Consider the following 43,061-nt stretch of genomic DNA (forward strand, 5'->3'; position numbering starts at 1 on the left):
TCCCGAACCCGGCCGTTAAGCCACTTCGGGCCGATGGTAGTGCGGGGGCAGCCCCGGTGCGAGAGTAGGTAGCGCCCAGGGTTTTATGGGAAAGGGAGAGCATTTCGCTCTCCCTTTTTCGTTGTTAGCAATAACCGAGAACCGAGAAGGCCGCTACGTGGCGGAAGTGCTGAGCCGCGCTCAGGAGGCTCACGACGTTGACGCTCACGAGGTTGAGGCTTGCAGACGCTGACATTTGATAGTGCGGCGCTTGCAGAGACTGTGTGCTGCTTCGCAGCGGGGGTGAATCCTTTCGGGATTGGTGAGACCGGCTTCGTCGGTGTTACGAACTGCTTCGCAGTTGATATTGCTTAAAATGAGAAATAATGGTACAAAACTGTCATTCCGAACTTGATCGGTAACCGAGAATCCGAGAGGGCAAGACGATCATTGGCAAATTATAGCAACCACAAAGGGCAGAACATGTTCTGCCCCTACGATAATAAACAGCGATTTATTACAACCTCGGAAATCTTGCTTGTCATCCTGAACTTGATTCAGGATCTATCATTCATGACTTTCGTATTCTCGTACTCTCAGTTCTCGAATACCGGATCTCGAATCTCGATGTTCTTAGCCAATAGCTTACTTTGTTTTTGATCAGGGAAAATGTTAAAATTCTGTGTAGGAAGTATCGTAATAGAAACTTTCAAAGATAGGATTTTCAGGCCGAAGGGATAGAGGGTTGGTTTTATGGGAGAAAGCTTTGTACCGCTTAGCGAGGTTTCCAAACTTGAGATTGTGGAACTATTGAATATGATTTTTCACGACTATGTGTTAAAGATGCACTGGAGTCTCGAGAATCTTGAGAGGGAGTTAAAGGAGAATGATGTATCCCTTTCTGATTCTTTTGTCATGTTTGAGGACGGTAGGAAGATAGGGATTGCTTTGTTGAGTGTGCGAAGAAAGAGGTGTCGTATTGCTTACATGGGGATTTTAAAGGCGTATCGCGGTACTGGACTTGGATTCCGCATGATGGATAAAATCGTTAATATATGTAAATGGCACGGTGCAAAGGAGATTGTACTTGAAGTCCCGGAAATGGACAGACAGGCCGTGCGTTTTTATGAAAAGTTTGGATTCAGAAAAAACCGGAGGCTTGTTACGTTCTATAAAAAACTTGTCAGAAAGGTTGACGATGGGAAGCACGAAATCAAGAGCAGTGAATTGAATAAAGTGGTGGAGCTGGCTTACGAAAGCCTCTCACGTTTTAAGAGGAGGCCAAACTGGCATAGAGAGCCAGAGAATCTCAGGTGGTTGGAAGGTTATGAAGTATGTAAGGTGAAGGATAATGAAGGAAATGAAATTGGCAACTGTGTCTGGGGTTGTAAAGATGATGTTGTCTATTTTATGGAGATTCTACCCGGAAAGGATGCCGGGTTCGATGAACTCCTTGATATATTACTGGATAATTTTTGCAAGAACTACAATTACATTATGATACCGCTTGTTCCTGAAGACGATCCTTTGTATGAATCTGCGATGAGAAAGGGATTCGATACAGTTGCATGGCATATAGAAATGGTTCTTAAACTTCATTGAACACGGGAGGTAGGAAAAAGTGCGAGTTATTGAAAGTCCAAAGGAAATGCAAAAAATTGCCATAGATATAGAGAGAGAAGAAAAAAGCCATGGGTTTGTACCCACGATGGGGTATCTGCATGAGGGGCATCTCTCCCTCGTCAGGCAGGCAAGAATGGATAATGATGTTGTTACGGTGAGCATTTTTGTAAATCCCACACAGTTTGGGCCCAACGAGGATTACGATAGATATCCCAGAGATGAGGAAAGGGATCTTTCTTTGTTGAGAGATCTTGATGTTGACTATGTTTTTATTCCGAAGGTTGAAGATATGTATCCGGAGAATTACTCCACATACGTTATTGTTGAAGATCTGACGGATGTTCTTTGTGGTGCCAGGCGTCCTGGACATTTTAAGGGGGTCGCCACGATAGTGGCAAAGCTGTTCAATATAGTCAGACCCACGAAAGCCTATTTTGGCCAAAAAGATGCACAGCAGTTCAGAGTGCTCAAGCGAATGGCACGGGATCTGAATTTTCCGATGGAACTGGTGGAAATGCCTATCGTCCGGGAAAAGGATGGCCTTGCTATGAGTTCAAGAAATGTGTATCTGTCCCCCGAGGAAAGACAGGAGGCCTTGCTCATACACCAGGCGTTGCTCGCCGGACGAAAGCTCATAGAAGCGGGAGAGTTTGACCCTGAAAAGGTTAAATCGGAGATGTTAGCAATCTTGAGCAAAGGCCAGCGAATAAAGTCTGACTACGTCGAGATTGTTGATGAGGAGACGCTGTACCCTATCGAAAATCTCGAAGACACCACTAACGGGAAGGTTATTTTAGCCATCGCCGCATTCGTTGGGAAAGCCCGACTTATAGATAATGAAATTGTAAATCTAAAAATGAAGTAGCTCTTTCTGGAAGTTCAGGAGATAATCCATAAGAACGAGGCCAGCTTCCGGATTTTTCTTTATCGCTGTATTGAGAAAGGTATCTTTGTCTAAGACTACTATCTTTGATCCTTTGTTTGCTACTGCGGTGACATCCCATTTTCCGGCACAAAGGGTGTGGATTTCACCGAAAGATTCGCCTTTAGTTATCTCCTTTAACTTTAGGAAGCCGTTTTCTCTTTTTTTCACAAGACGAATCTCACCTGATATGACGAAATAAATCGCATCAGCTATTGTGCCGTTTTCAAAGATGACCATCTCATTTTCGATGATTCTCAGTTTGTTCGAGTATTGATCCTGAATATAACGCAAAAAGTCTTCGGAATAATTTGGGGTGCCAAAAGTAACTACGAAAGCCGATTCTTTCAAGCCGAGAGCCCTCAGCATTTCATGTACGTATTTGGAGACGTAGTCAGGGGCTTCCTTCAGCAATTTGAGCATGAGCTCTATGGCACGGTCATTGCCCTCACGGCTTATTTCAGCAAGTGCCAGAAACATTCTGACAGGTCTTTCAAGGGGCGAGTTGGCAAACTGGCTGAGATAACTTTCAAGGTATGCAATTGCTCCATCGTAATCGCCCTTTCTCAAAAGGCTTACAGCTTTTCTGTAAAGAGGTTTCTCGCCTATTATGAGTGGCGGGTACTTATCAATAAAAAATTGGCGTTTTGCTGTGAGATGAGCCAGAAGTTCTTCAACAGAATTGTTTATTTCCTCATTTCTGTTTAGATGATAGGAAAGGCTTTCGATTATCCTTATGATTGCGTGATGAAGGACTTTTGGATGTTTTTTCATGAAAGCGACAATTTCTTCTTTGCTTCCACACAGGAGAACTGTTTTTCCAACAGCGTAAACATCCCCGCTACTGTTAAACGTAACAAGACTTAACGGATCGATAAAATCTCCAGACATGAAAATTCTGTCTTCATCATTTGGATTTTTTAGTATCGCACCACCACTTAAAACAATATAGAATTGGGATATATTTTGCCCTTTTCTAGAAATCTTTTTGTCTGCTTCAAAGGTGACTTCTTTCACTTTGACACCTGCCTCTTCACAGAAATTTAGAAATACCGTGCGCCAATTCGGCGCACGGCTGACAGATTACCACAGTTTCAATTCTTTGATACCCTTCTCAACGATTTCTTTAGTGTCTCTTGCTATCACAAGTTCTTCGTTTGTCGGAACGATGAGGACTTTTACTTTAGAATCAGGAGTGGAGATGATTTTCTCACAGGATTTACAGTCGTTTGCTTTTTCATCCAGGGTGATTCCTAAGTAACCAAGATATTTTTTGACGACATTCTCACGAAGATAAGGGCTGTTTTCGCCGACACCAGCGGTGAAGGCTATCGCGTCAACACCGTTCATAGCAGCGGTGTATGCGCCTATGTATTTGGCTATTCTGTATTCGTAGATATCGTGAGCGAGTTTACACACAGGATCGTTGGCAATAGCACCTTCTTCTATCTCACGCATGTCGCTGTATTTACCGTCCGTTAGGCCAAGCATTCCGCTTTTTTTATTCAGCAGATCGTTAATTTCTTTCGGGGTTAAGCCTTCCTGTTCCTGAAGGAAAACGACAATTGCTGGATCAATGTCACCGCTTCTGGTGCCCATAACGAGCCCTTCAAGGGGGGTAAATCCCATAGATGTATCGACAGAACGACCGCGATCTATTGCGGCAATTGAAGCTCCGTTCCCGATATGAGCGGTTATTATTTTTAATTCATTTAAGGGTTTCCCGAGGATTTCTGCTACTCTTGCAGCTACATATCTGTGGCTGGTACCGTGAAATCCGTACCTTCTGATCTTGTACTTTCGATAGTATTCTTTCGGGATAGCGTATAGATAAGCTTTTTCCGGCATTGACTGATGAAAGGCTGTGTCAAATACCGCTACATGAGGGACATCTGGCAATAATTCCATGGCCGCTTTTATACCCTGAATGTTTGGTGGGTTGTGAAGAGGAGCAAGAAAAGCGTTCGCTTCGATCTCTTTGATTACCCTGTCATCTATCAAAACAGAGGAAGCGAATAATTCTCCACCATGGACCACCCTGTGACCGACGGCATCGATTTCATTGATATTTTCAATAACACCTGTTTCTTTGTCTGTAAGTGTTTTAATAACGAGATCGAGCCCTTCTTTGTGATTGGAGATTACTTTTTCAATGGTGATCTTTTCTTTCCCTTTTTTATGTTTGAGCCTTGAACCATCGATTCCGATTCTTTCAACGATGCCCTTTGCCAGAACTAATTCGTTCTTCATATCGAGCAGCTGGTACTTTATTGATGAGGATCCGCAGTTAACAACGAGAATTTTCACCAACGCCACCTCCAGCAGATTCAGGCTTTATTTGAACAACCTAATAGTCTCATTCGTGCTTTGATAACTTCTTTAACGTATTCCTTAGCTGTCTTGAAATATTTTCTCGGGTCAAATTCGCCAGGATTGTTGGTTAAGAATTCTCTAAGACCAGCAACATATGCCATTCTTAGATCTGTATCGGTATTGACTTTGTTGATTCCAAATTCAACGGCTTTCTTCAGTATATCCGAAGGAACTCCTTTGGCTCCTTTGAAGTTAGCACCATAACTTTCAGCAAGCTTTACAATATCTTCTGGAACACTTGAAGCTCCATGCAGAACGAGAGGAATTCCTGTGAGCTCTTTGACCTTCTTCAATCTATCAAAATCCAGTTTTGCTTCACCTTTGAATTTAAAAGCGCCATGACTCGTTCCAATAGCTGGAGCAAGGAAATCAACGCCCGTATTTTCAACAAATTCCTTCGCTTCGTTTGGATCAACTAATACGGCTTCGTGTTCAGCAACAACGACATTATCTTCTATACCAACCAATCTTCCAAGCTCTGCCTCAACGGAGACGCCAACACTATGAGCTATTTCCACTATTTTTTTAGTTTCTTCAAGATTTTTCTCAAAGGGGTATTCGGAAGCATCTATCATGACAGAAGAGTATCCTGCTTTAATGGCTTCCATAATAATGTTAAAATGTTTGCCGTGATCCAGATGAAGTGCTACCGGAACCGGTACAGTATCTGCAAAAGCTCTTACCATCGAAACGAAGAGTTGTGCTCCTCTTCTGATATCACCATTTCCAGCGTACTTTATCGCACCTTCAGATGTTTCAATGATTATTGGTGCATTTTCTTCAATACCCGCGTCAATAATAGCGTGTAGAAACTCAAGATTGTTGATATTTAGCGCTGGAACAGCATAACCCTCTTTACTCGCCTTTTCTAGAATATCTTTTGTGTTGACATACGGCATAATATCCCCTCCTTCGGTTATGATTATAACATCTCAATATTTATGTCAGAATATGCTTACACGTGTAACCGATGTTTTCATACAATGTTTGCTCTCCATTTTCCGGTACTTTCAGTAACAAGTCCTTCGAGCTGCAACCGTGTGAGTTCCAGTAGGAGTTCAGTGTGTTCAAGTTTGGTGTGTTCTAGAAGCTCTGAAAATTCAAGTTCACCAAATTCGGAGAGTACTTTTAAGACCGATGACTTTATTTGAATGTCCTTGGATGAACTTCTAGAAACAGTAGGAAATTCTTCTAATATGTCTTCAATCGATAAGATTAGTTTGGCGCCATTCTGGATTAACCAGTTCGTCCCTTCTGAACTTCGTTTGTTTATATCTCCGGGAATAGCGAAGACATCACGTCCATTATCCAGAGCTAGTCTGGCAGTGATAAGTGAACCACTCCTCTTTGTAGCTTCCACGACGAGAACGGCTTTCGATAAGCCAACAATGATTCTGTTCCTCCTTGGAAAATTGTATTTCATTGGAGGAGTACCAGGAAGGAACTCGCTTACTATACAGCCATGTTCAGTTATGAAAGAGAATAGTTTACGATTGCTTTTTGGATAAACGATGTCTATTCCAGAGCCGAGGACTGCCACGGTCTTTCCAGTTGATTGCAGGCTTCCGCGGTGTGCTGCTCCGTCTATCCCCACAGCCAGACCGCTGATTATGCAAAGTCCGGCATTATCCAATTCACGCGAAAAACTTTCAGCCAGTTTCAATCCGTATTGTGTGGCCTTGCGAGAACCAACAATAGCCAGCGAATTTTCTTCATTGAGTATATCCGGGTTTCCTTCATAAAAAAGAACTGGAGGTGGGAAAAGACTGGCTTTCAGTTTTTCAGGGTATTGTTGGTCCTGAAAGGTTATGAAATTTCTGAATTCTTTGAGTTTTTTTTCGACGCTTCGGCATTTTGAGATTATTTGCTTCTGCTTTCGTTCGTTCAATAGTTCTATACGGCTGGTTGTGAGTTCTTTTAGCCCGATATTATGTGATTGCAAAACCGAGAGATCATCAACAGTTAGATCTCCCGCTAAAGCCAGTATCGCGTATTCTAACCTATTCATAGCTCACAGGATAAATGCGCTCAAATCCTCATCAGCCAGGATTTCTTTTATTCTCGTGTTTACGTAATCTTCGGTGATAATAACCTTTGGTTCAGAAACGTCGGGCGCTTCAAAGGAGATTTCCTCGAGAACCTTTTCTACAACTGTGTACAATCTTCTGGCCCCGATATTTTCAATCCTTTCGTTCAGGTCATGAGCAACGCGTGCGATTTCTTTGAGACCTGCTTCCGTGAATTCAAGGGTGATCCCTTCTGTTTCCAGAAGGGCTTTGTACTGTTTGGTGATAGCGTTTTTGGGTTCTGTGAGTATTCTCAGGAAATCCTGCTCTGTCAAAGGGTTCAGTTCAACGCGTATGGGAAATCTACCCTGAAATTCCGGTATGAGGTCGGAGGGTTTCGCAAGATGGAAAGCACCTGCTGCAATGAACAGTATGAAATCGGTCCTTACAGGTCCATATTTGGTGTTAATCGTTGTTCCCTCGATTATTGGCAGAAGGTCTCTCTGCACACCTTCTCTGGAGACATCGGGTCCGTGGCTTCCGCGGGCGGTAACCTTGTCGATTTCATCTATGAAAACGATACCCCTGTTTTCAACTCGTTCGATGGCTTCTGCGATAACCTTATCCATATCCAGAAGTTTCTCGGATTCGATCGGCAGAAGAACTTTTCTGGCTTCTGCTACCGACATTCTCTTCTTTTTCTTTCTTTTTGGGAGCATGTCGCCAAACATGCCGGACATATCTATTCCCATTTCTTCCATACCGGGAATCATTATCATCTGCTTTGGCTGTTCCTCAAGTTCGATTTCGATCTGGAGGTTTTCCAGTTCGCCGTCTCTCAATTTTTGACGATATTCTTCCCTTTTTCTCCGCAGATTTTCCGCTTCTTCCGGGGAGATTCTTTGCTGGGGAACGCCCTGGAAGAGTTCGAAGATGTTTTTCGGCTGGCCCGCTCTGTGTTTCAATCCTGGGACAAGCGCTTCAAGTATCCGGTCCTCTACGAACTGCTTTGCTTTTTCTTCTACTTCCTTCATTTTTTCCTGTTTTACCATGTTGACGCCAAAGGCCACCAATTCGCGGATCATGGAATCCACATTTTTACCGACGTAACCCACTTCTGTGAAGCGGGTGGCTTCAACCTTTATGAACGGGGATTTTGATAATTCCGCCAGTCTCCTGGCAATCTCGGTTTTACCCACACCGGTAGGCCCGATCATGAGGATATTTTTGGGTATGATTTCCTTTCTGACATCTTCCGGTAGTTTCTGCCGTCTGATTCTGTTTCTCAAGGCTACCGCTACGGCACGTTTCGCTTCCGTCTGGCCTACGATGTATTTGTCCAGCTCTTCGACTATTTTTTTTGGGGTAAGCTGTGCCAGATCTTCGTCTATCTGTGGCATTATTTTTTCACCTCCAGGGTTTCTACGGTGAAGTTCGAGTTGGTGTAAATGCATATCTCACTCGCTATTTTCATCGCCTGTTTGGCTATTTCTTCGGCATCCATGTCTGTATTTCTGAGTAGGGCCTGGGCAGCGGCAAGTGCATATGGTCCGCCAGAGCCGATAGCGATGACGTTTTCATCGGGTTGAATCACTTCGCCGTTTCCCGAGATAAGTAAGATATTGTCCGTATCGGCAACGAGAAGTAGCGCTTCAAGATTCCGGAGTATCTTGTTCGTTCTCCATTCTTTTGCAAGGTTCACTGCTGCTCTTAAAAGGCTCGAATTGCTTTCGCGGTATTTTTCTTCGAATTTTTCGAAGAGCGTCAGGGCGTCGGCCACCGAACCGGCAAATCCGGCAAGTACTTTGCCGTCTCCAAGTTTTCTCACTTTTCTAGCTGAACCTTTCATTACCGTTGCGCCGAGAGTGATTTGCCCATCACCTGCAATTACCGTTTTACCGTTTCTTCTGACAGCGAGTATCGTTGTTCCATGCATTTGTTCCATTCTTTCACCTCCAGTTTCAATCAGGTTTCAGGGCTTCTTTAACTATCAAATCGATGAGTTCTTCAAATCCCATTCCTGCGGCCCGGGCGGACACCGGCAGATCGCTGAGGTCCGTTAAGCCCGGGATGGTATTTACTTCGAGAAAGTAAAATTGATTTTCTTTAAGTATGCCGTCTATCCTGGCGAAATGCCTGCAACCCAGAGCGTTGAATATTCTTTTTGATAGTTTCTCTATCTCCTCTTTGAGTTTATCATCCATGGGGGCCGGAACAATAAATTCCGTGAGACCCGCTGTATATTTTGCTTCGTAATCGTAAAAGCGCCGTTTGGGTTTGAGTTCGAGAATTGGTAGAACGACAGGTTGGCCACCTTTTTCAATGATGGATATCGTTAGCTCACGTCCTTTTATATACTCTTCGAGTATCAACGTTTTGTATTCTTTTAGAACTTTTCGTGGTTTTGTTTTGAAGCTCCTCAAATGTGTCGCATATATAGACTCCGATGCTTGAGCCTTCATTCGCTGGCTTTATAACCGCAGGAAAGTGTTTCCAGCCTTCCAGTTCTTCTTCTGAGGTTATGGTCTTCCAGCGGGGCATGGCGATCGTGTTTGAAAGGAGTTTGTAGGTGAGGTTTTTATTGAAACAAATGGCGCTAACCAGACTATCTGAGCCAATGTACTCTATGCCGAATAGTTCGAGAAGGGACTGAATTTTGCCATCTTCGCCAAATTTTCCGTGGAGCGCGATGAAGACCAGATCAGTATCCCTGAGCTTTGCAAGTTCGGCAATATTATCGGGTCTCAAGTCGAAAGCATCCACGATGTATCCGAGCTTTTCCAGAGCATTTATAACATTTGAACCACTCTTCAAAGAAATAGGCCGTTCCTTCGAAAGCCCACCATAAAGCACGGTGATTCTTCGACGAAGTTCATTCATTTATCGGGAACTCCTTTTTGCATTTTTCACAGTAAAGTACTTTTTTACTTCCTCTTTTAAATTTGAAGAAGAGCGGGTCTCCACAAACTTCGCACTTCTTGTCAGCGGGTTCGCGCCAGAACATCTTTCCGCAATCTACACATTTAAAGTAGGTTTTTCCCTTTTTGCTTCGCATTTTTTTGACAGAACCGCCGCATTCGGGGCATTTTGCATCTACGTATATGTCTCGTGTGTAGGTACATTTAGGATATGCAGAACATGCTATGAATGAGCCATATCTTCCTTTTCTTATGACAAGTTTGGAGCCGCATTCAGGACAGGTTTCATCTAATTCGTTCTTTTTGTTGTTGGTTTCTATAATGTCGTGAAGAATTACCTTGCCTTCTATGATGGGGGCGAATACAGTCATGTCAAGAGATTGATTTTTGCCGCATTCGGAACATTTCAGATAGCCGCCGTATCTTCCAAATACGACCTTAAATTCGCCACCGCAATCGCATTTTCTGTCGGTCGGGTATTCTATTTTCAACTTTCCGTTCTTTATATCCTGTTCTAGCTTGTTCAGATCCTGCGCGAAGTTTTCGTAAAACCTTAAAACAACTTCCTTCCATTGGCGTTTGGCGTTTTCAATCTCATCCAGTTCTTCTTCCATGTTAGCCGTGAATTTTTCATTTATAATATCCGGGAAGCTTTTTCCGAGAAAGTCGGCAACTATGTTCCCTAAAAGCGTTGGCCTGAGCTCTCTGCCGGATTTTACCACGTACTTTCTTTCGAGCAATGTAGAGATTATTGTAGCGTAGGTTGAGGGACGACCTATGCCCTTTTTCTCTAATTCCCTTACGAGTGAGGCTTCTGTGTACCTTGCCGGGGGTTTCGTCTGGTCTTCTTCCCATAGAAAGGTGTCTGGTTTTATTGTTTTCCCTTCTGGAACGATAGCGGTTTCGTGGTTACTGTTTGTTTTCTTAAGAATACGTTCAAACCCGTCAAATACACAGTTTCTGGTGGTGTATTTGAAGATGTATTTCCCATTTTCATCGGCTATTTTTACCGTAGTTACATCATATTCCGCCGCTGCCATCTGCGAAGCGAAGAAACGTTTCCACACGAGTGTGTAGAGGCGAAGGTGATCACCGGAGAGAAGTTTTTTCGCTTTAACCTCTTCCGGTGTGCGTTCAGGATATGTAGGCCTTATAGCTTCGTGGGCATCCTGGACATTTTTCTTTCTGGATTTCTTCGTTTTTGCAGTTCCGAGGTATTTCTCTCCGAATTTTTCCAGAATGAACACTTTCGCTTTTTCTTTTGCTTCCTCCGATATTCTGGTTGAATCTGTTCTCATGTAGGTGATGAAGGCTATATGACCTTCCGGGGTATCGATGCCTTCGTAGAGTTGTTGTGCTACTTTCATGGTCTTCGAAGCGCTCCAGCCGAGTTCGTTTATGGCAGTTTGCTGCATGGTCGAGGTTATGAATGGTTCAGGTGGTTTGATCTTTTTTCTTGTTGTTTCAATACTGGAAACTACAAAAACGGATTGTTTAAGTTCGTTTAGGGTTTTATCGCGTTCTTCTTCCGTTCTGATGGATTTATTGCTGAATTTCTTTCCATTTATTTCGAGAAGCTGTATCTTTTGTTCACCGACGCGCATGAAGATTTTATAAAATTTATGGGGCTTGAATGCCGCGATCTTGCTTTCCAGGTCAGATATGAACTTCAAAGCCACCGTCTGAACCCTTCCGGCACTGAGTCCGCGAGAAACGGTTTTCCAGAGCAATGGGCTTAGCTTGTAACCAACTATCCTGTCCAGGATTCTTCTGGCAACCTGAGCGTTTACTTTGTTCATATCTATCGTTCTTGGGTTTTTAACGGCTCGCTTTATCGCATTTTCGGTGATTTCGCTGAAAATGATTCTGTTTTTCTTTGTTTTGGGAAGGCCGAGTATTTGAGCCACGTGCCACGCTATTGCTTCACCTTCTCTATCCATATCTGAAGCAAGAAGAACCTCTTTTCCTTTTGCTTTTTCTTTCAGCTGTTTGACAACTTTTTCCTTTCCCTTAAGAATTCTGTATGTTGGGGTGAGGCTGTTGAGGTCGACACCGAATTCAGATTCGGGAAGGTCTCGAATGTGTCCTTTTGATGAAGTTACCTCGTAATCCTTGCCAAGGTATCTTCCGATGGTCTTGGCTTTTGCGGGGGATTCAACTATAACGAGTTTTTTGGACAAGATATCACCTCATTGTGCTGAACTGTCACGGTTTTTCATGAAGATTCTGCGGTTTAAGAACCTGTCGTAATTACTCCAACCGTAACCAGAAGCGTTTGATTCTCGATTTTCTATTTCTCTGAACTGCGCGATTTTGGAATCCAGGTTGTCAGCCATATGGAGAACTATGGCTTCTGTGGTTTTTGGAACCACGGGTGACCCCCACTCCATTTCGCCATGGTGCGACAGAATGAGGTGTTTCAATTCTATAAGAAGGTCTTCCGGGAAGTCGCGAATCCTACCGGCATAGTGCGTAATCATTTCCGAACCGATTGTTATATGGCCTATAAGCTCCCCTTCGTCGGTTTTATCTATTCCAGCCTGATTGAGCGAATATTCCCTGACCTTTCCGATATCGTGAAGCATCGCGCCAGCTATGAGCAAATCTCGATCAAGGGATTCTGCATATTTGTTTGAGAGAAAATCACAGATTTCTACAACATCCAGCGTATGCTCCAAAAGCCCGCCTTTGTACGCGTGATGGACGGTGACCGCTGCTGGAGAGGTGACGAAATGTTCAACGAATTCTCTGTCTTCCTCGAAAACGCATTTCAGAAGCTGCTTCAAAGGTTCGTTTTTGATAGAATTCAGGTACTTTACCAGAGATTCATACATTGATGGAATACTTCGTTTGGTGGTTGCGAGAAATCTCGACGAGTCGTACATACCATCTTTGAGGAGATCGAGACCATTCTGGCTGTCTAGGTTGAGCTGAAGTCGCTCCTCATAAACAACGATTCTCCCTCTAACCCTGACGAGCGAACCTATATCTATTTTTGCATCGTTTTCTTCTGCAGAATGCCAGTCTATTCCCCTTATCGTTCCGGTGCGATCGGAGAGAGTCATGAGAAGAAATTTCTTTCCATCGCGGGTTTGCTGTAAACGTTTGGAAATAACTTTCAGATCCAGTGTTACATTCATTCCCGGTTTGAGGTCGGAAACGAAAGGCATGGGGGTATCGGATCTTTGTGTCTCGTTTATTTTCTTTACCACTTCTTCTCCAAGGATATCCTTAAGTTTCATTTCATTACTCCTTTCCAGTATATAACCTTGGCACGCGGGCGGTTATTGTACAGGTTATTTCGTAGTTTATTGTGTTCAGTAAATCGGCTATTTCTTCTACCGTTATTCTTTCTTCGCCTTGTGAACCAATCAGTACAACTTCATCGCCTATTTTTGGTTTTTTGTGCAGGTGCGTAACGTCTACCACGAATTGATCCATACAGATTCTACCAAGGATTTTACAACGTTTTCCGCCGATTAGCACTTCGCCACGGTTGGATAATCCTCTGCTGTAACCATCCCCATAACCCACGGGTACGGTGGAAACCACCATTTTCCTATCCGCGATAAAGGTTCTCCCGTAACTCACGCTGTCACCTGGCTTTAAAGTTTTGACGTAAGATACAGCGCTTTTCCATGTTAAAACGGGCTTAAGTTCTGGAATGACGAAATCTCCGGAAGGTTGCAAACCGTAACTGGCTATGCCAAGTCTTATATAATTATATTCCTCACGGTTAAACCGCAATGAACCCGCGCTGTTACATAGATGTTTTACAGGAATTTTTATCCCTTTGCTTTCAAGGGTTTTCACCACGGATTCAAAGGCTTTTCTCTGTTCTATAGAAAACTGTTCTATTGCTTCATCAGCGACGGCAAAATGTGAATAGATTCCTTCTATGCTAAACCCATTTTCCAGAAGGTATTCTATCAGTGATGTGCATTCGTTAGCAGAGGGACCGATACGCTTCATTCCGGTATCCACATTTACATGGACCTTCAGTTTTCTGATCTGGTTACCAAGGACACTTTTAATTCCTTTCATCTGTTCTATCGAATAGGCTGTGATTGTAAGGTTATTTTCAAGTGCTAGAGAGGAGTATTCTGGATCAAAATAGTTAAATACCAGTATGGGAACGTTTATTCCATGGTTTCGCAGTTCGATTCCTTCTTCTAAGAAAGCCACAGCCAGCATGTCAATACCGGATTCAACAGCAGCTTTTGAAATTCCAACAGCTCCATGGCCATAGGCGTTGGATTTTACCACGGCCATAACTTTTGTGGGTGAAACTTTTCGCTGGAAAAACTCTAAGTTTTGTTTGTAAGCTTTCAGGTCTATTTCCAGATAGGTTCTCCTGCTCAACATATACACCCTTGAAAATAAAAGCGCGCTTTGCGCGCTTTTATACTGCTCTCTGGACTTTTCCGGCTTTAAGACATTTGGTACAGACTCTCATCTTTTTGACTTCGCCATCAACTATGACTTTGACCTTCTGGACATTTGGTTTCCACCAGCGTTTGTTTTTCTTATTGGAATGGCTGACAGTATTACCTGTAGTCGGCCTTTTCCCGCAGATCTCGCAGACCTTTGACATTGTGATTGCCTCCTTCCAAAATGCATTCTTTTACATTATAGTTGAGATGTAGTTGTTTTTCAACGGTTATTTTACTACATGGCGAAATCATAGTAGGAATCAAAACTTTAAGGAGTGATGAAAAAATGGGCATCAACACGTTGTGTTACCTCTTTGATCTTGATGGTACCCTGACTACCCTGGATGACGATACTTTTATTAAGATCTATTTTAAGCTACTTTCGGAATATTCCCGGGACAGGGTAGACCCAAAAAGATTGTTGGCAACCATATTAACAGCCGTTAAAAATCTTGAGGTAGAGGTTGAGACGCGGGAAAACAATTACCAGCGTTTTATGAGGTTTTTCTCTAAGAAGATGGGAGACAAGAGCCAGCAATGGTATGAGAGCTTTTTCAACAAATTCTATGAAACGGATTTTGACGGGCTTGAGACTTTTATAAAACCGCGGGAAAATGCAGTGAAAGCTTTGCTGGAGTTAAAAAAACAGGGACACAGAATTGTTCTGGCAACCAATCCGGTCTTCCCATACATAGCTATCGAAAAAAGGATTCGATGGGTGGGTCTCACTCCAGAAATATTCGACCATATTACCACGATGGAGAACAGCCATTTTGTTAAACCATTGCCGGATTATTATCTAGAAATCATGGAAACTGTCGGCGTTTCGCCGAAGGAATGCATTATGATCGGGAACGATGAGATAATGGATGGCGCCTGCAGAAATGTTGGTATTGCATATATCAATATTATGGAGCTGAAAGTGTTGTTGAAGGATCTTTAGATTCTTGCTGGAAAGATACTGGTGAAACGAAAAATTTTTTACTTCTCCCCGGTTCTGAATGGTATACTTTTTGGGGAGTGATAATATGACGCGTTTCTTTCTTGTCCTGTTACTTTTGATGTCGAGTTTGGTTTATGCGGAAGGTGCGTCAAACACACTGGAGATCGGTACTTACACTTTTTACTACCTTTCTCCTGATAGCAGCCCTAACAATTTTTTAAAAGCCCTCATAGTAGGACAAACTACAGATAGAAAGCTTAAAATCTTATATGAAGGGCGTGAATTGAAGTTGACCTTGCCAGGAATAACCTTTCCGGAAGAGGAAAGTGAGTCCATTTGGAGCATGAGGAAGCTTCTGACTGACAGGCTTTTGCTTGGCGAAGAAGTATATTTGACTTTTTCGGAAACCATGAGAGATGAGACGGGAAATTTAACTCCATTGCTGTGGGTTAAATTTGAGAATGACCTCTTCTTACTTCAATCTTTGCTTCTATCCAATGGGCTGGTTGAATTTGATGAGACTACCTGTCCTAAGGATTACAGGGATTTTTTAAAAGCCGCTGAGTTATTTGCAAAAAATAATGGACTTGGTATCTGGACTTCTGAGGATGGAAGTATAAAAAAAATTAAAGTACTTGGGTTCAGTGATATTGGAACCATGACTGTGAAAGCTTCGTTAGGAGATCTAGTAATAGTTGAAATAAGAGAACTTTATGAAATGGGAAGAGGAATCATTGTTATTGAATCACGAGCGAATGAGGTGGAGTTATCTGGAGTGAGGTTAGCGATACTTTCTGATGTTGATGGATCTGAAGAGGATTCTTTTATCTTTGAAGAAAAGAGAGTTTTAGATAGTGGTGAAAAGATTGTTATAGCTGTTGCGCTGGATAGGTCAATGGTTGAGGTGAAGAATTACGATTATGTATGGGAAACCACCATAGATAATGAGAGAGGCAAGTTGAAGATTGCTTATCCCGATGGTAATTACGATATTTTCGAATACAAATACGATAGAAAACTGGATGGTTATGAGGTAACACCGATAATGGAATAGTTATAAATTGAGTTCAACCATTTTATCTCAGTTTATTTGTGTGCAGTACATAACAAGAGTATGAAGAAGGGAGGTACGGGTGTTCTTTCTTCCTCGGTTAAACGGGAAGCGTTTGGATGCCGAAAGCCTATGAAGTTTCTGAGAGTATTTTTTCTGGTGTTAATATCCATGGTGTTTGTGGAGACGGTTTTTGGGTTTGAAGCGTTGGCAACCGGTAAATCCGCGAAGGATTTTGGCGGCAATACGGTTTTGATTGTTCATTATCATCGCTACGACGGTAACTACGATGGTTGGAACCTCTGGGTGTGGCCGCATAAACCACAAAGTCTCGAGGGAAAAAGCTATAGATTTACAGATAAAGATGAATTTGGTGTGTTTTCCATAGTTGTTCTTCCGGATAGTCATACACAACTGGGATTCATTGTTAGATTGAGAGAATGGGAAGTAAAGGATGTTAACGCTGACAGGTTTGTTGACATTCCCGAATCTGGCGTTGCTGAGATATGGGTCTTGGAAGGGGAAATGGAATACTACACTGATCCGTCTAAAGTTGATTTAAGCCCGAGAGTAAAGGCAGCATTTCTGGATAGCTTCACTGAGATTTATGCTTATCTTTCAACGCCCCTGGATACCCGTAAATGGAAGGGGCAGCTTTCGATTAACGTTGATGGCAATAACGTTGCGATCAAAGATGTAAGGAAAGCCGATCCGACGGATATTTCTACCACGAAGTACATAAAGATAACTCTTGAGGATCCTTTGAAGCCCGGAGATGTTCCGAAGGATATAAAGTTGAGGATAAAAGGATATGTTGAAAAAACTGTGATCGCGCGAAAGGTTCTCGATGCCGATGAGTTTTATTACAATGGAGATGATCTCGGGGCAAATTATTCGATCCAGCGTACCGTTTTCAAAATCTGGTCACCGGTTTCTTCGAAAGTGGAACTACTCCTTTACGATGATTTCAATTCGGAAAAACCGTCAAAGGTTGTGGAAATGCAAAGAGCCTCTGAAGGGGTATGGACAGCTACTGTTGAGGGAGATCTTCACCTTACAGCATATAAATATCGCTTCTATTCCTACGGTAAGATCAGGGAAACCGTGGACATTCATTCCAGGGCGGTTACCAGAAACAGTGAAAAGTCTGTAATTGTTGATCTATCCAAGACGAATTTTTTCGGTTGGGAGAAGGAGGTAAAACCAATCCTGCTCGCTCCGGAGGATTCTATAATTTATGAAATTCACATCGCCGATATCACCGCTGATCAATCAACGAATATCGTTCACAAGGGGAAATATCTCGGACTTACCGAAAAAGGCGCAACGGGCCCCGAAGGAGTAAAAGTGGGGCTTGACCATCTTGTGGAATTGGGAATTACCCATGTCCATATAATGCCGATTCATGATATTTATTACATCAAAGAAGGCGAGCCGGATCAGTATGGCTGGGGCTATGATCCCTATCTTTACTGGGTTCCCGAAGGCATTACAGTACGAATCCTTCCGATCCTCTTTCAAGAATCGTTGAGGTAAAAAAGATGATAAAGGCCCTTCATGAAAATAATATCAGGGTTATCCTTGATGTGGTTTATAACCATACTGCTCAAACCGGCCCGGGCTCTCCTTTCGACCAGACGGTTCCTTATTACTTCTATCGAACAGATAAAGCCGGGAATTATACGAATGGCTCAGGTGTTGGAAACGAAATTGCCACCGAACGACCGATGATGAGAAAGTACATTGTTGATTCACTGCTTTACTGGGTTAGGGAGTATCATGTTGATGGTTTCAGGTTTGATCTTCTTGGCCTGTTTGACAGGAGAACAGTTTTAGAGATAGAAAAGGCTCTCCATAAGGTGGATCCAACGATACTTCTGTATGGTGAACCCTGGGGAGGCTTTGGTGCGAAGGTTACCTTTACCAAAGGCGATCAAAGAGGGACCAATGTTGCCCTTTTTAACGATGGTTTCAGAGATGCCATCCGGGGTAGCGTTTTCAATAAGACGGCGAAAGGCTTCGCGTTTGGTTCAAGAGGGAAGGAAACAAGAATTAAACGCGGTGTTGTGGGCAGTATAAAATACGACAGCAAAATCGTTGATTTTGCCGCGGATCCTGAAGAAACGATAAACTACGTTTCTTCCCACGACAATCAAACCCTCTGGGATAAGAACCTGAGCGCTATGTCGAGTGCTTCCGAAGAGTTTCTTAAGTCAGCCCAGAAATTATCGAATGCGATCATTTTGCTTTCTCAGGGAATCCCATTCCTTCACGGCGGTAGCGACTTCTGCCGGACCAAGTATGGTAACGAAAACAGTTATAATGCCGGAATTGAGATCAACAAATTCGATTGGGCGAGAAAAGTCAAATTTCTGGATGTTTTCGAATATTACAAAGGGCTTATAGAGCTCAGGAAAAAGCACATCGCCTTCAGGATGAGGACGGCAGAGGATATACGCTCGAACCTTACCTTTATAAACACGCCGCAAAAGCGCATGGTAGCGTTTATTATAGACGGCAGAAAGCTTGGAGACACCTGGAACAAAATTCTTGTGGTTTTCAACGCCAACACTTCCCCCGTTTATTTCAGGTTGCCGGATGGGGAATGGGAAATGGTTGTTGATGGGAAGATTGCCGGGATAGCCACAATAAAAACCGTTAAGGGTATCGTAAGGCTTGATGGAACAAGTGCGTATGTGTTTCATAGTAAATAACATAAAATGATGGGCATTTTGGAGGTGCACCATGTACAGAAGCTCTGTAATAAGGGTTCTTGAAACCGGCTATCTGGATGAAACCCGTTCCGCCGCACTGGAGTGCAAGAGGATACTGGAAGCGCATGGGTACAAACTGGCTAAACAACTGGATGTGGAACCAATTATGAGCAATTTGAAGGACGCTATATATACCTTAACGCGGGAGACAGGGCTTGTTGTGATTCTTGGCGGAACCGGGTTGTTAAGTCAAGACATTTCCCCGGAGGCTCTTCTTTCGATCATCGATAAACGTGCGACAGGTCTGGAGGTCGCTATGATCCACAGTGCTCTGAAACACGATCCAGGGTTGGCGCTTTATCGTTGTACCGCCGGTACGATACTGAATTCGGTGGTTTTGTGTATCCCGGGGTTTGTGGAATCAGTGTCGTGGCTTTTAGAGCCTATTCTGGATAGTTTGAAGGTGCTAATAGATCAACTGAATCAGGAGGACGGATAAGGTGTTCACGAAGTTTAGAGGAAAATATGTAGCAATTGAAGGGGTTATCGGGGTAGGAAAGACAACGCTCGTGAGGTATCTCTCTCAAGAGTATGCACTGCCGCCAGTTCTTGAGGTTGTTGAAGAAAACCCTTTTCTATCGAAGTTTTATGAAGACATGGAACGTTGGGCTTTTCAGACCCAACTTTTCTTTCTTGTGAGCAGGTTCGATCAGCAGGAGAAGTTGAAGAAAACTCTTCAGATGGGAATGGGTGCTGTTTCTGATTATATATTTGATAAGGACAGGCTCTTCGCCAGCCTGACTCTGAAAGGTGAGCATCTAGGCCTTTATGAAAGAATTTTTGGGCTTCTCAAGAGCCACACGCCCACGCCGGACCTGGTTGTTTATCTTTATGCAGATATTGATGTTCTCATGGAAAGGATTGCTTTGAGGGATCGACCTTTCGAAAGAAGCATGGATAGAGGTTATATTTCGAACCTTGCCGAAGCCTATGAAAGCTTTTTTGGGAACTACGCATGCGCGCCGGTGTTGAAAATCGATACGACAGAAATGGACTTTGTGAGAAACCACAGTGATCTCAAAAAGATATACTCGTTGATAGAGGAGAGATTACCATGATAATAGGTATTTGCGGAAATATAGGAGCCGGGAAATCTTCTTTGACATCGCTTTTACAAAAAGAATTGGGATTTACAGCCGTTTACGAAGCGGTAGATGAAAACCCATTCCTCGAAGATTTTTATAGGGATATGCATAGATGGGCCTTTCATTCTCAACTCTTTTTTCTAATAAAGCGTTTTGATTTCCTGAAGAAGGTGAAGGATGAGGGAACGGTTATCCTGCAAGACAGGACTATTTACGAAGATGTTGAAATATTTGCCCGAAACCTTCATATGATGAAATACATAGATGAAAGAGATTGGAAGCTGTATCATGATACCTTTACAACCCTTTCGGACCATTTAACCCCGCCTTCAGGACTGATATATATAAAATGCTCACTGCCGACGCTGTTGAAGCGTATCCAGAAACGCGGCCGGGGTTACGAGTCGGATATCGATCCCAGGTATCTGGAAAGGCTCAATAATCTTTATGAAGAATGGTTTAGCAGATTTGAATTATCTCCAAAACTTGTGGTTGATGGTGATAAATTGGATTTCGTGGAAAACCCAGAGGATAGAAAAATAGTTTTGGAACAGGTTAGCGGTTTTGTAAAAAATATTGCAACAGGTGTTCAATCAAAACTTTTCAACGGTGGCAAAACATAATTCGGCAAAACATAATTCATTGTAAAAGAAAACGTTAATTTGGAAAGCTGCCGACAATAAACGATCCCTGAGTTTGGGAATGTGGTGATTAACCAATCTTAAAGGATGTTAACCGATGTAGCGAGTTGTTTGCTATAATTGACTTTTATTGCTGTTTTTTGCTATATTTGAATGGGGGATTTCTAAATGTCCCCGGGTTTTCTTATTAAATGTGAGAAATTATTGTCAACATAGAGGGGGTGCACGGAATGAAAAGGTTTTTGGTCGTCTTATTGGCTATTCTTTTGTTGACCCTCACAGGCTTTGGAATTGAGCTAAAGATCAACACAGTTACCGCAAAGCCTTTTATCACGGGGCCAGGTGGAAGGGTATTGTTACGTTGTGATGCTAAAGGTTCAAGATTGCTTGCCTACGAATGGATTGTCATGGATGGGAAGATACTGAAAGATTATGGAAATGGCGTTGCAATCTGGCAAGCTCCAGAAAAAGATGGTGCGTATAAGATACGTGTCATCGTTGATAATGGTATTGAGAAAGTTGAGGGAGAGGTTGTTGTAAAAGTTGACAGTACCTCAGAGAATCGACCACCATTTCAGCCTGATGTTATTTTTCCAAAAGACGGTGTAGAGGAAATACCACTAGATGCGTTGTTATTCTGGGGAGCAGATGACCCGGATGGAGATGTTCTTTTCTACAATATCTATCTGTCAACTGCTACACCTCTTACTGAACCGATTGAAATCGGTTATTTCACACCGGATTACCCAAATACGTTTGCACCTGAACTTGAAAGTAACAAATGGTACTACTGGAAGATTGTAGCTGACGATGGCAGAGGGATGCAATCGGAAAGCCCCGTTTGGTCCTTCAGAACCTTTGATTTCCCACCTGAGTTAGATCTTCCAGAGCAGGTTGTAACAGAAGGAGAACTGCTTTCTGTAAATCTTGAAGAGCATGCCAGCGATCCTGACAGCGCTGACTTGAGTTTTGCATTGATTTCGGGACCTGGAACGGTTGAGAATAGCAGCTACAGTTACACGCCGGATTTCGATGTTGTCGAATCAGGACCGGACGCCTCCAGAACCTTCCTGGTTAAAATAGGGGTAACCGACGATTACGGCAAGAAAGCCTCTTCTGAATTCGTGCTTACAGTTCTTAATAAAAATCGTGTACCTTTTGCTCCATTCAACTGTTTTCCGGCAGACGGAGCAACTGAATTGCCAACTGATACGGTGCTAAGCTGGGCCAGCAAAGATCTCGACGGTGATGAACTTTTTGCTGATCTGTACCTTGGGGAATCCCCAGACGATCTTCAGCTTGTAGATTCGGGAATTCAGGGAACAGTTGAAAATGTGGACGAAACGGGTGCAAAAGACTATGCTTTCGAGATTCAACCGATTTTGAAACCTCACACAAGGTACTTCTGGAAGGTTGATGTTTACGATTATGCTGATTCTACGAGTAGCGAGATTATGAGCTTTGAGACCCTTAATCATCTACCTGAGCTCAGTGTACCGGATCAGGAAGCTACGGAAACTGAAACCGTGGTAGTTAAACTGGGTGAGTACGCCCATGATCCTGACGGAGATTCTTTGAGCTTTAAACTCGTTTCTGGAGTTGGCGCTCTCATTGAAAAGGAAGACGGTGTGTATTACGAATACAAAACAGATTATTATGCTTCAGGAACGTATATTGTTGAAATTGAAGTTTCTGATGGTATAGATTCGGTGTTAGATCAATTTACAGTTACTGTATACGATCTCAACCAGGCACCAATGGTTGACCTTGTTTCTCCTGTTGATGGGGCAACCAATCAGGGGCTTGAGCTGACTCTGAGATGGATTGGTAAAGATCTTGATGGAGATAAGATCGTATACGATGTTTACTATGGTATCGATGGTTTACCAGATGTAGCGGTCATAGAAGGTATTGAGGATACGAGTGTTACGGTTACGCTCGAACCTCACTCGAAGTATGTGTGGAAAGTTGTTGCCCATGATGTCAGACCTGATTCACTTACCGGCGAAAGTCAGACATGGAGTTTCACTACCCTGAACAATCCACCTGATTTGCTGGATGCTGAGTTTGACATCAAAGAGAATGAAACTCTTGAGATTGACTTCAGGGATTACACCACAGAAATTGATGGCGATCCTCTTGCGTACGAGTTGCTTTCAGGCAACGGTACTCTCACGCCTGAAGGTCTCTATAGCTGGACACCTTCCTTTGAAGCATCCGGGACTCATTTCATAAAGGTTAGTGTTACTGATGGAATCGATGGTGCCGTTAAGGTTTACAGAATAACCGTGTACGATGTCAATAGAATGCCAACCGTTGAACTGGTTGCTCCTGAAAACGGGGCCGTTTTCGACGCTGCAGAACAGCCTGAAGTGAAACTTACATGGAATGCTTCTGATCCCGACGGTGATAAACTGCTCTTCAACCTTTACATAACTGATCTGATAACTGGCGAGACCCTGTCTTTCGACGCTCTTGAGCACTTAGAGAAGAGCTTTGCTCTCAAACCACACACAAATTACCAGTGGAAGGTTAAAGTCTGGGATGACAGACCGGATTCATTGAGCAGCGAAACCGATGTGTGGAGCTTTGGAACAATCAACCACAAACCTGAGATAGCAATCCCGGACGTGAGTATAAACGAAGGAGCCACTCTGACAGTAAATCTACTTGATTACGCTAGCGATGTTGACGGTGACGTTCTCGGCTTTGAAGTTGTCGAAGGCCCCGGTGAAATCATTGATGGTAGTTATGTTTACACACCAGACTACGATACAGCTGGCGAGCATTTAGTTAAGGTTAGCGTAACTGACAGTATAGATGAAGTTGCTACTGAGTTCACAATCACTGTCGTGAACGTTCCTCAGAAACCCATCTTGATTGAACCGGAAAACGGAACAATAAATGTGACACCGTTTGTAACGCTCAAATGGACACATTCCGAATACGACTACGAAGGAATTCTGTACGATGTTTACTTCGGTGAAACGGCTGATAGCCTGGAAAAGATTGCTGAAAACACGGCGGATACTGAATTAAAACTTCCAAGGTTAGAATACGGTAAAACCTACTACTGGAAAGTTGTAGCGAAAGATAATGGATTTGAAGCCGAAAGTGATGTATGGTCATTTACGCCAACTATCTTTATCGACGTTCTCTGGAAACATCTGCAGGACGGATTGATTTATTCATCTGCTGCCTGTCTTGAAAATAGCCCAATTTACAACATTGTGGATGGAAAACTCTATGCTTACAATCCAGAAAACGGCGAGGTAGTCTGGAAATTTGAAACTGGTGCTCAAGTAGAACAATCAACGCCATCTATTGACGATTATGGCACCATTTACTTTGGTACCACAAATGGTGTTCTCTACGCCGTAAATCCAGATGGTACGGAAAAATGGTCAGTCAAGCTCAACGGTAAGATAAACGCCAGCCCTGCTATATCTGGTGATAGGACCATTTACATTGGTACAGCTAGTGGATACTTCTACGCTGTTTCTCCTGCGGGAACTATCCTGTGGGAACTCAAAATAGGTTCGAAGATTGTTTCCAGCCCGGCTGTTGGAAATGATGGAACGGTTTACTTTGGTGCTGCAGATAAGAAGCTTTATGCTGTCGATTATGCTGGAAACATTGAATGGAGCTTCGAAACCGGTGATTGGGTCGAATCAAGTCCTGCGATTGCCGAAAATGGAGACATTATTTTCGGTTCCGATGATGGAATCCTCTACAGAGTTGATAGAAATGGAAATCTCGTGTGGACATTTGAAACAGCCAATCCAATAAGAGGCGGAGCAGTTATAGGACCTGATGGAACGGTTTACGTAGGATCTTATGACTGGAAGCTCTATGCTATCAATCCTGATGGTACCGAACGCTGGAGCTTCGAGACCAATGGACCCGTTCACTCCGTTCCGACGTTGACAAAAGATGGAAACATTATCTTTGGTTCCATGGATGGAGGCCTTTACTCTCTGAAATCCGATGGAAGCATTAAATGGAGGCTTATAACAGATGGCTGGATCTGGGCAAGCCCGCTGGTAACTGATGATGGAACAGTGTACATTGGATCCCACGATAGATATATGTACGCACTTAGCGATGATAATGGTGGCATCGCTAACGGCCAGTGGCCAACATTTGCACTCAATAGTGCCAGAACTGGAAATCTCCAGCCTGTAGTAATACCTCGTGAAGTTCTTGACATTTTGAGCGATTCCCTCTATATAGTGAAACTTAAAGAGTTTGCTGACTTCAACGTTGAAACACTAGTAAACAATGGAGCTGTAAAAACCGAAAGTGGTTATGTAGTTTGGGAAAGCGCAGTGAAAGAAAAGCTAGAAGCTCTGACTGATATTGATGGAAATATTCCAATTGTCGATCTCGGAGAAGCAAGTATAAAGTATGTTGTTGATGAAAACGGTAATCTCTATGCCGGACCAGTCGCCGATACAGCCAAACAACTGGCTCTGCTCGCAATTCCAGCAAACCTCAACTACAAGGACTTTGAAGGGAATTACTTGAGTACTGAAGTGGTTTCCGAGCCGAAAGACGCCGCTCTTGAAACCTCTATTAAGACAACGCTGCTTATGGCTTTGATCAGCGAGGAATACAAAGAGCTTCTTGCAAATGGGGTTGTAACGGGTGGTCCGGAAAATTACTACGAATTCTACAATGAGCCTGTAATCTTCTATAACGCCACGGGTACCGACATCACGATAACCAGGGCATGGCTCATCCACATATGGAAACATGAAAAGGTCAGTGAGGAATACCTGAAGTACGCCGATGAGTGGAACAAGAAATGGTCACCAATCGTTCCAGATGCCAGTACAGGTATCGAATTTAGTAAGACACTAAAACTGACCTTTGAAGGTGTAGAAACAGATTCCGTTTTTGTCGAAACCTACAATGAAAACTTTGCTTCTCCTAAGATCCTGCTCAAGGAGAACGAAACGATTCTCGAAATCTCCGGTATCGGGAACACGAAGAGCACGGTCCTGCTTGACGATGAGTTCCCAACCACGGTCGAGATGAAGTCGATCAGTAACTGGCTCGTGACGAGGCATGTAATATCCATTGCAACACTTGGTGGAATTGTCGAGGCTTCTGCCAGTGAAATACCGGCTGACGGTTACGATCAGAATCCACAACCTGAACAGGTGGTGTTCACACCGGGTACCAACAGATAAGTTAAGTAAGTGCGATTGAGTTTCCCCGGGGCTATTTAAGCTCCGGGCTTTTTTTGAGTATGGTGCGGAAAAATCATGTATAATTGCTTCTGATTGCTAACTTTTTGGGGGTAAGTATCAGTGCAGAGAGTTTATATATTGAATGAGCAGATGACACCGGCATTGTTTAAACTTGCGTGGCCTACCATCCTTTCTATGCTGTTCCAGACGCTGTACAACGTCATAGATGCTTTCTGGCTGGGAAAGTTGGGAAAGATAGCCATTTCAGCTCCAACGATAGCGTGGCCTGCCATATTTCTTTTGATTTCTCTTGGGAGTGGTCTCGGGGTTGCCGGACTTGCGATGGTATCCCAGTATGTTGGGGCGGGGGATTTCAAGAAAGCGTCAAAAGCTGCAGGACAGATCATATTGATAAGTACAATATTTGCGACAGTTATTGGGATTATTGGTGGAATATTCAGTGGTGGTATTTTGAAGCTCATGAGGATTCCACCGGAGATGTTTGACAGCACCAGGATCTATATGCAAACCATATTCTTTGGTGCCCCATTAACCTTTGGAACTTTTGCTATTGCGTCCCTGTTTTCCGGTTGGGGTGATACAGTTACCCCAATGATATTAACGGGTCTGTCGGTTCTTTTCAACGCCGTGCTAGACCCTCTGATGATTTTCGGTATCGGTTTTCCTCGGTTTGAAGTATTTGGAGCTGCACTGGCAACAGTTATATCCCGTGGAGTGGTTGTCATTTTCGCGCTGTACATACTTTTTAGTGGTAGACGGGGAATAAAACTGACGTTTCACGATATGGTGCCAGATGTTTATATGATCAAGAAAATATTTTCAATTGGGTTTCCATCATCGTTGGGGCAATCAGTTACCGCTTTTGCCTTTTTAATAATAATGGCAATAATATCCAGATTTGGGCCTGTTGCCACTGCTGCAGTGGGTGTTGGTAATAGGGTTACTTCTATTGCGACAATGTTTTCTTTCGGCCTTGCACAGGCAACATCAGCTATGGTTGGTCAGTACCTCGGGGCAGAAAGAAATGACGATGCTTACAGGGTTGTATGGAAATCTGCGGGAATAAATATGGTTATTGTGGGTGCTATGTGTACTGGAACTTTTTTCTTTGGCAAAGAAGTAACCGCGTTCTTTATAAATGAACCGGATGTACTGGTTGAGGGATTCCGGTATTTTCGGATCGTGTCTCTTTCAATTCCATTTTATGCCACTTTCAATATATTCGATGCTGCTTTGAGGGGTTCCGGTTATACGGTCGCTTCTATGATTTTGAATATCGTCAGGCTTTGGGGTATACGCCTACCTCTAATATACTTATTTGGGTTGTCAATGGGAACTCTTGGAATCTGGTATGCAATGCTGATCAGTAACATTTCTATCGCAATTGCAGCTGCTTTTGTTATAAGTTCTAAAAAATGGCTTAAAAAGGTGATATAGAGAACAAAAGCCGTGGATACGCCACAGCTTTTGTTCTGTTTTTTTTGAGGGTGAATTAGACAGTGATCAGAGAAAGAGTCTCTTCGTAATCATCAAGCCAGTATGCTTCAGGATTTCTTTTCAGTATCAGGAATTTGTTGTAGTTTTCGGGTTTAGCCGCCCTATGGTATTTCATATAAATATGTTCGTCATCAAGACCAACAACTTCAATTTTTCCTGTCATATGGGACATTGCAAAACGTGCTCTTTTAGCTAATCCTGAAACCATTGCGGTCGCTTTTCTGAAGATCTCGTACCCTTCTTCGATCGGAACAGAGTAAGCTTTGTTACCTTTTGTCGGTCGGCATTGGAAAACATAATAAGGTGGAACCCCTATAAAGGAAAGTTTTCTGAACAGTTCAGCGAGTGTTTCTGGACTATCATTAATTCCGCGGATCAACGGAGTCTGGTTTGCCAGTTCTGTGCCTGCTTCTTTAAGGAGATTGATTGCTTCGATGGCAACATCCGTTATCTCTCTTGGGTGGTTGAATTGAGTCATTATGTAAATACGTTTTTTGGGAGTACTGTATTTTTTGAGTAGTTCTATGAGCTTTGGATCGTCGATAATCCTATAAGGGTTGAAAGCGACCATCTTTGTTCCAATTCTAATAATCTGAACGTGATCAATTTTTCGCAACCTGCTTATTATGTTTTCCAATTTACTTGTTGAAAGCATCAACGGATCTCCACCAGAGAGCAAAACATTCGTAATCTCTTTGTGTTTTTTTATGTATTCCAATCCGGGTTCAACATCAATCATGATTTCCCGATTTCCAGCAAGAAAAACCCTCTTTCTAAAACAGAAACGGCAAATGCCGCCGCAAACACGTGAAACGAGCATCAGAGCAGTATCTTTGTATTTATGTTCCAGCCCGGGTGCAACCGTATACTTGTGCTCGTTGGAAGCGTCGAGTTCTCCCCATTCGATGAGTTCATCCATCGATGGAATGATTATCCTTTTGATGGGATCGTTGGGATCGTCCCATTTGATTAAATTCAAGTAGTATTCGTTAGTCCTGAATACAAATTTTTCCGTAACCTTTTTTAGCTTTTCTTTTTCAGTTTTATCGAGTTGAGAAATCTGGTCAATTCTGGTGAGATATTTTGGATTACCCACGATAACAGCACCTCCCTGAATTTTTGAAAGTACAAAAAACTTACCCGGCATGTAAACGAGCCAGAATTGGATGAACGGTTTTTGAGCGTATTACGAAAGTAAAACCATTGACATTTATGAAAGGGGTTTAAGAAGCTCTCCTCTATTATACCATATTGGAATCATCTCTTGTTCTCAATTAATGCTGGTCACAAGGATTTCAATTTTTGTAAAAGGCTTTAGAAACAGAAAAGTTACTTGACCTGATAGGGATTCTTCTGGTAATATACAACAAAACTTTTTCATAATCGCAGGGGAGAGAATTTATGGTCAAAGAGATGCCTGTTTGTTTGAAAAAAGAAAATTCAAAGAAGCATGTCAAACGGTGTTGCCCGGGTTTTTCCGTCGGCAGCACAGTTTGAACGTGCTGTAGATAAAGGAGGAACGCCGGGCGAGAAATCGCCCGGCTTTTTTTATATCAGAGGAGGTGTTTGTGGTGAGGAGAACAACTTTCTTGGTAGTCGTTGTAAGTATTCTTTTGGTGAGCTTGACGTTCGGAAGCTTGATCGATGAAATCAAAGAACGAGGTGTGTTGAGAGTAGGTCAGGACGCCGGGTATATGCCCTTGTATGGAACCGACATGTACGGTAACCGTATAGGACTTGAAGTTGACGTTCTCAAGATTATGGCAACACTTCTTGGTGTTAGACTCGAATTCGTGGTTGTGAACTGGGATGGCATTATTCCTGCGTTGCTGTCTGAAAAATTCGACATCATCTGGTCCGGGATGACAATAACAGATGAGCGGGCTAAAAAAGTTGATTTCAGCGAGCCTTACCTTAAGATTGGTCAGGTTCTTGTCTACAACAACAGGAAAATTAGTTCAGTTCCTTCTCTGGAAGAGCTGAATAATCCCTCTGTAAGAATTGCAGTGCAGCTAGGAACTACAGGAGATGAAGCGGCAAGGAGGTTGTTCCCCAGAGCAAAAATTTTAACCTTTGACTCCATGGATGAAGCAGCTTTTCAGGTTGCTTCGGGTAGGGCTGACTTCACGGTCGTGGATTCTATATACGCACAGTACGTGGCGAAAAAATACGATCGTCTGAGTGTAGCTGATGGATTCTTGACCAGTGAAGAACTTGGGGTTGCGATTAGAAAAAATGATCCTGAAACATTAAATTGGATCAACAATTTTATCGAAGGACTTAAATCATCAGGATTCATGGAACTCCTGGAAGAAAAGTGGTTTGTTGAATATGAACCAGAATTGTAAGTATGAGGTGAAAAGATGCTGAAGTTCATGTCCAGAGTGCTTTTAGTGATCACGGTAACTTTGATATTCTTTTCTATTTACGCCTCCCTTTCGAAGGTGTATCCCTTTAATTGGTCGGTGATACTGAAGTATCGCCGACTCTTTTTTGATGGATTGATGACAACACTCCGGTTGAGTGTTACAGCGCTTGGGTTGTCACTCTTGGTGGGTTTTATAATAGCACTTTTTAGAACTTCCAGGATTTTAGTTCTGGAAGAGCTCGGTATGATTTATGTTTGGTTTTTCCGAAATATGCCTCTTCTTGTAATCATTCTCCTGATCTACTACGGAATTGGTTCTGTGGTAGCAATAAACCGTTTTTGGGCGGGAGTGATTTCCCTAGCACTTTTTGAAGGTGCTTATGTAGGTGAAATATTCCGTGCAGGAATAGAAGCCGTCCCTCGTGGCGAAATTGAAGCTGGTGAAGCATTGGGAATGTATAAATATCAGATCATGGGATCGATTATTTTTCCAAGGGCTTTAAGGATTTCCATTCCACCTCTTGTCGGACAGATGGTGAGTCTTGTAAAGGATAGTTCTCTCGTCTCAGTAATTGCACTTGGTGATTTGACTATGAGAGCAAGGCAGGTAGGTACTCAAACACTTGCAAGCCTTGAAGCGTATCTAGTGCTGGCAGGATTTTACTTAGCCATAACCTCCCTTCTTTCCTTGGTCGGGAGGTATTTAGAAAGGAGGTTGGCTATACCATGAATTCTCTTGTTTTAAGTGTCAAGAATATCTCACAGTTCTTTGGTTCTTTTCAGGTATTAAAAAATGTATCAATCGATATACATCAAGGTGATGTTGTAGCTATACTCGGTAAATCAGGAGCAGGTAAAACAACGTTACTTCGGACTATGAATTTGCTTATTGAACCGGAGTCCGGAGATATATTTTTCCGTGGGCAAAAAGTAAGTAGAAAGAAAAAGGTTATTCGTTATGTTCGGTCACGAATAGGTTTTGTTTTTCAGAATTTCAACCTGATAAGCCATCTAACTGCTCTTGATAATGTTGCTCTGGGTCTGGTGAAGGTCAAGGGAATGAAATGGTCTGAAGCCAGAGAGATCGCCGCCAGGAAGCTCTCCGATGTGCACCTTTCGGATAAACTGGGAAGTTATCCATCACAGCTGTCAGGCGGTCAGAAACAAAGAGTGGGAATTGCCCGGGCCCTCGCCATGGAACCTGATCTGATTCTTTTCGACGAACCTACTTCCGCTCTCGACCCTTCTCTTGTAGGAGAGGTAATGGGCGTGATAAAGGAACTTTCTACAAGAGGGATCACCATGGTTGTTGTTACTCATGAAATAGCCTTTGCTAAAGGTATAGCCAACCGCATTGTCTTTATGGAAGATGGTCAGATTGTTATCGATACTTCCCCCAAAGAGTTCTTTGATTCCTCTTCAGAAAAGATTCGCGAGTTTCTCGATGGGATTCTGTGCGGTGTGTGATAGCGGGATAAATCAGACAATATGATAGAATCATTTGTGTATTGGCAGAAGATTTTGAAAATCCCTTTTTGAGGAAGTGATTATGGGTCTTTACATTGTTATCACTGCGGATATTGTGGAATCAAGGAAACAGAAAAAATATATGAAAGAGCTTTCCGGGAAGCTAAAAAAATTAAAGGTGTCATCGGCAATAATGCCGTTTACAGTTTCAAGGGGAGATGAGTTGCAGGCGGTCCTGGGGTCTTTTGATGAACTGCCTGCTGTCGTCCGCCGATTGAGGTATATCGTCAGGCCTCTTGAATTGCGGATCGGGGTTGGAATTGGTGAAATAGATACAACGGGTTTAAACAGGGCGCGTTCTTCGTGGGAACTTAGTGGTGAAGCTTTTTTCAACGCAAGGGCTGCCCTTGAAGAAGCCAAGAGCTTGAAGATCAGTCGAACTTTTGTTAAGAGTGGTATAGAAACCCTGGATACATCGCTGAACACGATATTTTTGCTTCTTGATACAATTGTGGATGACTGGACCGAAAAGCAATGGGAAGCTGTCCATATATACGAACAGCAGGGGACGTATGAAAAAGCCGCTTCACTTCTGGGAGTATCCATTCAGAACGTTCAGCAACGCTGCAAAAGCGCAAAATGGAAAGTTGTGCGTAAAGTTGAACAGAATATAGCTTTCCTTCTCAGCGTTTTTCTAGATAACCGGCGATGATTTCAATGGTTTGGGGTTGAAAAACATAAATTCAATTAAAAATAGTTGAAATCGTACGTATCAACCCGGGCAGGTAGAAGATCGGAGGTTCGATGGTTTGATACCGTTATTGCTATCGATTCTGGGTCATGTTATGGCTGACTTCATCTTTCAATCCGATAACATTGCGGATGAAAAGCGCAGAATGTGCGTAAAAGCGCTCTTTGTTCATTGGCTTGCTGTATTCGTAACGCTTTTCATATTGTTGCTGGCGTATGATTTCAAAGTGGTTTTCTGGTATGCCCTCTGGTTATCGATTATACATATAACCCTTGATCTTTTTAAGGCGCTTTTTGAAAAGGTAGGATCTCCTGCCAGGGAGCTTTTTTTGTTTTTCATAGATCAGATTATGCATCTGGTTGTAATCGTGTTTTTTCTCCCTATATTTACCTTCGAGCTTAACGAAACTTTTAGTAAAACTATGAGCTCAATTTCAAAATATGCCGGTATTGAGCTATCGCAGCTGCCTGTTGAAAAGATTCTTTTGGTAGCTATAATCTACATATATGTTCTTTTTGGCGGCGCGGTTTTAATGAGGAAGCTTATCAATTTTATATACAGGAAAGAAGATGGCTCTCTTGAAAGGATCGCGGGGTCATCATCTGTTTTGAAGAACGTAAAAACCGGGAAGGTTATAGGGATATTTGAAAGGGCCATTGTTTTGACTTTTTATATAACAGGGAATGTGGCTTCGATTGCTTTCGTTATTGCTGCGAAATCCCTTGCCAGATTCAAGAACTTCGCTGAGAAAGATTTTGCTGAATATTATCTGATAGGTACGCTTGCCAGCGTTTTGATTGCCATGATCGGCGGTATCATCCTGAAATGTCTGGGAATTTGAAAATCTGCTGAAGCTTGCCGGAGACCGAGGTGAATCTTCTGTAAAAGTACTCTTTTGATTTTTATTCTACTTAACGTATAATAATATATGAGAGGCAAATACCAAAAGGAGGAGAAAGCATGGAATATAGAAAGGTTGGAAAATGGGGAATTAGAATCAGTGAACTTTCTCTTGGTTCTTGGTTGACCTTTGGAAACCAGCTTGACATTCGTGGAGCTAAAGAGTGCGTAAGGGAAGCTTTTAAAAATGGAATTAACTTCTTTGACACGGCTGAGGTGTATGCCAATGGCATGGCAGAATCAATGCTTGGAGAAGTTTTGAAAGAGTTCAGAAGAGAGGACATAGTGGTTTCGACGAAGATTTTTTGGGGTGGGGAAGGACCGAATAAGAAAGGGTTGTCCCGCAAACACCTGCTGGAAGGAACCTGGGGATCTTTGAAACGACTTCAGCTGGATTATGTAGATATTTTATATTGCCATAGACCAGATCCAGAAACCCCTATCGAAGAAACCGTTCTCGCAATGGATTATCTTGTAAGAAACGGCCTTACTCTTTACTGGGGAACGTCCGAATGGAGTTACGAAGAGCTTGAAGCAGCTCATAAGGTCTGTAAAGAGCTCAACTGCATTCCGCCGATTGTAGAGCAGCCGCAGTATAATATGCTCGTTAGGGAAAAGGTTGAGAAAGAATACGCGCCTATTTACGAGAAATACGGCATGGGTTTGACAACGTGGAGTCCCCTTGCATCGGGGGTATTAACCGGAAAATATAACAATGGTATCCCCGAAGGGAGTAGATTGGCGAGGTTTTCCTGGTTGAGAAAGAGTCTTGAAGAGAAGGGACTACTCAGTGAAGAGATACTTTCAAAGGTTCGAAAACTGGAAAAGATTGCAAAGTCTCTTGATGCTAAATTGTCTCAACTGGCTTTAGCCTGGTGTTTAAAGAATCCTCATGTCAGCAGTGTAATACTGGGAGTCAGCAGTGTGAACCAGTTGCATGAGAATATGGCAGCTCTTGAGGTGAAAAGCAAATTAACCGATGATGTGATGAGTGAGGTAGAGAATATTCTTTCAGGCAAATAACGAAAAAGGGGACTGGTTTAGCCCCCTTTTTTGGTCGGTGGTGTTGAGAACATGAAAGAAGAAATCATGGAATTCATCGAGAAGACGGTTTATGAGTATGAATTTCAAGGAGCTGTTGTTGGTATTAGCGGCGGGATAGATTCAGCCGTTGTCGGTAAACTCTGTGTTGAAGCCCTTGGGCGCGATAGGGTTTATGGCCTGATTTTGCCAGAAAGAGATTCATCACCGGAAACAGTGAGCGATGCAACACTTGTTTGTAAATATCTTGGAATAGACTACGCAATCAAACCCATCACGAAGTTACTCAGGGTTATGGGGGTTTATAAACTTGAGCCCGCTGCAATGTTCATCCCCAGAAAGCTTCAGGAAAATTATGTGAGGAAGAGAATGAGAGAGCTTTCGTATTCCGACAACCCTTTTATTGATGATCTTGAAAGTAAAGGTAATGCAGAATTTTTGAAAGGGCTGGCTTATTACAGAGTCAAGCATCGTGCGAGAATGTGTATGTTATACCTTGAAGCTGAGAGGCGAAACGACGTCGTTGTTGGCACTACCAACAAAACAGAAGAAGCCACCGGATTTTACGTTAAGTGGGGAGATGACGCGGTGGATGTAGAGCCGATAATGCACCTCTACAAAACACAGGTCTATCAACTGGCCGAACTTCTGGGTGTTCCTGAAAGAATTCGGAGAAAAGCACCTTCGCCGGATTTGGTTCCCGGCATTACAGATGAATTTATGTTTGGTATGAGCTATGAGGAACTGGACAGAATTCTCATGAAACTGGAAAAGGGGAAAACCCTTAAAGGTGAATCGAATGAAAATGTTGAAAAGGTGAGAAAAATCCTTGAGGCTGCTAAAAAAAGGAAACTCCGACAAATTAGCCTTCGGTAGATCTGCGTCGTATGGTTTACAACGATAAATAGAAGATCAGGATAGGTCGAAAACTCAGAAAAGAGCAATAATAGTGCCCAAAATATGTTCCCGTAAAATCAGCGATTAGATCCCCGAACTCAGCGCAGCCTCTTCCTGAAATGAAGTCGTAAGCTTCTTTTCCTACGCCGAGCAGTGTTGTAAAAAGAAAACCGCCTACTTCTCCAAAAAAATACCTGGATATGCCGTAGGCGGTGAAACTTACCGAAAAATGCAAATACTTATCGTACCCTTCAATGGAAAACGCAGCAGTCGCTATAACAAGCAATAATACCAGGAAAATAAATCCTTTGAATTTCACAATACCTAGAATGTCCAGATGACCTGCAGACCACTGGTAAAATACTCAGGCAATCCCTGTCCAATATACAGGTTTGCTGGATAGTCTTTAACCCACATGAATCTGAAGAATCCCGATAGGTAGAGATCGTTCATTACAGGAGCTATGATTTGCATTCCAACACCAGGAGCTACATGCAAATCTCCAACGCCAGGGATATCGGGCTCTCCGTCAACCGTGTCAACTAGAATTCCAAGAACACCGAGAGCATTGATGGCAATACCTCCGGGAATTTCGGTAATCGTATAGTACAGATCAACGCTTCCGAATGCTGCTTTGTTATTTAGTGCACGCATTGCAATTTCGCCGTTGAGAATAAAACCGTAATTCTCAGCAAGCGGTATCTGAATGCTCAAACTGCCCCCGGGTAGAGATACTTTTCCTGTTTCGAGCTTGGTGGCATGAAGTACAAGGCCACCACCTACCAGGATATCAGCGAAAGAAAAACTGGCAATGATAAGGGAAAGTAAAACCAATAAAAGGCCTTTCTTCATGTTCCTTCACCTCCTATTCTGAACTTCTTACAGGGAAATTATATCACAAGAGCTATGATATCTAACAAGGGGGTGAACAGATAGCCTATACTGAGTAATGGAGTGTTAACTTCAACCTATTGTCATTCTAACAATATGCTCCTTGTGCATTCATCGCTATTTTATCGAGTTTTAGGTGTTTGCAATCTTCAATGCGGGTTTTTGATTTCTAATTCCTTTTGCTAATAACTTTACCAATCGACTCTGTCGTTTGTATTAAGTGTTAGTTCCCTAAAAATATTCTTTATAGCTTGGTAGAATAGAAAGAAAAGGATTATCATATATTTCAGTGTAAGAAGCAGGTTCTGAATTGGTATGAAAAGTGAGGTGTTGTGGCTATGTCGAAGTTTATTTTGATAGGTGCGGGTGGAGCAGCGGGAGCGATAAGCAGATATCTTCTTTCTAAAGCGGTTAACTCCCTTGCGCCGATTGGATTGATACCGTGGGGAACAGTACTGGTGAATGTTATTGGCTCTTTTTTGCTTGCTTTTCTCATGATTTCATCTGCACAAAGGGTTAGTATAGATCCCCGATATATTTATCTTGTCGGAACCGGTTTTCTGGGGGCTTTTACGACTTTTTCGACCTTTTCATATGAGTTCATCACTCTCATATCAAAGTCTTCCTTTAGAGGGGCGTTGTATTTTCTACTTACAATTTCACTCAGTGTGATGGCTGCATACTTCGGGTTCATTTTAGGGAGGGGTAGATGATGAAAATGAAGAAGATGAGCGTATATCTTGGCGAAAAGGATAGGTACCAGCACAAGGAAATGTACGAACATATCCTTGAAATTTGCTACAACAACGGAATAAAAGGGGCAACGGTGATAAAAGGTATTATGGGATTCGGTGAAAAAAGACATATACACAGGAACGATTTTTTTACCCTTTCTGAAGATCTTCCAATTGTAGTGGAAGTAATTGATGTGGAAGAGAGGATAAATTTTCTGGCATCCAGGGTAAGAGAACTACCATTTGATGGGCTTATAGTGATTCAGGATGTAGAGGCATATTATGTAACAGGGAAAAAGTAGGGAATTTGTTGCTTCCAATCATGATAGTATTGTATGTAGGTTATTTATAACGGAAGGATGTGGTTTTGTGAAGAAATTCCTGATTATTTTGGTTGTATTTGTTTTAGGGGTATTGGGTTTTACCAACAGCATTATTGCCGAACTTACTGTTGATGGAACAATTACAGGGGTTCATGCTTTCCAGGTTGGATACGATGAGTACGAAAGTGCTCTTCAAGGGGCTCTGGCGAATTACGAAAGCCAGGGACAGAGTATCGACAAGTATTTTGGAAAAGAATCGCTGCCAAGCGAGATACAGCTGGGATATAGTGTCCTGAAGGTTTTGCTTGATAGAAAGGTTATGGCCTTTTTTGCTATGGAGCAGGATGTATTTCCAGATGAGGTTCAGGTTCAACAGATCACAGATGAGCTTGTTTCAAGATACATCTCGGATGAGACAACCAGAGCACAGCTTGAGATGTATTACGGTTCTATAGAAAACTTTAGACAGGTCGTTGAAGATATTGTGTTTGTGAGAACCCTTAGCCAGAATGTCTTCAATGCAATCGTTCCGGATTATGATGCGAGTGCAACGGAATATTTTGAAAGAAATAAGACTGACATTAAGAATGAATACGAAAGTGTTAACGCAGCACATATACTTGTTTCGACTGAAGCAAGCGCGATGGAGCTGAAAGAAAAGATACTTTTAGGGGAGCTTTCTTTTGAAGAAGCAGCCAAAAGGTATTCTCTGGACCAATACTCAGCCCAGCAGGGAGGAAATATTGGAGAGTTGAAACATGGTACCGTGATTTTAGAATTTGAAGAGGCAGCCTTCGCTGCCACTCCCGGTGAGATTGTAGGGCCGGTGAAAACCGATTACGGTTATCATCTTATAAAAGTGAACAGCAAGACCACTTTTGACTCATATGAAGATCTGAAGAATAGCAAGGCCTATGAGGACATAATGAGCCGGTTTGAGAATGAGGCCTTTCTTGGCTGGATAACAAAGTATAGACAGGATAAAAAGATACACTATATCATTTACGATGAAGATCTGAAAACCTTTGGCGAACTGGCGAATCTGACCGATCCTGGGAAGCTCTATAACCGCATCGTTAATTCACTATTCCATGAAAACAACGAATTGAAAGCAGGGGTTCCCGGGATTATCGCCGCGTTTTATATACAAATGGCGGACGATGAGCTCAAACAATATGAATCTCGTGAAGAAGCTTTCAAAACGATAATAGGAATTTGTGAGAGATTGCCGGAAGAGGAAAAGGGTGTTGAGCATTTTTCCGAACTAAAGGATAAAGCTGCGGAAAACGAAAACGTTAAACAGCTCCTGGATTACGCTGAAATCCTTGGAGTCGATTCGATTGAAGATGTGCACCTCAGGTTAGAGGAAATCAGGAATTACATGCGGGAAATCATGAATAAGGCTAAAAAAGTGGCATGGTATCTTTACGACAAAGCTCCTGATTCAGAAAAACTTCTAGAATATCTTTATCGTTTCGATTCCGATAATCCTAAAGCCGTTTATCTGTACACGGAGAATTTTTACAAAAATCAGGTTCAGCCTGTTCTGGCGGATTCTGATATATTTTCGAGCTACATAAATGCATACAAACAATACCTTGGTGAAAATGCTACGGAGACGCTTCTCGGTTACCTGATTCAGGGATTGGAAGGAAGGCTTGTTGAAAAGATTGTGGAAGACGAAAGTGTATCTGAAGATCTGAGGAAGTCCGCGCTTGAGTTACTCGTTGGTGCCTATGAAAATGCATGCAATCTTCCACTGGATAATAGGTTGAAACTTCAGTATCTGGGAATCGAGAAAGATTATCTCCTGAAGCTTTCGGAATTAACTCCTGAGGCCACAGATGTTAAACAGTTGTTGGATGCTGTGGATGAGAGATTGAAAGAGCTTCGGTAGTTTTTCCGCCAAAGAAAAAGCGCCCCAGATGGGGCGCTTTTTTAGCTTAAATTCAATTTGAATATATCGGAAGTTCCTTAAAGAGGTTGAGAACATCGGTTGTGATGTCAAAAGCTTCCGTAAATCTATCGATGAATGGGCTGCTTATTCTCGTGAAGAAGTTCAAGGGGGCGGTTGTGGTATTTATCTCAGGTTGCATAGTTGTGCTATCAAGAGGAACAGCAACCTGACCTGATAACGTTACCCAGGAATCTACTAAGTTATAGGATAAACCGCTTCCTGCTGTGATGTTACTATCTATAAAGCCTTCACCACTTACATAGGTTTTGTAAGGATCCTGACCAGCAGGTATTTCCCAGCTACCGATATTTTGGAATACACCGTATGTGGTTGCAGCGGCGGGAATGAATTGTTCAATATTTGTTGAACCTATTAGTTTGTAATCGACGCTTACGTTAAATACCGCAAAGAGTTTTTCCTCACCGGTGAAGGGTTCGGTTGTGGTGACATAAAGCTCTGGGGTTGCAGCGGCGGTAACTTGGAGGTTGGTAAATGTAGCCTCGTAACATGTGACGGTTGCACTTGTTGCGCTATCAACGGTAAAGTTTCCAAGATAACCCAGATATCTTGCCATGCCAGTCTCCGAACCGACTTCATAACTCGGAGTTTCGGTAGGATCATAAAAAAGAACATAAAGATCGTAAGGAATACCTTTCAAAAGGTAAATGCTTCCAATCTCAAATGTAGACTGAGTGGAATCATAAGTTGCCGTAATGGTATTCACAATATCTTGACTTCCCGCAATGGTCACAATGGTTTTTACTGTATATGATTTGCTGGATGGATCCGCATCGCCCGGAAGTATGCTGGGTGTAAACGGGCTTGGTAACTTTGCAACAACCCTGACCCCGCTCTTGTCACCATGTAGTTTATCGGAATTCAAATCCCATTCTGTAGGTCCACAGGCTGCTAAAATGAGTAATACTGTGACTAGCATGAGAAAAAGTTTTTTCATATAAGACCACCTCCACCATGAATTTCAATCAGAAGATATAATCAATTTTACCATTTTTACCATCTACCAAAAAATGTTGCTCCCCACATGAACTCGATATCGATGTTCTGATCGGTGATAGTGTTGTTGAGATTTGCGCCAGCACCAAGAGAGAGACCCATATTTCCTGCGGTAAGTTGGAATCCTCCGCCAACGACGACGTCACTGTTTGTCCAGTTCAGATCGACGTTGTAGCTCACGCCTCCCCTCAGCGCCAGAGCGTCGAACAACTTCAGATCGAGGGAGATACCAGCGTACCTGACGTTCATTCCAGCTCTGGTACCGAACTCTATTCCTAGCCTGAAGGGAAGGGTTACTATTCTGAATCCTACGAACAAGTCGAGTTTTTCAGCTGTGCTGTTAGAAAGGCTTGTCCAGATCAAGGCGTTGTTGAAAGCGGCGACGTATTGCACAAAATCACCTGTAGCTCCGGTTATTCCAGCACTTGCCATGAGCCAGTAGGTATCCAGACCGGGAGTGGTTATATCTTCAACATCGAGCTTCAATTTTACTCCATAATTGGTTGTTGGCGATAAAGATCCGGAAACGGTATAACTTATCGAACGATAATCATTGACAAGGCCAGCGTCCATGACCCACTCGAGGATTCCGGCCATTCCACCCTCAGAGGGATCGAAAAAGAGAATATGGAGTTCGCGTTCAACGGTTTCAGAGCCGGCTCGACGGTATTCGAGCACTTGTGTGGACACTGCGGAGTTTAATATCCCATAAAGGTCTGAAGGGCTTCCGTAATTTGCCCAGTAACCCGTTGCCAGAATTGAATTTCCGCCAGTCTGAACAAGGAACGGGTCAAAGGAAAAACCTGTAACCGATAATAGACCCAGAAGAATTATGAGATAATATTTTTTCATTCAATCACCCCTCGGATACATTTACCCCGGTATCGTTCTTGATTAACTGTTTTCGGGTACACAACTCTTTGAACTCTAAGAATCTTTCTTCGCGAATGGCATTTCTGAGTCGGTCGGTGAAATCCAGCAAAAAATGCACATTATGGTAACTCAGCATCATTTTTCCAAGGAGCTCATCACGTGAAAACAGGTGATGTATGTAACCTTTTGAGTAGGTTCTGCAAACCTTACAGTTGCACTCAGGATCGATGGGATCTTTGGAAAACTTGTGCCTGGCAGCTTTGAGATTGATTTTTCCGGACCATGTTAATGCTGTTCCATGCCTTCCCATTCGCGTTGGAAGGACGCAGTCGAACATATCGATGCCGTTCTCGACAGCCATGATTATCATATCTGGCGTACCAATTCCCATGAGATATCTTGGCTTATCCTCCGGAAGGAGTTTTGTTGTAAACTCGAGAATATCCCTGGTCACCTCAAAGGGTTCACCAACACTCAAACCACCTACGGCGAATCCATCGAAATCCATGGCTGTAATTTCCCTGGCGCTCTTTTCGCGCAGGTCTTTGTAAAAAGCACCCTGAACGATTCCAAAGAGCGCCTGAGAACGGTCATGATACGCTAAGCACTTTTCTGCCCATCTGGTTGTCCTTTCCACCGATTCTTGTGCGTAGGTTCTGTCTAACTCAGGCGCGACACATTCGTCGAATGCCATCGCTATATCCGATCCGAGCGTCATCTGTATTTCCATGGATAATTCCGGTGTCATCATGATCTTGGAGCCATCGATGGGCGATTTAAACAGAACACCTTCGTCCAGAACTTTTTTATCTTTAAGGCTGAAAACCTGAAATCCTCCACTGTCGGTGAGTATAGAATTATTCCAGTTCATGAAACTGTGCAGACCGCCAAAGCTTCTTATTACCTCGAGACCAGGCTTTAAATAAAGGTGGAAAGCATTGCCAAGAATGATTCTTGCCCCAAGCTCCTTTAATTGCTCCTGCCAGAGTCCTTTGACGGTAGCGTTGGTACCCACAGGCATAAACACAGGTGTTTCGAAAACACCGTGTTTTGTTTCTAGCTTTCCAGTTCTCGCGGATGTTACCGGGTCTTTTTTTGTGACGGTGAATTTAACCATTTCTCTTTTTTATTCACCTCGAGTATCCTCCGGTAGGAGGCTTCGATTTGCTTTTCGAGATGGTCCATTTCTTCTTTGATCCAGTTACAGTACCGTGGATCTTTCAGTGACTTCATGTTGATCATTACGTTGGCCTTTGCGACATAATAAACTGCGTACAACAAATGTGCAGCACTTTCAGCGTCGGAAATAGCGTTGAGATTGCCCCATTTTGCCAGTCTTTCCACGTTCACTATGACATTTTTACAACGTCTGGCAAGATCGAAGGGCACTTCGATGGCAGTTTTTAAAGCTTGTTGGATCTTCACTGTTCTGACGGCTTTTTCTTCTTCAGAATTTTTAGGAAGCCTGTAAGCTGCCATTACCTGATCGAAGGCTTGAACGTCCTTATTTACGAGATCACAAAGGTAGCTCATCTCGTTGCCGAAGATTTCGAGACATGCTTCCATCTGACTCTCAACGTCTTCGTATCCTTTCTTGCCGATGGTAAGGTTCGAAACCATAGCACCAAGTGCAGCGGCCAAAGCAGCCGCAACAGCTCCAACAGCGCCTCCACCTGGAGTCGGTGATTTCTCGGCAACTCGCTTTATGAAGTCCTTAACGCTTAACGAGCAAAGATCCATCCAAATCCCCCCTGTTGTATTATTTTTTGCCTATTATTTTCATTCCAGAACTCGTTCCAATTCTGTCGGCGCCCGCAATCAACATCCTTATCATATCTTCCCTGGTTCGCACACCGCCTGAAGCTTTTACCTTCACATTATCTCCCACGACGAATTTCATCAGGGAGACATCTTCTGCTGTTGCGCCGCCTGAACTGAAGCCTGTGGATGTTTTGACGAAAGCGGCTCCAGCTTCTTTTGCTATAACGCACGCAGCGATCTTCTCTGCCTCTGTGAGCAACGCCGTTTCAATTATAACCTTTACGACCTTGTCTTTTGCGGCTTTTACCACCTTTGCGATATCTTCGAAAACCAGGTCGTAAAGGCCCGCTTTGAGGTAACCGATATTTATAACCATGTCAAATTCATCGGCACCGTGATTCAGGCTCCACTCCGTTTCATAGACCTTTACATCGGTCGGAACAGCGCCAAGAGGGAATCCGATGACAACAGCACGCGCCACATCAGTGCCTTCAAGAAGCTTGGTGACTAACGGAAGATGACAACTGTTGACACAAACACTGAAGAAGTTGTTCTCTCTGGCTTCCATAAGTCAAAGGGTTTAATCATTTCGGGGKAGCATCAGGTTTCAACAGGGTATGATC

At 42.9% G+C, this 43,061-nt stretch carries 38 protein-coding genes and 2 pseudogenes; 20 read left to right on the forward strand and 20 right to left on the reverse strand.

Annotated elements, in window-relative coordinates:
• Window positions 1–732 precede the first annotated feature (732 nt).
• Window positions 733–1,581 (forward strand): N-acetyltransferase, encoded by an 849-nt coding sequence (locus DU53_RS08630; protein ID WP_063728410.1) that lies wholly within the window; start codon window positions 733–735, stop codon window positions 1,579–1,581.
• 19 nt (window positions 1,582–1,600) lie between these two features.
• Window positions 1,601–2,467, forward strand: a complete 867-nt coding sequence (gene panC / locus DU53_RS08635; protein WP_063728412.1) for a pantoate--beta-alanine ligase — start codon at window positions 1,601–1,603, stop codon at window positions 2,465–2,467.
• Here panC and DU53_RS08640 read toward each other — a convergent pair.
• The 12 genes from DU53_RS08640 to rpmB form a co-directional block, all read right to left on the reverse strand.
• Window positions 2,453–3,541: a cyclic nucleotide-binding domain-containing protein gene (locus tag DU53_RS08640; protein WP_063728414.1), complete on the reverse strand. Its 1,089-nt coding sequence runs from the start codon at window positions 3,539–3,541 to the stop codon at window positions 2,453–2,455. The genes panC and DU53_RS08640 overlap by 15 nt on opposite strands.
• A 66-nt stretch (window positions 3,542–3,607) precedes the next feature.
• Complete coding sequence (locus tag DU53_RS08645; protein WP_015868985.1) at window positions 3,608–4,831, reverse strand: acetate/propionate family kinase; 1,224 nt, start codon at window positions 4,829–4,831, stop codon at window positions 3,608–3,610.
• A 20-nt stretch (window positions 4,832–4,851) separates the two neighbouring features.
• Entirely contained in the window at window positions 4,852–5,796 is a 945-nt protein-coding gene (fba, locus tag DU53_RS08650; RefSeq protein ID WP_063728415.1) for a class II fructose-1,6-bisphosphate aldolase, read from the reverse strand.
• A 77-nt stretch (window positions 5,797–5,873) separates the two neighbouring features.
• Window positions 5,874–6,905 carry a DNA-processing protein DprA gene (gene dprA, locus DU53_RS08655; protein WP_063728417.1) on the reverse strand — a complete coding sequence of 344 codons (1,032 nt, stop codon included), beginning with the start codon at window positions 6,903–6,905 and terminating at the stop codon, window positions 5,874–5,876.
• Window positions 6,906–6,908: 3 nt separating this feature from the next.
• Window positions 6,909–8,303: an ATP-dependent protease ATPase subunit HslU gene (gene hslU, locus DU53_RS08660; protein ID WP_063728419.1), complete on the reverse strand. Its 1,395-nt coding sequence runs from the start codon at window positions 8,301–8,303 to the stop codon at window positions 6,909–6,911.
• Window positions 8,303–8,848, reverse strand: coding sequence for an ATP-dependent protease subunit HslV (gene hslV, locus DU53_RS08665; RefSeq protein ID WP_063728420.1), 546 nt, complete (start codon window positions 8,846–8,848; stop codon window positions 8,303–8,305). Before hslV ends, hslU begins: the two co-directional genes overlap by 1 nt.
• A gap of 16 nt (window positions 8,849–8,864) precedes the next feature.
• Window positions 8,865–9,275, reverse strand: a complete 411-nt coding sequence (locus tag DU53_RS12935) for an ATP-grasp domain-containing protein (protein WP_235599778.1) — start codon at window positions 9,273–9,275, stop codon at window positions 8,865–8,867.
• On the reverse strand, window positions 9,244–9,783 hold the full coding sequence (locus tag DU53_RS12940; RefSeq protein WP_235599779.1) for a hypothetical protein: 540 nt from the start codon (window positions 9,781–9,783) through the stop codon (window positions 9,244–9,246). The genes DU53_RS12935 and DU53_RS12940 overlap by 32 nt, the downstream gene beginning before the upstream one ends.
• A complete protein-coding gene (gene topA / locus DU53_RS08675; RefSeq protein ID WP_063728422.1) occupies window positions 9,776–12,001 on the reverse strand; it encodes a type I DNA topoisomerase in 2,226 nt (741 codons plus the stop codon). The genes DU53_RS12940 and topA overlap by 8 nt, the downstream gene beginning before the upstream one ends.
• A gap of 9 nt (window positions 12,002–12,010) precedes the next feature.
• Entirely contained in the window at window positions 12,011–13,063 is a 1,053-nt protein-coding gene (locus tag DU53_RS08680) for a 3'-5' exoribonuclease YhaM family protein (RefSeq protein ID WP_063728423.1), read from the reverse strand.
• A 4-nt stretch (window positions 13,064–13,067) separates the two neighbouring features.
• The gene (gene alr / locus DU53_RS08685) at window positions 13,068–14,186 is read right to left on the reverse strand and encodes an alanine racemase (protein WP_063728425.1); all 1,119 of its coding nucleotides are present in this window, start codon (window positions 14,184–14,186) and stop codon (window positions 13,068–13,070) included.
• A gap of 37 nt (window positions 14,187–14,223) precedes the next feature.
• The gene (gene rpmB / locus DU53_RS08690) at window positions 14,224–14,415 is read right to left on the reverse strand and encodes a 50S ribosomal protein L28 (RefSeq protein ID WP_015868994.1); all 192 of its coding nucleotides are present in this window, start codon (window positions 14,413–14,415) and stop codon (window positions 14,224–14,226) included.
• 41 nt (window positions 14,416–14,456) lie between these two features.
• Between rpmB and DU53_RS08695 the strand changes: the two genes are divergently transcribed.
• The 8 genes and pseudogenes from DU53_RS08695 to DU53_RS08730 all read left to right on the forward strand — a co-directional run bounded on the left by DU53_RS08695 (window position 14,457) and on the right by DU53_RS08730 (window position 27,401).
• Window positions 14,457–15,197 carry an HAD family hydrolase gene (locus DU53_RS08695; protein ID WP_161484780.1) on the forward strand — a complete coding sequence of 247 codons (741 nt, stop codon included), beginning with the start codon at window positions 14,457–14,459 and terminating at the stop codon, window positions 15,195–15,197.
• Window positions 15,198–15,282: 85 nt separating this feature from the next.
• Window positions 15,283–16,251: a hypothetical protein gene (locus DU53_RS08700; RefSeq protein WP_063728429.1), complete on the forward strand. Its 969-nt coding sequence runs from the start codon at window positions 15,283–15,285 to the stop codon at window positions 16,249–16,251.
• A 129-nt stretch (window positions 16,252–16,380) separates the two neighbouring features.
• Window positions 16,381–18,962 (forward strand): annotated as a pseudogene (pulA, locus tag DU53_RS13355) (type I pullulanase).
• 31 nt (window positions 18,963–18,993) lie between these two features.
• Window positions 18,994–19,461, forward strand: a complete 468-nt coding sequence (locus DU53_RS08710; protein ID WP_015868998.1) for a molybdenum cofactor biosynthesis protein B — start codon at window positions 18,994–18,996, stop codon at window positions 19,459–19,461.
• A 1-nt stretch (window position 19,462) separates the two neighbouring features.
• Window positions 19,463–20,080 carry a deoxynucleoside kinase gene (locus DU53_RS08715; protein ID WP_015868999.1) on the forward strand — a complete coding sequence of 206 codons (618 nt, stop codon included), beginning with the start codon at window positions 19,463–19,465 and terminating at the stop codon, window positions 20,078–20,080.
• Window positions 20,077–20,730: a deoxynucleoside kinase gene (locus DU53_RS08720; protein ID WP_015869000.1), complete on the forward strand. Its 654-nt coding sequence runs from the start codon at window positions 20,077–20,079 to the stop codon at window positions 20,728–20,730. The genes DU53_RS08715 and DU53_RS08720 overlap by 4 nt, the downstream gene beginning before the upstream one ends.
• A 248-nt stretch (window positions 20,731–20,978) precedes the next feature.
• The gene (locus tag DU53_RS08725; protein ID WP_015869001.1) at window positions 20,979–25,943 is read left to right on the forward strand and encodes a PQQ-binding-like beta-propeller repeat protein; all 4,965 of its coding nucleotides are present in this window, start codon (window positions 20,979–20,981) and stop codon (window positions 25,941–25,943) included.
• A 120-nt stretch (window positions 25,944–26,063) separates the two neighbouring features.
• Window positions 26,064–27,401: an MATE family efflux transporter gene (locus DU53_RS08730; RefSeq protein WP_015869002.1), complete on the forward strand. Its 1,338-nt coding sequence runs from the start codon at window positions 26,064–26,066 to the stop codon at window positions 27,399–27,401.
• Between the two features lie 55 nt (window positions 27,402–27,456).
• Here the strand turns inward: DU53_RS08730 and DU53_RS08735 are convergent, their stop codons facing one another.
• Window positions 27,457–28,557, reverse strand: coding sequence for a KamA family radical SAM protein (locus tag DU53_RS08735; protein WP_015869003.1), 1,101 nt, complete (start codon window positions 28,555–28,557; stop codon window positions 27,457–27,459).
• A gap of 475 nt (window positions 28,558–29,032) precedes the next feature.
• Between DU53_RS08735 and DU53_RS08740 the strand changes: the two genes are divergently transcribed.
• From DU53_RS08740 to nadE, 7 genes are all read left to right on the forward strand, one after another.
• Window positions 29,033–29,809, forward strand: a complete 777-nt coding sequence (locus DU53_RS08740; RefSeq protein WP_148208024.1) for a transporter substrate-binding domain-containing protein — start codon at window positions 29,033–29,035, stop codon at window positions 29,807–29,809.
• Window positions 29,810–29,824: 15 nt separating this feature from the next.
• Window positions 29,825–30,559 carry an amino acid ABC transporter permease gene (locus DU53_RS08745; protein WP_015869005.1) on the forward strand — a complete coding sequence of 245 codons (735 nt, stop codon included), beginning with the start codon at window positions 29,825–29,827 and terminating at the stop codon, window positions 30,557–30,559.
• Window positions 30,556–31,296, forward strand: coding sequence for an amino acid ABC transporter ATP-binding protein (locus DU53_RS08750; protein ID WP_015869006.1), 741 nt, complete (start codon window positions 30,556–30,558; stop codon window positions 31,294–31,296). Before DU53_RS08745 ends, DU53_RS08750 begins: the two co-directional genes overlap by 4 nt.
• 82 nt (window positions 31,297–31,378) lie before the next feature.
• Window positions 31,379–32,008 carry a SatD family protein gene (locus DU53_RS08755; protein ID WP_015869007.1) on the forward strand — a complete coding sequence of 210 codons (630 nt, stop codon included), beginning with the start codon at window positions 31,379–31,381 and terminating at the stop codon, window positions 32,006–32,008.
• 97 nt (window positions 32,009–32,105) lie between these two features.
• The gene (locus tag DU53_RS08760) at window positions 32,106–32,888 is read left to right on the forward strand and encodes a DUF3307 domain-containing protein (RefSeq protein ID WP_015869008.1); all 783 of its coding nucleotides are present in this window, start codon (window positions 32,106–32,108) and stop codon (window positions 32,886–32,888) included.
• A 119-nt stretch (window positions 32,889–33,007) separates the two neighbouring features.
• On the forward strand, window positions 33,008–33,970 hold the full coding sequence (locus tag DU53_RS08765) for an aldo/keto reductase (RefSeq protein ID WP_063728432.1): 963 nt from the start codon (window positions 33,008–33,010) through the stop codon (window positions 33,968–33,970).
• Between the two features lie 51 nt (window positions 33,971–34,021).
• Window positions 34,022–34,864: an NAD(+) synthase gene (gene nadE, locus DU53_RS08770; protein ID WP_063728434.1), complete on the forward strand. Its 843-nt coding sequence runs from the start codon at window positions 34,022–34,024 to the stop codon at window positions 34,862–34,864.
• Between the two features lie 16 nt (window positions 34,865–34,880).
• On the opposite strand, the gene DU53_RS08775 is transcribed toward nadE, so the two are convergent.
• Together DU53_RS08775 and DU53_RS08780 are read right to left on the reverse strand one after the other, a co-directional pair.
• Window positions 34,881–35,204, reverse strand: a complete 324-nt coding sequence (locus DU53_RS08775) for a hypothetical protein (protein ID WP_015869011.1) — start codon at window positions 35,202–35,204, stop codon at window positions 34,881–34,883.
• Between the two features lie 5 nt (window positions 35,205–35,209).
• A complete protein-coding gene (locus tag DU53_RS08780) occupies window positions 35,210–35,737 on the reverse strand; it encodes a hypothetical protein (protein ID WP_063728436.1) in 528 nt (175 codons plus the stop codon).
• A 377-nt stretch (window positions 35,738–36,114) separates the two neighbouring features.
• On the opposite strand from DU53_RS08780, the gene crcB reads away from it, so the two are divergent.
• The 3 genes from crcB (at window position 36,115) to DU53_RS08795 (ending at window position 38,730) form a co-directional block, all read left to right on the forward strand.
• Window positions 36,115–36,489 carry a fluoride efflux transporter CrcB gene (crcB, locus tag DU53_RS08785; protein WP_063728437.1) on the forward strand — a complete coding sequence of 125 codons (375 nt, stop codon included), beginning with the start codon at window positions 36,115–36,117 and terminating at the stop codon, window positions 36,487–36,489.
• Entirely contained in the window at window positions 36,489–36,812 is a 324-nt protein-coding gene (locus tag DU53_RS08790; RefSeq protein ID WP_201030044.1) for a DUF190 domain-containing protein, read from the forward strand. The genes crcB and DU53_RS08790 overlap by 1 nt, the downstream gene beginning before the upstream one ends.
• Window positions 36,813–36,879: 67 nt before the next feature.
• Complete coding sequence (locus DU53_RS08795) at window positions 36,880–38,730, forward strand: peptidylprolyl isomerase (RefSeq protein ID WP_063728438.1); 1,851 nt, start codon at window positions 36,880–36,882, stop codon at window positions 38,728–38,730.
• Window positions 38,731–38,782: 52 nt separating this feature from the next.
• Here DU53_RS08795 and DU53_RS08800 read toward each other — a convergent pair whose 3' ends face one another.
• The 5 genes and pseudogenes from DU53_RS08800 to deoC form a co-directional block, all read right to left on the reverse strand.
• The gene (locus DU53_RS08800) at window positions 38,783–39,745 is read right to left on the reverse strand and encodes a hypothetical protein (protein ID WP_015869016.1); all 963 of its coding nucleotides are present in this window, start codon (window positions 39,743–39,745) and stop codon (window positions 38,783–38,785) included.
• Between the two features lie 56 nt (window positions 39,746–39,801).
• Window positions 39,802–40,656 carry a hypothetical protein gene (locus DU53_RS08805; protein WP_063728440.1) on the reverse strand — a complete coding sequence of 285 codons (855 nt, stop codon included), beginning with the start codon at window positions 40,654–40,656 and terminating at the stop codon, window positions 39,802–39,804.
• Between the two features lie 4 nt (window positions 40,657–40,660).
• The gene (gene tgt / locus DU53_RS08810; protein ID WP_063728441.1) at window positions 40,661–41,794 is read right to left on the reverse strand and encodes a tRNA guanosine(34) transglycosylase Tgt; all 1,134 of its coding nucleotides are present in this window, start codon (window positions 41,792–41,794) and stop codon (window positions 40,661–40,663) included.
• Window positions 41,758–42,417: a cyclodeaminase/cyclohydrolase family protein gene (locus DU53_RS08815; RefSeq protein ID WP_063728443.1), complete on the reverse strand. Its 660-nt coding sequence runs from the start codon at window positions 42,415–42,417 to the stop codon at window positions 41,758–41,760. Before DU53_RS08815 ends, tgt begins: the two co-directional genes overlap by 37 nt.
• A gap of 19 nt (window positions 42,418–42,436) precedes the next feature.
• Window positions 42,437–43,052 (reverse strand): annotated as a pseudogene (gene deoC, locus DU53_RS08820) (deoxyribose-phosphate aldolase).
• Window positions 43,053–43,061 lie beyond the last annotated feature (9 nt).

The organism is Kosmotoga sp. DU53, from assembly GCF_001639905.1.
GTDB classification, from domain to species: Bacteria; Thermotogota; Thermotogae; order Petrotogales; family Kosmotogaceae; genus Kosmotoga; species Kosmotoga olearia.

Coding starts and splice junctions, on each gene's coding strand:
- DU53_RS08630 (WP_063728410.1), top strand. CDS start 733: ATGGGAGAAAGCTTTGTACCGCTTAGCGAGGTTTCCAAACTTGAGATT.
- fba (WP_063728415.1), bottom strand. CDS start 5,796: ATGCCGTATGTCAACACAAAAGATATTCTAGAAAAGGCGAGTAAAGAG.
- dprA (WP_063728417.1), bottom strand. CDS start 6,905: ATGAATAGGTTAGAATACGCGATACTGGCTTTAGCGGGAGATCTAACT.
- hslU (WP_063728419.1), bottom strand. CDS start 8,303: ATGCCACAGATAGACGAAGATCTGGCACAGCTTACCCCAAAAAAAATA.
- hslV (WP_063728420.1), bottom strand. CDS start 8,848: ATGGAACAAATGCATGGAACAACGATACTCGCTGTCAGAAGAAACGGT.
- DU53_RS12940 (WP_235599779.1), bottom strand. CDS start 9,783: ATGAATGAACTTCGTCGAAGAATCACCGTGCTTTATGGTGGGCTTTCG.
- DU53_RS08680 (WP_063728423.1), bottom strand. CDS start 13,063: ATGAAACTTAAGGATATCCTTGGAGAAGAAGTGGTAAAGAAAATAAAC.
- alr (WP_063728425.1), bottom strand. CDS start 14,186: ATGTTGAGCAGGAGAACCTATCTGGAAATAGACCTGAAAGCTTACAAA.
- rpmB (WP_015868994.1), bottom strand. CDS start 14,415: ATGTCAAAGGTCTGCGAGATCTGCGGGAAAAGGCCGACTACAGGTAAT.
- DU53_RS08700 (WP_063728429.1), top strand. CDS start 15,283: ATGACGCGTTTCTTTCTTGTCCTGTTACTTTTGATGTCGAGTTTGGTT.
- DU53_RS08710 (WP_015868998.1), top strand. CDS start 18,994: ATGTACAGAAGCTCTGTAATAAGGGTTCTTGAAACCGGCTATCTGGAT.
- DU53_RS08720 (WP_015869000.1), top strand. CDS start 20,077: ATGATAATAGGTATTTGCGGAAATATAGGAGCCGGGAAATCTTCTTTG.
- DU53_RS08725 (WP_015869001.1), top strand. CDS start 20,979: ATGAAAAGGTTTTTGGTCGTCTTATTGGCTATTCTTTTGTTGACCCTC.
- DU53_RS08745 (WP_015869005.1), top strand. CDS start 29,825: ATGCTGAAGTTCATGTCCAGAGTGCTTTTAGTGATCACGGTAACTTTG.
- DU53_RS08750 (WP_015869006.1), top strand. CDS start 30,556: ATGAATTCTCTTGTTTTAAGTGTCAAGAATATCTCACAGTTCTTTGGT.
- DU53_RS08755 (WP_015869007.1), top strand. CDS start 31,379: ATGGGTCTTTACATTGTTATCACTGCGGATATTGTGGAATCAAGGAAA.
- DU53_RS08765 (WP_063728432.1), top strand. CDS start 33,008: ATGGAATATAGAAAGGTTGGAAAATGGGGAATTAGAATCAGTGAACTT.
- nadE (WP_063728434.1), top strand. CDS start 34,022: ATGAAAGAAGAAATCATGGAATTCATCGAGAAGACGGTTTATGAGTAT.
- DU53_RS08780 (WP_063728436.1), bottom strand. CDS start 35,737: ATGAAGAAAGGCCTTTTATTGGTTTTACTTTCCCTTATCATTGCCAGT.
- crcB (WP_063728437.1), top strand. CDS start 36,115: ATGTCGAAGTTTATTTTGATAGGTGCGGGTGGAGCAGCGGGAGCGATA.
- DU53_RS08790 (WP_201030044.1), top strand. CDS start 36,489: ATGAAAATGAAGAAGATGAGCGTATATCTTGGCGAAAAGGATAGGTAC.
- DU53_RS08800 (WP_015869016.1), bottom strand. CDS start 39,745: ATGAAAAAACTTTTTCTCATGCTAGTCACAGTATTACTCATTTTAGCA.
- DU53_RS08805 (WP_063728440.1), bottom strand. CDS start 40,656: ATGAAAAAATATTATCTCATAATTCTTCTGGGTCTATTATCGGTTACA.
- tgt (WP_063728441.1), bottom strand. CDS start 41,794: ATGGTTAAATTCACCGTCACAAAAAAAGACCCGGTAACATCCGCGAGA.
- DU53_RS08815 (WP_063728443.1), bottom strand. CDS start 42,417: ATGGATCTTTGCTCGTTAAGCGTTAAGGACTTCATAAAGCGAGTTGCC.